At 72.3% G+C, this 56,061-nt stretch carries 50 protein-coding genes (1 of these 50 only partly in view); 27 read left to right on the forward strand and 23 right to left on the reverse strand.

All coding sequences use genetic code 11. The features are described 5' to 3' along the window. Positions 1-88 precede the first annotated feature (88 nt). The 3 genes from ACFWPS_RS00005 to ACFWPS_RS00015 form a co-directional block, all read right to left on the reverse strand. Positions 89-1,093, reverse strand: coding sequence for an ABC transporter substrate-binding protein (locus ACFWPS_RS00005; RefSeq protein ID WP_383699082.1), 1,005 nt, complete (start codon positions 1,091-1,093; stop codon positions 89-91). Positions 1,094-1,170: 77 nt separating this feature from the next. Then, the gene (locus tag ACFWPS_RS00010) at positions 1,171-2,205 is read right to left on the reverse strand and encodes an ABC transporter permease (RefSeq protein WP_383699084.1); all 1,035 of its coding nucleotides are present in this window, start codon (positions 2,203-2,205) and stop codon (positions 1,171-1,173) included. Beyond that, positions 2,202-3,011, reverse strand: coding sequence for an ATP-binding cassette domain-containing protein (locus ACFWPS_RS00015; RefSeq protein ID WP_383699086.1), 810 nt, complete (start codon positions 3,009-3,011; stop codon positions 2,202-2,204). Before ACFWPS_RS00015 ends, ACFWPS_RS00010 begins: the two co-directional genes overlap by 4 nt. Positions 3,012-3,212: 201 nt before the next feature. On the opposite strand from ACFWPS_RS00015, the gene ACFWPS_RS00020 reads away from it, so the two are divergent. After that, entirely contained in the window at positions 3,213-4,223 is a 1,011-nt protein-coding gene (locus ACFWPS_RS00020; protein ID WP_383699088.1) for a LacI family DNA-binding transcriptional regulator, read from the forward strand. A gap of 243 nt (positions 4,224-4,466) precedes the next feature. On the opposite strand, the gene ACFWPS_RS00025 is transcribed toward ACFWPS_RS00020, so the two are convergent. The 3 genes from ACFWPS_RS00025 to ACFWPS_RS00035 form a co-directional block, all read right to left on the reverse strand. Further along, complete coding sequence (locus tag ACFWPS_RS00025; RefSeq protein ID WP_383699090.1) at positions 4,467-6,221, reverse strand: DEAD/DEAH box helicase; 1,755 nt, start codon at positions 6,219-6,221, stop codon at positions 4,467-4,469. A gap of 87 nt (positions 6,222-6,308) precedes the next feature. Continuing rightward, on the reverse strand, positions 6,309-6,512 hold the full coding sequence (locus tag ACFWPS_RS00030) for a cold-shock protein (RefSeq protein ID WP_023544341.1): 204 nt from the start codon (positions 6,510-6,512) through the stop codon (positions 6,309-6,311). Between the two features lie 140 nt (positions 6,513-6,652). Beyond that, the gene (locus ACFWPS_RS00035) at positions 6,653-7,687 is read right to left on the reverse strand and encodes an acyltransferase family protein (protein ID WP_383699092.1); all 1,035 of its coding nucleotides are present in this window, start codon (positions 7,685-7,687) and stop codon (positions 6,653-6,655) included. 629 nt (positions 7,688-8,316) lie between these two features. Here ACFWPS_RS00035 and rsgA point away from each other — a divergent pair. From rsgA to ACFWPS_RS00055, 4 genes are all read left to right on the forward strand, one after another. Beyond that, entirely contained in the window at positions 8,317-9,411 is a 1,095-nt protein-coding gene (gene rsgA / locus ACFWPS_RS00040) for a ribosome small subunit-dependent GTPase A (protein ID WP_383699094.1), read from the forward strand. 166 nt (positions 9,412-9,577) lie between these two features. Next, positions 9,578-10,981: a DNA-3-methyladenine glycosylase 2 family protein gene (locus ACFWPS_RS00045; protein WP_383699768.1), complete on the forward strand. Its 1,404-nt coding sequence runs from the start codon at positions 9,578-9,580 to the stop codon at positions 10,979-10,981. After that, on the forward strand, positions 10,981-11,469 hold the full coding sequence (locus ACFWPS_RS00050) for a methylated-DNA--[protein]-cysteine S-methyltransferase (RefSeq protein WP_383699096.1): 489 nt from the start codon (positions 10,981-10,983) through the stop codon (positions 11,467-11,469). The genes ACFWPS_RS00045 and ACFWPS_RS00050 overlap by 1 nt, the downstream gene beginning before the upstream one ends. 304 nt (positions 11,470-11,773) lie before the next feature. Then, complete coding sequence (locus tag ACFWPS_RS00055; protein ID WP_383699098.1) at positions 11,774-12,955, forward strand: SGNH/GDSL hydrolase family protein; 1,182 nt, start codon at positions 11,774-11,776, stop codon at positions 12,953-12,955. Between the two features lie 4 nt (positions 12,956-12,959). Here the strand turns inward: ACFWPS_RS00055 and ACFWPS_RS00060 are convergent, their stop codons facing one another. Both ACFWPS_RS00060 and ACFWPS_RS00065 read right to left on the reverse strand, forming a co-directional pair. Then, on the reverse strand, positions 12,960-13,448 hold the full coding sequence (locus tag ACFWPS_RS00060; RefSeq protein WP_383699100.1) for a DUF456 domain-containing protein: 489 nt from the start codon (positions 13,446-13,448) through the stop codon (positions 12,960-12,962). A 36-nt stretch (positions 13,449-13,484) separates the two neighbouring features. After that, complete coding sequence (locus ACFWPS_RS00065; RefSeq protein WP_383699102.1) at positions 13,485-14,465, reverse strand: helix-turn-helix domain-containing protein; 981 nt, start codon at positions 14,463-14,465, stop codon at positions 13,485-13,487. Positions 14,466-14,970: 505 nt separating this feature from the next. Between ACFWPS_RS00065 and ACFWPS_RS00070 the strand changes: the two genes are divergently transcribed. Further along, positions 14,971-16,422 carry a protein phosphatase 2C domain-containing protein gene (locus ACFWPS_RS00070; RefSeq protein WP_383699104.1) on the forward strand — a complete coding sequence of 484 codons (1,452 nt, stop codon included), beginning with the start codon at positions 14,971-14,973 and terminating at the stop codon, positions 16,420-16,422. Between the two features lie 78 nt (positions 16,423-16,500). Next, positions 16,501-18,243 (forward strand): pyruvate dehydrogenase, encoded by a 1,743-nt coding sequence (locus ACFWPS_RS00075; protein WP_383699106.1) that lies wholly within the window; start codon positions 16,501-16,503, stop codon positions 18,241-18,243. A 25-nt stretch (positions 18,244-18,268) separates the two neighbouring features. On the opposite strand, the gene ACFWPS_RS00080 is transcribed toward ACFWPS_RS00075, so the two are convergent. Next, positions 18,269-19,618, reverse strand: a complete 1,350-nt coding sequence (locus ACFWPS_RS00080; protein WP_383699770.1) for a helix-turn-helix domain-containing protein — start codon at positions 19,616-19,618, stop codon at positions 18,269-18,271. Between the two features lie 211 nt (positions 19,619-19,829). Here ACFWPS_RS00080 and ACFWPS_RS00085 point away from each other — a divergent pair, with 211 nt between their 5' ends. The 3 genes from ACFWPS_RS00085 (at position 19,830) to ACFWPS_RS00095 (ending at position 21,782) form a co-directional block, all read left to right on the forward strand. After that, on the forward strand, positions 19,830-20,450 hold the full coding sequence (locus tag ACFWPS_RS00085; RefSeq protein ID WP_383699108.1) for a hypothetical protein: 621 nt from the start codon (positions 19,830-19,832) through the stop codon (positions 20,448-20,450). A gap of 114 nt (positions 20,451-20,564) precedes the next feature. Further along, positions 20,565-21,026 carry a hypothetical protein gene (locus ACFWPS_RS00090; protein WP_383699110.1) on the forward strand — a complete coding sequence of 154 codons (462 nt, stop codon included), beginning with the start codon at positions 20,565-20,567 and terminating at the stop codon, positions 21,024-21,026. Positions 21,027-21,332: 306 nt separating this feature from the next. Beyond that, positions 21,333-21,782, forward strand: a complete 450-nt coding sequence (locus tag ACFWPS_RS00095) for an ATP-binding protein (RefSeq protein ID WP_383699112.1) — start codon at positions 21,333-21,335, stop codon at positions 21,780-21,782. 88 nt (positions 21,783-21,870) lie between these two features. On the opposite strand, the gene ACFWPS_RS00100 is transcribed toward ACFWPS_RS00095, so the two are convergent. Further along, positions 21,871-22,905 (reverse strand): DUF2637 domain-containing protein, encoded by a 1,035-nt coding sequence (locus ACFWPS_RS00100; protein ID WP_383699114.1) that lies wholly within the window; start codon positions 22,903-22,905, stop codon positions 21,871-21,873. Positions 22,906-23,233: 328 nt separating this feature from the next. Next, positions 23,234-24,058 carry a (2Fe-2S)-binding protein gene (locus ACFWPS_RS00105; protein ID WP_383699116.1) on the reverse strand — a complete coding sequence of 275 codons (825 nt, stop codon included), beginning with the start codon at positions 24,056-24,058 and terminating at the stop codon, positions 23,234-23,236. A 163-nt stretch (positions 24,059-24,221) separates the two neighbouring features. Here ACFWPS_RS00105 and ACFWPS_RS00110 point away from each other — a divergent pair, with 163 nt between their 5' ends. Further along, a complete protein-coding gene (locus ACFWPS_RS00110; protein ID WP_383699118.1) occupies positions 24,222-24,989 on the forward strand; it encodes a GntR family transcriptional regulator in 768 nt (255 codons plus the stop codon). Positions 24,990-25,303: 314 nt separating this feature from the next. On the opposite strand, the gene ACFWPS_RS00115 is transcribed toward ACFWPS_RS00110, so the two are convergent. Both ACFWPS_RS00115 and ACFWPS_RS00120 read right to left on the reverse strand, forming a co-directional pair. After that, positions 25,304-26,071 carry a hypothetical protein gene (locus ACFWPS_RS00115; RefSeq protein WP_383699120.1) on the reverse strand — a complete coding sequence of 256 codons (768 nt, stop codon included), beginning with the start codon at positions 26,069-26,071 and terminating at the stop codon, positions 25,304-25,306. Between the two features lie 168 nt (positions 26,072-26,239). Then, positions 26,240-27,913 carry a PucR family transcriptional regulator gene (locus ACFWPS_RS00120; protein ID WP_383699122.1) on the reverse strand — a complete coding sequence of 558 codons (1,674 nt, stop codon included), beginning with the start codon at positions 27,911-27,913 and terminating at the stop codon, positions 26,240-26,242. 374 nt (positions 27,914-28,287) lie between these two features. Here ACFWPS_RS00120 and ACFWPS_RS00125 point away from each other — a divergent pair, with 374 nt between their 5' ends. From ACFWPS_RS00125 to ACFWPS_RS00145, 5 genes are all read left to right on the forward strand, one after another. Further along, complete coding sequence (locus ACFWPS_RS00125; protein ID WP_383699124.1) at positions 28,288-29,178, forward strand: FAD binding domain-containing protein; 891 nt, start codon at positions 28,288-28,290, stop codon at positions 29,176-29,178. Further along, positions 29,178-29,762, forward strand: a complete 585-nt coding sequence (locus ACFWPS_RS00130) for a (2Fe-2S)-binding protein (protein ID WP_383699126.1) — start codon at positions 29,178-29,180, stop codon at positions 29,760-29,762. Before ACFWPS_RS00125 ends, ACFWPS_RS00130 begins: the two co-directional genes overlap by 1 nt. 5 nt (positions 29,763-29,767) lie before the next feature. Further along, entirely contained in the window at positions 29,768-32,164 is a 2,397-nt protein-coding gene (locus tag ACFWPS_RS00135; RefSeq protein ID WP_383699128.1) for a xanthine dehydrogenase family protein molybdopterin-binding subunit, read from the forward strand. A 161-nt stretch (positions 32,165-32,325) separates the two neighbouring features. Further along, complete coding sequence (locus ACFWPS_RS00140; protein WP_383699130.1) at positions 32,326-33,786, forward strand: NCS2 family permease; 1,461 nt, start codon at positions 32,326-32,328, stop codon at positions 33,784-33,786. Between the two features lie 123 nt (positions 33,787-33,909). Next, entirely contained in the window at positions 33,910-35,067 is a 1,158-nt protein-coding gene (locus tag ACFWPS_RS00145; protein WP_383699132.1) for an XdhC family protein, read from the forward strand. Between the two features lie 194 nt (positions 35,068-35,261). Here ACFWPS_RS00145 and ACFWPS_RS00150 read toward each other — a convergent pair whose 3' ends face one another. Together ACFWPS_RS00150 and ACFWPS_RS00155 are read right to left on the reverse strand one after the other, a co-directional pair. After that, positions 35,262-35,936, reverse strand: a complete 675-nt coding sequence (locus ACFWPS_RS00150; protein WP_383699134.1) for a Crp/Fnr family transcriptional regulator — start codon at positions 35,934-35,936, stop codon at positions 35,262-35,264. A 91-nt stretch (positions 35,937-36,027) separates the two neighbouring features. After that, positions 36,028-36,468 carry an SRPBCC family protein gene (locus tag ACFWPS_RS00155; RefSeq protein ID WP_382733115.1) on the reverse strand — a complete coding sequence of 147 codons (441 nt, stop codon included), beginning with the start codon at positions 36,466-36,468 and terminating at the stop codon, positions 36,028-36,030. 324 nt (positions 36,469-36,792) lie between these two features. On the opposite strand from ACFWPS_RS00155, the gene ACFWPS_RS00160 reads away from it, so the two are divergent. The 3 genes from ACFWPS_RS00160 to ACFWPS_RS00170 all read left to right on the forward strand — a co-directional run bounded on the left by ACFWPS_RS00160 (position 36,793) and on the right by ACFWPS_RS00170 (position 40,520). Continuing rightward, entirely contained in the window at positions 36,793-38,013 is a 1,221-nt protein-coding gene (locus tag ACFWPS_RS00160) for an RNA-guided endonuclease InsQ/TnpB family protein (protein WP_383699137.1), read from the forward strand. Positions 38,014-38,156: 143 nt separating this feature from the next. Beyond that, positions 38,157-39,179, forward strand: coding sequence for a DUF2278 family protein (locus ACFWPS_RS00165; RefSeq protein ID WP_383699139.1), 1,023 nt, complete (start codon positions 38,157-38,159; stop codon positions 39,177-39,179). A 144-nt stretch (positions 39,180-39,323) separates the two neighbouring features. Next, entirely contained in the window at positions 39,324-40,520 is a 1,197-nt protein-coding gene (locus ACFWPS_RS00170) for a cytochrome P450 (protein ID WP_383699773.1), read from the forward strand. Positions 40,521-40,639: 119 nt separating this feature from the next. Here the strand turns inward: ACFWPS_RS00170 and ACFWPS_RS00175 are convergent, their stop codons facing one another. From ACFWPS_RS00175 to ACFWPS_RS00190, 4 genes are all read right to left on the reverse strand, one after another. Then, entirely contained in the window at positions 40,640-42,385 is a 1,746-nt protein-coding gene (locus tag ACFWPS_RS00175) for an esterase (protein ID WP_383699141.1), read from the reverse strand. A 121-nt stretch (positions 42,386-42,506) separates the two neighbouring features. Beyond that, positions 42,507-43,337 carry a polysaccharide deacetylase family protein gene (locus tag ACFWPS_RS00180; RefSeq protein WP_383699144.1) on the reverse strand — a complete coding sequence of 277 codons (831 nt, stop codon included), beginning with the start codon at positions 43,335-43,337 and terminating at the stop codon, positions 42,507-42,509. An 87-nt stretch (positions 43,338-43,424) separates the two neighbouring features. Beyond that, positions 43,425-44,339 (reverse strand): aldo/keto reductase, encoded by a 915-nt coding sequence (locus ACFWPS_RS00185; protein ID WP_383699146.1) that lies wholly within the window; start codon positions 44,337-44,339, stop codon positions 43,425-43,427. 91 nt (positions 44,340-44,430) lie between these two features. Beyond that, a complete protein-coding gene (locus tag ACFWPS_RS00190; RefSeq protein ID WP_383699148.1) occupies positions 44,431-45,081 on the reverse strand; it encodes a nuclear transport factor 2 family protein in 651 nt (216 codons plus the stop codon). Between the two features lie 182 nt (positions 45,082-45,263). Here ACFWPS_RS00190 and ACFWPS_RS00195 point away from each other — a divergent pair, with 182 nt between their 5' ends. From ACFWPS_RS00195 to ACFWPS_RS00210, 4 genes are all read left to right on the forward strand, one after another. After that, positions 45,264-45,902 carry a TetR/AcrR family transcriptional regulator gene (locus ACFWPS_RS00195; protein ID WP_383699150.1) on the forward strand — a complete coding sequence of 213 codons (639 nt, stop codon included), beginning with the start codon at positions 45,264-45,266 and terminating at the stop codon, positions 45,900-45,902. A 192-nt stretch (positions 45,903-46,094) separates the two neighbouring features. Then, positions 46,095-46,736 carry a phosphoribosyltransferase gene (locus tag ACFWPS_RS00200; protein WP_383699152.1) on the forward strand — a complete coding sequence of 214 codons (642 nt, stop codon included), beginning with the start codon at positions 46,095-46,097 and terminating at the stop codon, positions 46,734-46,736. 17 nt (positions 46,737-46,753) lie between these two features. Continuing rightward, a complete protein-coding gene (locus ACFWPS_RS00205) occupies positions 46,754-47,173 on the forward strand; it encodes a TIGR03668 family PPOX class F420-dependent oxidoreductase (RefSeq protein ID WP_383699154.1) in 420 nt (139 codons plus the stop codon). Between the two features lie 184 nt (positions 47,174-47,357). Then, the gene (locus tag ACFWPS_RS00210; protein ID WP_383699156.1) at positions 47,358-48,308 is read left to right on the forward strand and encodes a serine/threonine-protein kinase; all 951 of its coding nucleotides are present in this window, start codon (positions 47,358-47,360) and stop codon (positions 48,306-48,308) included. Positions 48,309-48,440: 132 nt separating this feature from the next. On the opposite strand, the gene ACFWPS_RS00215 is transcribed toward ACFWPS_RS00210, so the two are convergent. Then, positions 48,441-50,849, reverse strand: a complete 2,409-nt coding sequence (locus ACFWPS_RS00215) for a SpoIIE family protein phosphatase (protein WP_383699158.1) — start codon at positions 50,847-50,849, stop codon at positions 48,441-48,443. A 243-nt stretch (positions 50,850-51,092) separates the two neighbouring features. Here ACFWPS_RS00215 and ACFWPS_RS00220 point away from each other — a divergent pair, with 243 nt between their 5' ends. The 3 genes from ACFWPS_RS00220 (at position 51,093) to ACFWPS_RS00230 (ending at position 53,559) form a co-directional block, all read left to right on the forward strand. Beyond that, entirely contained in the window at positions 51,093-51,323 is a 231-nt protein-coding gene (locus ACFWPS_RS00220; protein ID WP_089104534.1) for a response regulator transcription factor, read from the forward strand. Between the two features lie 101 nt (positions 51,324-51,424). Then, entirely contained in the window at positions 51,425-52,588 is a 1,164-nt protein-coding gene (locus ACFWPS_RS00225) for an NAD(+)/NADH kinase (RefSeq protein WP_383699775.1), read from the forward strand. Continuing rightward, positions 52,585-53,559, forward strand: coding sequence for a phosphotriesterase (locus ACFWPS_RS00230; RefSeq protein ID WP_383699160.1), 975 nt, complete (start codon positions 52,585-52,587; stop codon positions 53,557-53,559). The genes ACFWPS_RS00225 and ACFWPS_RS00230 overlap by 4 nt, the downstream gene beginning before the upstream one ends. Here the strand turns inward: ACFWPS_RS00230 and ACFWPS_RS00235 are convergent. Continuing rightward, positions 53,552-54,487 carry an AraC family transcriptional regulator gene (locus tag ACFWPS_RS00235; protein ID WP_383699162.1) on the reverse strand — a complete coding sequence of 312 codons (936 nt, stop codon included), beginning with the start codon at positions 54,485-54,487 and terminating at the stop codon, positions 53,552-53,554. The two genes, ACFWPS_RS00230 and ACFWPS_RS00235, sit on opposite strands and share 8 nt — an antisense overlap. A 121-nt stretch (positions 54,488-54,608) precedes the next feature. Here ACFWPS_RS00235 and ACFWPS_RS00240 point away from each other — a divergent pair, with 121 nt between their 5' ends. After that, positions 54,609-54,857 carry a hypothetical protein gene (locus ACFWPS_RS00240; protein ID WP_383699164.1) on the forward strand — a complete coding sequence of 83 codons (249 nt, stop codon included), beginning with the start codon at positions 54,609-54,611 and terminating at the stop codon, positions 54,855-54,857. Here ACFWPS_RS00240 and ACFWPS_RS00245 read toward each other — a convergent pair. Together ACFWPS_RS00245 and ACFWPS_RS00250 are read right to left on the reverse strand one after the other, a co-directional pair. Further along, positions 54,818-55,663, reverse strand: a complete 846-nt coding sequence (locus tag ACFWPS_RS00245; protein ID WP_383699166.1) for a GNAT family N-acetyltransferase — start codon at positions 55,661-55,663, stop codon at positions 54,818-54,820. The genes ACFWPS_RS00240 and ACFWPS_RS00245 overlap by 40 nt on opposite strands. A gap of 47 nt (positions 55,664-55,710) precedes the next feature. After that, positions 55,711-56,061, reverse strand: partial view of an alpha/beta fold hydrolase gene (locus tag ACFWPS_RS00250; RefSeq protein WP_383699168.1) — the 3' portion only. Its footprint extends 543 nt past the window's final position; 351 of the gene's 894 nt are visible here — the last part of the coding sequence; its start codon lies off the right edge, out of view; its stop codon occupies positions 55,711-55,713.

Raw genomic sequence — 56,061 nt, forward strand, 5'->3', positions numbered from 1 at the left:
GACCCAGGAGGGTGGGTCCGCCCGGCCGCTGACCGCACGCCGGACCAGTCTCCGGCTGTCCGTCAGATCCGTTCTCCCGGAACTCCGTTCAGCACTGCGACTTGTAGAAGTACTTGCTGACCGACGGGTCGTTCATGTTGTCCTTGGTGATCGCCACCATGGTGGTGCCGATCGACTTGCTGACCGACTTGCCCTCGAAGGCGTTGGCCAACTGGTCCACCGCCTGCCGGCCGATCCCCGCCGGGTCCTGGGCGACCAGCACCTGCAGGGTGCCCGACTTCAGCGAGGCGATCTCGTCCGGCTCGGCGTCGAACGCCGCCACCTTCACCGCGCCCTCCTTGCCGGCCTGCTTCAGCCCGGTGGCGATGCCCTGACCGGTGTTGGTGTTGCCCGCGAACACCCCGCCGAGGTCCGGGTGGGCGGCGAGCGTCGACTGGATCTGGGAGGCCGCGGTGGCCGGCAGGTCGTTGTCGTAGAGCGTGGGCAGCACCTTGATCTTCGGGTACTTGGCCATCTCCTCGGTGAAGCCCTTGATCCGCGCGTCGGTCGTCGACACACCGGGCTTGACGCTGATGACGATGGCCGAGCCCTTCTCGTTCATCAGCTTGGCCAGCGCGTCGGCGGCGACCCGGCCGCCCTTCTCGTTGTCCGACGAGATCCGGGTGATGCCGATCGACGTGTCGGTCACCGTCGTGTCCACCAGCGCCACCTTGGTGCCGGCCGACTGGATCTGCTTGAGCGACGGCGTCAGCGCGCTGGTGTCGACCGGCGAGATCAGCAGCCCGTCGGGCCGGGACGCGGCCACCGAGTCGAGCAGCGGCCGCTGCACGGACACGTCCCACTGCGCGGAACCGTCGGCCGTGAAGTCCATCCCCTTGGCCTTGGCCTCCTCCTGCGCGGCACAGGTCATGGTGATGTAGAAGGGGTCGCTCTTCACCCCGGTGATCAGCCGGACCTTCTTGCCCTTGGCGCTGCCCGAACTCCCCGAGCCGCCACCGTCGTCCGACGAACCGCACGCCGAGGCCCCCGCGCCGAGGGCCAGAACCGTGCCCACCGCGACCAGCAACCGGCGCCTGCTGCGAATGCTCCTCATCACGGAGTCCTCCTTAGTCACGAGCGATTGAGTCATGTGCGATTCGGCCATGTGCGATTCCGTCGCGGGCGACCCGGTCATGCGCGTTCCCGGGTCTTCCTGCGCAGCTGGTCGATGTAGACGGCCACGACCAGCACCACGCCCACCGCCACGTCCTGCCAGTACTGCTGGACGCCGATCACGATCAGCCCGGTGGTCAGCACCGCCGGGATGAACACACCGATCACCGTGCCCAGCACCGAACCCCGCCCGCCGAACAGGCTGGTACCGCCGAGGACCACCGCGGTGATCACCTTGAGGTTGTCGGTGGAGTGCCCGGCGATCGACGTCGTGCCGTACGAGGCCAGCCACATCACCGCGCCGAGCCCGGCCAGCAGCCCCATCAGGCCGTAGACCTTCACCAGTTGCCGGCCCACCGGAATGCCCGCCCGCCGTACGGCAGTGGGGTTCGAACCGATCGCGAGGGTGTGCTCGCCGAACCGGGTGCCGGCCAGCACCGCGCCGAAGACCGCGGTCACCACGGCGGCCAGGACCACCATCCAGGGGATACCGAGGACCTTGCCGAAACCGAGGCTGTTCTGCAGATGCGTGGAGGCCGCCCCGGCCGGGTCCTGGCCGCCGGTGGCGAGTTCGGCGATGCCCAGCGCCGCGCCGAGCCCGCCCAGCGTCACGATCAGCGGCGGCACCTTGCCGGTCGCCACCACGGCGCCCTGCAACGCGCCCCACGCCGTACCCACCGCCAGCGCGATGACGACACAGAACGCCACCGTGCCCCAGCCCGAAGTCGCCCCGCCGTGATGGATGTTGTACTCGCCCGCCGCCACCGCGGCCAGCACCAGCACCGAGCCGATCGACAGATCGATGCCCGCCGTGATGATCACGAACGTCATACCGACGCCGAGCACCAGATAGATGGCCGCGTTCACGGCGATCTGGGTGATGTCGTACGTGGTGAAGAACTTGCCCGGTGCCGCGATGGTGAAGAACAGGACCAGCGCCACCAGGATGACGAAGGTCCACAGTTCGTTGAGGGTGGCCGCGCGGCGCACCCAGTCCGGCACCGTGGCCCGGCCGCCCACGGCGGCCGGGGCCTTCTCGCTCTGCGCCGTCATTGTGCGGCCTCCGCTTCCCCGGTCCCGTTCTCCCCGGTCCCGTTGGGCCCGTCCAGCGAGCCGGTCATCGCCCCGACCAGCTCCTCGATCGTGGTGTCGGCGGCGGTGTACGACGCGACGCGCCGGCCCAGCCGCAGCACCTCCACCCGGTCCGCGACCGACAGCACCTCGGGCATGTTGTGGCTGATCAGTACGACGCAGATGCCCCGGTCGGCGACCCTGCGGACGGTCTCCAGGACCCGGGCGCGCTGGACGACGCCCAGCGCGGCGGTCGGCTCGTCCATGAAGATGACCTTGTGGGCGAAGGCGACGGCACGGGCCACCGCGACGGACTGCCGCTGCCCGCCGGACAACGTTGTCACAGCGGCCGTCACATCCTTGAGCTCTACACCGAGTTCGGCGAAGGCCTTGACCGCCTCCAGGCGCATCGTGGGCCGGTCGAGAATGCCGAGGCGCCCGAGCAGGCCCCCGCGCACGATCTCCCGGCCGAGGTAGAGGTTGGCCGCCGCGTCGAGGTCGGGCGCGAGCGACAGGTCCTGGTACACCGTCTCCACGCCGCGCCGCTGCGCGTCCATCGGACCGGAGAACCGCACCGGCACGCCGTCCAGACGGACCTCGCCGGAGTCGGGGGCGAGCACGCCCGACAGGACGTTCACCAGAGTGGACTTGCCGGCGCCGTTGTCACCGATGAGGGCGACGACCTCGCCGGGGTATGCCGTGAAATCGGCGCCCGAGAGCGCCTGGACGTGGCCGAAACGTTTGACCACTCCATGTGCGGTGAACAATGGTTCCCTTGCAGAGGCCATGTTGTGCCTTCTGGTTGGTATCGTTAACAGCTTGGCTGATTCTTGGGGCCCCCGCGGCGGGGTGTCAAGGGTGGTGCAGCCGGTCGCCGAGGGCGCTGGTCGCGCCCTCATCTCCCGTTGTTTGCAAGGCCGTTGATATGCGTGCGAGTTGGTAACGTTAACGAGTCGACGCTCAGACGTGACGCAGCTGGAGGACGTGGCGTGGCAGCCACCCGGCCGACCATGAAGGACGTTGCCGCGGAAGCGGGCGTGAGCACGATGACGGTGTCCCGGGTCGTCAACGGCGATTCGGTCGTCGCCCCGCGGACCGCCGCTCGGGTGGAGGCCGCGGTCCGCAAACTCGGCTACCAACGCGACGACGTGGCACGGCAGTTGCGCCGTACCCATGAACTGAGCCAGATCATCGGCCTGTTGGTCGACGACGTGACCGATCCCTTCATGGCCGCGGTCGCCTCCGCCGCCGAGGACGTCGCCCGGCAGCGCGGCAGCATCATGCTCATCGGCTCCAGCCGTGCCGACCTGCGCCGCGAACGCGAGGTGATCGCCGCGTTCACCGCCCGCCGCGTCGACGGACTGATCCTCACCCCGGCCGCCGGCAGCCACCGCTTCCTGCGCCCCGCCCAGGCGCAGGGCACGAAAATCGTCTGCGTGGACCGGGCGGCCCCCGGTCTGGACGTGGACGCCGTGGTGGTCGACAACTTCGGGGCGGTGCGGGAGGCGGTGGCCCATGTGGTGGCACACGGGCACCGCAGGATCGGCTACATCGGCGACACGCCGAGGATCTGGACGTTCGGCGAACGGCGGCGGGGCTATCTGGCGGCCCTGGACGCCGCGGGCATCGCCGCCGACCCGGCGCTGGTCAGGGACGGTGTGCGCACCGGTCCTGAGGCGGCCGCGGCCGTCACCGGGATGCTGGCACTGCCCGACCCTCCGACGGCTCTCCTCGCCGGCAACGAACTGCTCGCCTTCGGCGCCCTGACCGCGGCCCCCGGCGGCCTCGCCTTCGTCGCCTTCGACGACTTCGCGCTCGCCGCCCGGCTGACGCCACCCGTCACGGTGATCGCCCAGGACCCGGTGGCCCTCGCGACCAGCGCGGCACACCTGCTGTTCGCCCGGATCCACGGGGACGTCTCACCGCCGCGCACCGTGGTCATGCCGACGCGGCTGATCCGGCGGGGGTCGGGGGAGATCCCGGGGCCCTTCGCCGCGTAGCGGCGCGTGGCGCCGGGTGGCGCCGAGTGGGGGCCGGATTCCGGGTCCGGGCCGGTGGGGGCTGGTCGCGCAGTTCCCCGCGCCCCTAAAGGGGCGCTGCAGTGAGCCAGTTTCAAGCGCCCCGCCAGGACGAGGCAGTGAGCCGGTGTGAAGCGCCCCGTCAGGGGCGCGGGGAACTGCGCGACCAGCCACGACGGCGCCGCAGTCGACAGACGGCATATCGCGGCACTTCCAGCGGAGCGCTCAGGTGGCGGTGGAGCGACGGCCGCCGCGGCGGCCGGAGCCGTGGCCGCCCGTGCCGGTGGCGCTGCCGGCGGACCCGCCGGACGGCGGCGTGCGTCGCCGGGACCCGCGGTCGTCCTTGCCGGATGCGGTGCCGGTGGTGGTACCGGCGGTGGTACCGGACGTGGTCCGGCGGCCGGAGTCACGGCCGCTCGCGCCCCCCGAGGCCCCGTCGGTTCCCTTACGGCGGGCAGAGCCGCGCCCGCCGGCTGCTGTGGACGTGCCGGCAGGCGCTGCCGTCCCGGTGGCGGTTCGGGAGGCCGAGCCCCGGCCGCCCGTCCCGGTGGCAGCACCGGCCGCCGCTCCGGAGCCGCCGCCGCTTCGGCGTCGCCGGCCGGACCGCCCGCCGCCTTCGGCGCCGGCCCTCCGGTCCGGGCGGGACGCCTTCGGTGCGGCCGGCTGGGGCTGGGCCACCTCGATGACGATGGGCTCACCGGAAGGCTCGCGGGCCCCGGTGATGGTGGCCAGCTCCACGTCGCTCGACGTGATGCGGGCCGATCGGGGGCGGATGCCCGCATCCGACATGAGCCGGGTGATGTCCCGCTTCTGGTCGGGCAGGACCAGCGTGACCACGCTGCCGGAGCCGCCGGCCCGGGCCGTGCGGCCGCCCCGGTGGAGGTAGTCCTTGTGGTCGGTGGGGGGATCGACGTTCACGACGAGGTCGAGGTCGTCGATGTGTATGCCCCGGGCCGCGACGTTCGTCGCCACGAGGGCGGTGACCTGGCCGTTCCTGAACTGTTCCAGGGTGCGGTTGCGCTGCGGCTGGGAGCGGCCGCCGTGCAGTGCCGCCGCGCGCACACCGACGGCCAGCAGCCGCTTGGCGAGCCGGTCCGCGGACCTCTTGGTGTCGAGGAAGAGGATGACCCGGCCGTCACGGGCCGCGATGCGCGTGGTGACGGCCTTCTTGTCGGTCTCGTCCTGGACGTGCAGCACGTGGTGCTCCATGGTGGTGACCGCCCCCGCGGACGGGTCCACGGAGTGCACCACGGGATCGCTCAGGAACCGCTGCACCAGGCGGTCGATGTTGCCGTCGAGGGTGGCCGAGAAGAGCAGGCGCTGTCCGTCGGGCCGTACCTGCTGGATCAGCTTGGTGATCTGCGGCAGGAAGCCCATGTCGGTCATCTGGTCGGCTTCGTCCAGCACCGTGATGCGCACGTCGCCGAGTACGCAGTCCCCGCGTTCCACCAGGTCGTTGAGTCGGCCGGGGCTCGCCACGACCACCTCGGCGCCGCGCCGGAGGGTGGCGGCCTGCTTGGTGATCGACAGCCCGCCGACCACCGTGGCCAGCCGGAGGTTCACGGCCGTCGCGTAGGGGGTCAGCGCGTCCGTCACCTGCTGGGCGAGTTCCCGGGTGGGCACCAGCACGAGAGCGAGGGGCGCCCTGGGCTCCGCGCGCAGTCCGGCCGTACGGGCCAGGAGCGCCAGCCCGAACGCGAGGGTCTTGCCGGAACCGGTGCGTCCCCGGCCCAGCAGGTCGCGGCCGGCGAGCGAGTTGGGCAGCGTGGCGGCCTGGATCGGGAACGGGGTGGTCACACCCTGCGCGGTCAGGGTCTTCAGCAGCGCTGCGGGCATGTCCAGAGCGGCGAAGTCCTCGACGGCGGGAAGTGCGGGTGTCGTGCTCTCCGGCACCCGGAACTCACGCGGTGACGACGCGGACGGCGGGGACTGCCTGGGCGGCGAGGTGCGCCGGTTGGGCTTCTGGGGCCTGCGGGACATGCGGTGCTCTGCCTTCCTGAAAACAGCACAAACCGGGGTCCGCACCATGACGGTGCGGACCCCGGTGAGTGGATACGCGTCCGGCGATCAGGCGGGGACGATGTTCTCCGCCTGCGGGCCCTTCTGGCCCTGCGTGACGTCGAAGGAGACCCGCTGGCCCTCCTGCAGCTCACGGAAGCCCTGGGTCGCGATGTTCGAGTAGTGGGCGAAGACGTCGGGGCCGCCGCCGTCCTGCTGGATGAAGCCGAAACCCTTTTCGGCGTTGAACCACTTCACGGTTCCCTGTGCCATGACCTTCTCCTTCTGTAGGCAGAGGCCCCATCCGGAGATGCCGGTAAAACAACTAATGCACCTGCAGGAGAAGCATTTCCCGTCAGGTGCACATAGGTTCATGGGTACCACAACTGCAACACGACTAGGCTAGCACAGCCTCACACGCGGTCCGCGGTCCGAGTGGTGGTCTCGGGCCGCTCGTCGAGCCGGCCTGCCGCCGTCCACCGGGGAAGCATCACCAACACCGTGCCCAGCAGCACGCCCGTCGCTGGCAGCACGGGGAGCCGGCCGCCCGGCGCGAAGCCCTGCACGGCGAGGCGGCCCAGAGCGGCGACGTTCATGGCCAGGCCGAGCCACAGCGGCCAGGCACGGCGCAGGCCGGCGTCCGGAACGGTCCGCTCGTACAGCACACCCAGCCCGCGTTCCAGCGGCCTCAGCGCGGACACGACGCAGGCCAGGACGGCACCGAGCACCAGCAGCCACGGCACCCGCAGCCCCCACCACGCCGCGGAGCCGAGTGTCGGCTCGGGCGCGAGGCCGGTCAGGTAGAACCCGGCGGCGACGGCCAGCACCGGCAGCATGTGCCACAGGTACAGCGTCATGCTGGCCGCGCCCACGGGGCGGACCATCCGCCACACCCGCTCCCGGTCCAGCAGCCTCCGCAGCCGCGGCGCGGCGAGGAGGCTCAGTCCGACCTGGGCGACCACCCACGCCAGCATCGCGGCCGACGGCGGATCGGTGTTGCTGGGGCTCTGCCCGGTCACCAGGATCAGGCTGACCGGGAACGGCCCGAGGGCCACGAGCGCGGCGAACGCCAGTCCGCCGCCCGCCGCCATCGCGAACGGCACGAGCCGGCGACCGGTCAGCAGACCGTCCCGCCAGCAGAACCCCAACTGGTAGGCGACACCCCACACGAGCACGTAGTCGAGCAGCCCCACGTAGGGAGCGTGCGCCGTCACCACGAGCGCGTCGACCGCCACGGCGACCGTCCCCATCGCCGGCGGGACGCGCGGCCCCCAGCGCCGGTGCGCCGCGTACAGCGCCGGCGTCAGGGCGCTGAGCAGCAGATACACCGGAAGGAACCAGAACTGCATCGCCATCGCCCAGCCCACCAGCGCCAGCGTGTCCGGGTCCACACCGGCCGCCGAGCAGACACCGACGGCGAGAAACACCGCACCGCTGTAGACGGCCACCGGAAGAAGCAGCCGCAGCGCCCGCCGCCCCAGCCATCCCGCAGGGGTACCCCCGGCCGCCCGGGCACGCGACCAGGAACCGCCCGCCGCATGCCCCCCCGGCCAGGAAGAACAGCGGCATGATCTGGAACGCGAGGGTCAGCCACTGGGTCCAGGGAACGGCCGCCAGCAGCTCCGGGGCGGTGATCTGTCCGCCGGGCTCCCGGACCAGGGCGGTGATCAGCCAGTGGCCGAGCACCACCAGCACGATCGCCCAGGCGCGCAGGAAGTCGACGTACCGGTCTCTGCTCATGGCCGTCATGCTCCCGCGGCCGCCGCGCCCTCGCGCCGGGAAGGCCATGCCGCAACCATTCCGTGCCCGGTACGACACCCCCCGGGCCGGGAGCGCCGGGACGCCGCCGGGGTACCCCGTAATTCGATGGCGTCGCGGCCCGGGTCCCCGCTACGGTGGGCGAAGTTGGAGCGGCTACCCGTGGGTGCCGTGGGTGACTTGGTTCGATCAGGGAGGTGTTGACCGATGGCTGCCGTTGCGATGGGCGCTGCCCGCGACCAGAAGTTCATCCATTCCACCTCCGCGGCCACCGGCTGACCTCTCCACTTCCCGGGGCCGCCCTTGTGAAGGGTCACCCTTGACTTCCAGCTCTGCTGTTTTCTCCGCGCTCGCTCCCTACGGCTGGGACGAGACCTGGGCGAAGGAATTCGCCCCCTACGACGCCGAAGGGCTGCTGGCCGGGCGTGTCGTCCGGGTCGACCGCGGGCAGTGCGACGTCGTCACCGCCGGCGGGCTGCTGCGCGCCGACACCGCGTTCGTCACCCCGCACGATCCGATGCGCGTCGTGTGCACCGGCGACTGGGTCGCCGTGGAACCCGGCGGCAACCCCCGTTACGTACGCGCGTATCTGCCGCGCCGTACCGCCTTCGTGCGCTCCACCTCCTCCAAGCGGTCCGAGGGACAGATCCTCGCCGCCAACGTCGACCACGCGATCGTCTCGGTGTCCCTCGCCGTCGAGCTCGACCTCGGCCGCATCGAGCGGTTCCTGGCGCTGGCCTGGGAGTCCGGGGCGCAGCCGGTCGTGGTCCTCACCAAGGCCGACCTGGTCCCGGACCCGGTGACCCTCGCGCACCTCGTCCAGGACGTCGAGACGACGGCCCCGGGCGTGCCCGTCCTCACGGTCAGCGCGCACGCGGGCGACGGCCTGGACACGCTGGTCGCCCTCGTCGGCTCCGGTACGTCGGTGCTGCTCGGCCAGTCCGGCGCCGGCAAGTCCACCCTCGCCAACGCGCTCCTCGGGGAGGACGTGATGGACGTCCAGGCCGCCCGGGACGTCGACGGCAAGGGCCGGCACACCACCACCACCCGCAATCTCCTCGCGCTCCCGGGCGGGGGCGTGCTGATCGACACGCCGGGACTGCGGGGGGTGGGGCTGTTCGACGCCGAGACCGGGGTCGGGCAGGTGTTCTCCGAGATCGAGGAACTGGCGGAGGAGTGCCGGTTCTCCGACTGCGGGCACGAGAGCGAGCCGGGCTGCGCGGTGCGCTCCGCGGTGGAGGCCGGGGAACTGCCCGTGCGCCGGCTGGAGAGCTACCGCAAGCTGATGCGGGAGAACCAGTGGATCATCGCGAAGACGGATGCCCGGCTCAGGTCCGAGATCAAGAAGGACTGGAAGAAGCGGGGCGCGGAGGGGAAGGCGGCGATGGAGGCGAAGAGGGGGCGGTGGGGGTAGTTGCCTGACCGCAGGCGCGCGGGGGCTGGTCGCGCACACGCGGCGGCAGCCGCACGTCGACACAGCCCCGCGCCCCTGACGGGGCGTTCCACTCTTACGGGCTTCAGCGTCACGTCCGATTCCCGCCAGCCCCGCCCTTCGTCCATCACCCACACTTGAAGGCGTGATGGACGAAGACACCAGGTACGAGGCGGTCCGCAGCCGCGATGCCCGGTTCGACGGCGCGTTCTTCTTCGCCGTCGAGACCACCGGCATCTACTGCCGCCCCAGCTGCCCCGCCGTCACCCCGAAGCGGCGCAACGTCCGCTTCTTCCCCACCGCGGCCGCCGCGCAGGGCTCCGGTTTCCGGGCCTGCCGGCGATGCCGGCCGGACGCCGTACCCGGGTCCGCCGAGTGGAACGTCCGCGCCGACGTCGTCGGCCGGGCGGTGCGGCTGATCGGTGACGGCGTCGTGGACCGGGAGGGCGTCGGCGGGCTCGCCGACCGGCTCGGCTACAGCGCACGCCAGGTGCAGCGGCAGCTCACCGCCGAGCTCGGCGCCGGTCCCGTCGCCCTCGCCCGGGCCCAGCGGGCGCACACCGCACGCACGCTGCTGCAGACCACCGAGCTGCCGATCACGGAGATCGCGTTCGCGAGCGGGTTCGCCAGTGTGCGGCAGTTCAACGACACCGTCCGCGCCGTGTACGCCACCACCCCGAGCGGGCTGCGCGAGGCCGCGCCCGGCGGCCGGGGCGCACGTCGCGGCAGTCCGGTCACCGGGATCCCGCTGCGGCTCGCCCACCGCGGCCCGTACCGGGCCGGCCCGGTCTTCGACCTGCTGGAGCGGGAATCCGTGCCCGGCGTGGAGGAGGTCATCGGCACCCCCGGCGCGCGCACCTACCGCCGCACCCTGCGACTGCCGTACGGCCACGCCGTCGTCGCCGTCCAGGAGCGGACCGGTACGACCGCCACGGGCCTCGGCGCTCATCCCGGCGGCTGGCTCGACGTCCGGCTGCGCCTCACCGACCCGCGCGACCTGACCACCGCCGTACAGCGGCTGCGCCGGCTGTTCGACCTCGACGCCGATCCGTACGCCGTCGACGAGCGGCTCGCCGACGACCCGCGGCTCGCTCCGCTGGTCGCCGCCCGGCCGGGGCTGCGGTCACCCGGTGCCGCGGACCCGGCCGAGGCCGCCGTACGGGCGCTCGTCGGCACCGAGGCCGCCGAGCGCTTGGTGCGGCGGTACGGCAAGGCGCTGGACGCGCCGTCCGGCGGTCTCACCCACCTCTTCCCCGAGCCCGCGGTGCTCGCGGGCGCGGAGCCCGACGGCAGCCTCGGCGCACTGGCCGCGGCGCTCGCCGACGGGACGGTACGGCTGGATCCGGGCGCCGACCGGGACGAGGCGGAGGCGGCGCTGCGCGCGCTGCCCGGGATGGACCCGGCGGTCCTCGCCACCATCCGCGTCCGCGCCCTCGCCGACCCCGATGTCACCCTGCCCGGGCTGCCCGGGTTTGACGTACCGGACGAGTGGCGGCCCTGGCGGTCGTACGCCGTCCGGCATCTGCTGGTCGAAGGAGAGTCGAGGAACTGATGGGTGCCACGTACTGGACGCGAATCGCTTCGCCCGTGGGGGAGTTGCTCCTCACCGCCGACGGCGAAGGGGCGCTCACCTCGCTGTCCGTGCCCGGCCAGAAGGGCGGCCGGAGCGTCGAGGCGGGATGGCTGTCCGACCCCGGTCCTTTCCGGGCCGCCGAGGATCAGCTCGGTGCCTACTTCGCCGGTGAACTCAAGGAGTTCCGGCTGGAGTTGAGCGCACACGGTACGGAGTTCCGGGAGCGGGTGTGGGGTGCGCTCGACGGTGTTCCCTACGGGGCGACGATGACGTACGGGGAGATCGCCGCGCGGATCGGGGCGTCTCGGACGGCGGTTCGGGCGGTCGGCGGGGCGATCGGGGCGAACCCGTTGCTGATCGTGCGGCCTTGTCATCGGGTGATCGGGGCGGACGGGACGATGACCGGGTATGCGGGGGGACTTGAGCGGAAGGTGCGGCTGCTGAAGTTGGAAGGTGCGGTGGGTTAGGGCTGGGGCCGAGGACGCTTACCGGCGCTTGCAGGGCGCCTCCCCCAGCCTTCGGCCGGGGGGACCCCCAGCGCCCAGATTGCCCGCAGCCATGTAGCTGACGGGACTGCAGCGCCCTGTAAGGGGCGCGGGGAACTGCGCGCTCAGCCCCCACCCACCCGCAGCCACCCCATCACCGTCACCACCCCTCCGCCGTCCCTTCCCACGCTCCGCCACCCGGGTGGTCTCCTGGTCGAGTTACCGTTCACGGCATCCCCCATATGTCACCTTCCCCTCCAGTGGGCCTACGGAAGGGCGGGTGTGGATGGGCAAGGTCGGGCGGGTGCTCGCGGCGGCGTTCTTGCTGGTGGTGGGGGCGACCGGGCGGGCCGGTGCCGATGCCGGGCACTCGCTCTGGGCGGGGAGCTGGGAGGCCGCGCCCTCCGGTACCGACCCGGCGGTACCCGGCGCCGCGTTCCGCAACGTCGTCCACCTGAGCGTCGGCGGCAGCGCGGTCCGCGTGCGGGTCAGCAACCGGCTCGGCAGCGCCCCGCTCCGGCTCGGAGCCGTCACCGTCGCCGTGCGGCAGGGCGACGGCCCGGCCGCCGTACCCGGGTCGATGCGCGCCGCCACCTTCGAGGGCGCCGGCACCGCCGTCGTACCCGTCGGGCAGGACCTGGTCAGCGACCCGGTACCGCTCGCCGTCCCGGCCGCCGCCGATCTGCTGGTCAGCGTCGAGACCCCGGGCGACTCCGGGCCCGCCACCTACCACCGGGTCGCGCTCCGGACCAGCTACCTCGCCAAGGACGGCGCCGGGCGGGCCGACGACGAGGACGGGGGCGCCTACACCGGCACCACCGGCCACTGGTACTACGTCACGGGCGTCGACGTACAGGCCGAGACCCGCGGCACCGTGGTCGCCTTCGGTGACTCCCTCACCGACGGCAACGGCACCAGCATGGACGCCGACCACCGCTGGCCCGACCGCCTCGCGGACCGCCTGCGGCCGTTCCGGATCGGCGTCCTCAACGCCGGGATCTCCGGCAACCGGCTGCTGCTCGACAGCACCGGAGGACCGGGAGCCCTGAGTCGTCTGGACGCCGACGGGCTCGACCGGGCCGGTGTCCGGACCCTGGTCCTCCTCGAAGGCATCAACGACATCAAGGGCACCCCGGAGGCCACGGACCCCGCCGACTTCGTGCGGGCCTACCGCACCATCGTGACCCGTGCCCACGAGCGGGGCATCCGGGTGGTCGGCGCGACCCTCACGCCCTACGCCGGGTACAGCGCGTACACCGATGCCCGGGAGGCGGTACGCCAGCAGGTGAACGCGCTGATCCGCACCGGGCAGATCTTCGACGCGTACGTCGACTTCGACGCCGTCGTACGGGATCCGCAGCAGCCCGGCCGCATCCGGCCCGCCTACGACCCCGGCGACCACCTGCACTTCAACGACGCCGGCGCACGCGCCCTGGCCGCCTCCGTCCCGCTCGTCGATCTGCTCTGAGCCCTCAGCCCGCGGTCCAGATCACCGCCGTCAGCCAGCCGGCGGTGACCAGCAGGCACGCGAGCAGCTCGGCCAGCACGCTGGAGCCGCCCGCGTTCATCGTGGTGCGCAGGGCGGCCCGTGCCTCGGCGTGCCGGCCGAGCCGGAGGCGTTCGTGCAGGTAGATCCCGGCCATGAAACCGGGGATCGCGCCGACGACGGGGAGCAGGACGAAGCCGAGGACGGCGCCGGTGCCGGCGTACACGCCCATGCGAGGGGTGGCGCCGCTGGCCCGGAGCCGGCGCGGGGGCAGAACCCAGCGGACCACCAGCGCCGACAGCAGCACCACGGTCGCCCCGACCAGGACCGTCCACGCCACCGGGCGCGGGTCGTACAGCGCCCACCACAGCACCGCGGCCCACACCAGCCCCGTACCCGGCACCCCGGGCACCAGTACCCCGCACAGGCCGAGCACCAGCACCAGGCCGACCAGCAGGAGTTCCCCTGCTCCCATCTGCCCAGAGTGCCGGACGACCGCCGGACGCGCAGGTCAGTTCCGGGTCACCCAGCCCCGTTCGTACGCGTGCCAGCCCAGCTGCAGCCGGGTCGCCACCCCGGCCAGCTCCATCAGCCGCTTCACCCGGCGCTGCACGGTCCGCAGGCCCAGATCGAGCTGCTTGGCCACGCTCGCGTCGGTCAGGCCGGCCAGCAGCAGCGAGAGCACCTCCAGGTCGGTGGCGTCGGGGCCGTCCGGCTGTTCCTCCCGTACCCCGCTCGCGCCGAGGCGCAGCGGCAGCGCCTCCCGCCACACCGACTCGAACAGGCCGCAGAGGAGTTCCAGCAGGCCGCTGGCGTGCACCACGAGGGCGGCGGGTTCCGAGGTGCGGGAGGTGAGGGGGACCAGCGCCAGCGCGCGGTCGGCGACGACCAGTTTCGTCGGCACCCGCTCCGCCACCCGCACCTGCTCGTCCCGGCCCAGCGCCGCCGTCAGCTCCGAGATCGCGTCCGGGAGGTCGAGCGCCGGCCGCTCCACCACCACCCGGTAGCGCACGCCCCGGTGCGCGGCCTGTTCCTCCGCGTCGTTCTCCGTCCCGGTGACGGCCACCGGCTTGTCCGTGACCAGCGCGCACACCTCGTCCAGGGCACCCAGCTGGAGCTGGCGGAACCGCCGGGCGACGGCCGGGGCACCGGTCACCACCTCCACCAGGTCCCGCACCGCGGGCTCGGCGGCCGCCGCCCGGTACTCCTCCGCGAGCAGCGCCGCCGCCAGCTCCGCCTTCTCCAGCTCGTGCCGCTGCTGGGTGAGCAGCGCGCCCAGCGCGACCCCGGGCGGCGCCGCCACCCAGCGGCCCGGCCGCTCCGAGGACTGGGCGGCCAGCCCGTGCCGCTCCAGCCGGCGCAGCGCGCGCTCGGTGTCCGGCTCCGCCAGCGTCAGACGCCGTGCCAGGCCGGACACGTCGGCGGCGCCCGCGGACACCAGCGCCCGGTACGCCGACTCGTCCCGTTCGTCCAGCCCCAGCGCTGCCAGCATCGACCCGCGTTCCTCCCTCGATCCCCGGTGGCCTGGCGGGAACCGGCCACGGCGCAAACCCGCCGTGGCACATCATCGCCGTACCGCGCGCCACTCTGCCAAGATCACGTCACCGCAGCACCTTCGCACGGGAATCCGATCCGTCATTCACAGCTGGCCGCCAGGAAGACCCGTCACAATCTGGCCTTCCGGCCGGCGCCGTGGCGTTCGGCCGTGCGAACGGTGGCCGGCCCCATGACGCGCGTACGCGTAGGGGATCTGGGGCCGGTCACTCCGGTGTCGCCGGGTGGTTCTCCCGTGGGGGGTGGGACCACCCGGCGACTCACACGTGTCAGCTCCGGCACTTCCGTCACCACCGCCAGCCGCGCACCGCGCGTGTCGTCGAGTCCCTTTCCTCGTACGGGTGTTCAAGATGTCCCTCGACGCGCCGTTCGAGACGGGGTCGGGTGCGGGATTTTCCGGATGCCCCGTTTTCATCCGGCCCGTGCGGTGGACAATTAGGGGCATGAGCCAGCCAGGGGGTAGGCCCACCCGTCATGAGGACGACTGGTGGGGGCAGTTGTACGACGACTCCACCGAGGACACCGGACCCACGGCCGCACCCGATTCCCTGGACGACCGCTTCGCCTCGGCGAAGAAGACGGTGGGGGGACGGCGGGGCGTCACCGCGGAACCGGGCGACGAGCAGGCACCGCCGACCGTGCCGGCACAGCGGGCGGCCGCCGCCCCCGCCGAGGACACCAGGGCCGCTCCGAAGACCTGGCCGTGGGACGTGGAGGACCAGGAGCTGCTGGAGGCGGACGACGACGCCCTGGCCGATGCCCACCCCGCGACCCGCCTCGACCTGACCGCACCGCCACCGCCTGCCGTTCCGGAAGCCCCGGAGGTCCCGGAAACCCCGGAAACCCCGGAATTCCCGGAAGTCCCGGAAAGCTGGGACGTCGCGGCCGTCGCGGACGCCGTGGCCGTCCCGGCCGCCGCCTCGGCCTCCTCCGTGGACTACGTCGGCTCCGGACCGCCCACCTACGACGCCGAGCCCACCGCCCTGCCCGCCGCCGACCCCGACGAACTCGACGACCTGGTCGCCGACACCGTCCTGGACGGCGCCCGGTACGGCGCCTGCACCCTGCGGGCCGTCTCCCAGCGCGGCGACTCCGCCCGGTACCGGGGCGAGCCGCGCCGCGACGCCCTGCTCACCGCCCGGTTCGGGTCCGGCGACCAGGCCCTGGTCCTCGTCGCCATGGCCACCGGCGCCCGGGCCACCCCCGGCGCGCACCGGGCCGCCGCCGAGGTGTGCGAGTGGATCGCCCGGGCCGTGGGCCGCAGCCACCAGCGGCTCACCGAGGACATCCAGGCCGCCCGGCGCGGCGACCTCAAGTCCGGGCTGCACCGGCTCACCGACCGCAGCCTCGGCAAGCTCCGCGCCAGCGCCGCCGAACAGGGCATCGCCCCCGACGAGTACGCGGCCAGCCTGCGCTGCCTCCTCATCCCCGCCCACCCGCAGTGCCGTACCCGCGTCTTCTTCGGCGTCGGCGAGGGCGGGCTGTTCCGGCTCCGCGGCGGCGAGTGGCAGGACATCGAGCCGCGCGTCGACGCCGACACCCCCGGCGAACCCGTGCTCGGCTTCGGCTCGCTGCCCTCCGAGACCCCGGAGGGCGACCGGCTCACCATGGACCTCGGCATCCCGACCCCGCCGAGCCCCTACGAACCGGCCCCCGAGCCGACCCGCGACCCGTTCCTGTTCCGCGCCTCGGTAGCCCGCCCGGGTGACGCCCTCGTGATGTGCACGGGCGGCCTCGCCGACCCGCTGCGCGGCGAGCCCGCACTCTGCGCCTACCTGGCCCGGCGCTGGTCCGGCCGCACCCCGCCGGGCCTCGCCGCGTTCCTCGCGGACGCCCAGGTTCGGGTCAAGGGGTACGCCGACGACCGTACGGCGGCGGCCGTCTGGGAGGCGTGAGCGCGGCCTCTGTGGATACATGGAAGGGCATCGCGCAGGGAGCCGGAGATCCGCGGAGCCGAAGGGTGCCCGACCGCCATGGCCAAGCAGAACATCGCCGAGCAGTTCGTCGACATCCTCGTCCGCGCAGGCGTGCGCCGCCTCTACGGCGTCGTCGGCGACAGCCTCAACCCGGTCGTGGACGCCGTCCGCCGCAACTCCGCCATCGACTGGATCCACGTCCGCCACGAGGAGACCGCCGCCTTCGCGGCCGGCGCCGAGGCCCAGATCACCGGCACACTGGCGGCCTGCGCCGGCTCCTGCGGCCCGGGCAACCTGCACCTGATCAACGGCCTGTACGACGCCCACCGCTCGATGGCCCCGGTGCTCGCCCTCGCCTCCCACATCCCCGCCGGCGAGATCGGCCTCGGCTACTTCCAGGAGACCCACCCGGACCGGCTCTTCCAGGAATGCAGCCACTACAGCGAGCTGATCTCCAGCCCGAAGCAGATGCCCCGGCTGCTGCAGACCGCCATCCAGCACGCGGTCGGCCGCAGCGGCGTGAGCGTCGTCTCGCTGCCGGGCGACATCGCCGACGAGCCCGCGCCCGAGCAGTCCGCCTCGGCCGCCATCGTCACCTCCCGGCCGACCGTCCGCCCCGGAGACGAGGAACTCGACCGGCTCGTCGCGATGATCGACGCGGCGGACAAGGTGACCCTGTTCTGCGGCAGCGGCACGGCGGGCGCCCACGCGGAGGTCATGGAACTCGCGGAGAAGATCAAGTCCCCGGTCGGCCACGCCCTGCGCGGCAAGGAGTGGATCCAGTACGACAACCCGTACGACGTCGGCATGAGCGGGCTGCTCGGCTACGGCGCCGCCTACGAGGCCACCCACGAGTGCGACCTGCTGATCATGCTCGGCACCGACTTCCCGTACAACGCCTTCCTCCCCGACGACGTGCAGATCGTGCAGGTCGACGTCCGCCCCGAGGTCCTTGGCCGCCGCTCCCGCCTCGACCTGGCGGTGTGGGGGGACGTGCGCGAGACGCTGCGCTGTCTGGTGCCGCGGGTACGGGCCAAGGAGAACCGGCGGTTCCTCGACCGGATGCTCAAGAAGCACGCGGACGCGCTGGAGGGGGTGGTGAAGGCGTACACGCGGAAGGTCGAGAAGCACGTCCCGATCCATCCGGAGTACGTGGCCTCGGTCCTCGACGAACTCGCCGACGACGACGCGGTGTTCACGGTCGACACCGGCATGTGCAACGTGTGGGCGGCCCGCTACATCTCGCCCAACGGCCGCCGCCGGGTCATCGGTTCCTTCTCGCACGGCTCGATGGCCAACGCGCTGCCGATGGCGATCGGCGCCCAGTTCACCGACCGGCGGCGGCAGGTCGTGTCGATGTCGGGGGACGGCGGATTCGCCATGCTGATGGGCGACTTCCTCACCCTCGTCCAGTACGACCTGCCGGTGAAGGTGGTGCTGTTCAACAACTCCGCGCTGAGTATGGTCGAGTTGGAGATGCTGGTCGCGGGGCTGCCCGCGTACGGCACCGCCAACACCAATCCCAACTTCGCCGCCGTGGCTCTGGCCTGCGGAGCCTACGGGGTGAGGGTCGAGAAGCCCAAGCAGCTCGCGAGCGCGCTGAAAGACGCCTTCGACCACAAGGGACCGGCCCTGGTCGACGTGGTCACCGACCCCAACGCACTGTCCATCCCGCCGAAGATCAAGGCCGAGATGGTCACCGGCTTCGCGCTCTCCGCGTCCAAGATGGTCCTCGACGGCGGCGTGGGCCGGATGGTCCAGATGGCCCGCTCCAACCTGCGCAACGTGCCGCGGCCGTGACGCAGCCGGTGGCTCGGACCGGTTCTCAGTCCGTGGGCACCCACTGGCGGGCGCCGTCCACGAAGCCGTACCAGTATTGCGGCAGGCCCTTGACGGAGCTGGTGCGGAACGGCTGCCCGTGGTCGTCGATGCGGACCGTGCCGGAGCGGCCCTGTGACGACCAGTCGAGTTCTAGGTACCAGCGGCAGTCGCAGCCGACGGTGCCCGCCTTGACGCGCAGCACCTCGGGGTCGGTGGCGGAGACCCGGTAGGGCAGGTGCATGGTCGAGACGGTCTTCCCGTCGGGACCCTCACCGGCCACCGGGCGGGCGATGGGGCGGTCCTTGTCCAGGTTCACGTCGAAGTAGCGCGGGGTGAGTCCGCCGCCGCAGCCGTCGGCCATGGAGTAGGCGATGCCGGGCGCGGGATCCGTACGGCCGACGACGCGCACCCGCAGGTCCTCCAGGACGACGGCGGTGGACGAACGGCCCTGCACCGAGATCTCCACGATCGAGTTACCGCCGTCTATCGCGTTCTGCGTGGCCGCCCAGGTGCCGGCGTCCTGCGGGACGGGCGGGGGCGGTACCTGCGCCGGCTGTTTGTTGACGAGGTAGACCTTGCCGCAGCCCCCTTCCCAGATCTGGGAGTCGGTGGTCCAGGTGAGGGGGACGGCGGTCGGGGCCGGGGTGCCGGGCGTGCTCCGGCCGGCGGGGGAGGAGATCTTGGCGCCGTCCGACGAGGCCGAGGGGGACGGGGTGGCCGAGACGGGGTCCGCTGCCGGGCCGGTGGCGCCGGTGCCGTGCCGCTCGGCGTCGCCGGTGGTGGCGGTGGTGGCGGAGGAGTCGGTGCCCCGGGCCGCGGTGCCGCCGGCCGGCCGGTCGTCCGGGAGGGCGGCCAGGGTGCCCAGCGTCGCCAGCAGGACTGTGGCCACCGCCGACGCGACCAGCGTGCGACGCCGCCGGTACCAGGGGCCGGCGACGGGGGCCGTTCCTGTCAGGGGTTCCGTGCCGGCGGCCTGCGGGGTCTGCGGTTCCACCGCTGCGGGGCCCGGCTCTGCCACGGGTCCGGAGGCCTGCACGGGTCCGGAGTCCTCCGCGAACCCGGCGGCCCCTACCGGGCCCGTGCCCTCCGTGGCGCGCGGTCGCTGGCGTGCTGCCACCGCTCGCAGCCAGCGCTCGTGGAGATCGAGCCGTTCCTGCGGTGTCGCCCCGCAGAACGCGGCCAGGCGTTCCACCGGAGCGAAGTCCAGCGGCACCGCCTCGCCCGCGCAGTAGCGATGCAGGGTGGAGGTGTTCATGTTCAGGCGGCGGGCCAGGGAGCCGTAGCTCCGGTCCGTACGGTCCTTCAACTGCCGCAGCAGCGCCGCGAACTCCTCGACATCGTCGCGCACGGGCACCTTCCCCCGCTCGTCCGTATCCCAGGCACTCATATACCTGCACGTCAGCAGGGCTGGGATGGTTCCAGGCCGGCGAAACGGCCGGTGGCCGTTGCCGTCCGGCGAGGTGACGGCCGATGCTTCTGGTGTCGCACCGACCAGGGCCGGACCGACCATCCGGCGCCGTCGGCGGCATCCCGCACCCATGCACCGAACCCACGGGGGATCAGCCATGCCCAAGCGCACCCGAGCAGGCGCGCTCACCGCACTCGCCGGCGCCGCACTGGCCGTCGGCACCGCGCTCGCCGCCCCGGCGGCGGCCGTCCCGAAGCCGCCCGGCTTCCTCGCGGCGGCCGACCTGCCGCCGCAGCCGGGCACGTCCTGGACGGCCGGCAAGGTCACCGCCGGCATACCGGAGGAGGACAGACAGGACATCTGCGTGGGCGTCGCGCTCGGCACCGGCCAGGACACCTGGTACCGGGAGTTCCGGACCGACCTCGACACGAGTGCCCGTCAGATCAGTGCCGAGCTGCCCAGCGTCAGGGTGGCGAAGGGCCGGTTCGCGAAGCTCGACGAGGACATCGTGTCCTGCGCGGACCGGATCGAGATGGACGATCCGACGACGCAGGCCGCGTACCAGGACTACGGCACCCTGCCGGTGGGGGACGGCGCCCACGTCTACGCCCTGCACACCGAGACCTCCTGGGGCGCCAGTGACGTCCGGCTGCTCTCGATCGGCCGGGAGGGGCGCACCGTCACCGTCGTGGACTGGGGGCGGCTGGGCGGCTTCGCGGACGCGCCGGTGAAGGCCTTCAAGAGGACCACCACCACGGCCGTGAACAAGCTCCACTGACCCACGCGAGACCGGGGCCGCCCTCTCCCTCGGGGGAGGGGAGGGCGGCCCCTGACACAGGACAGCAAGACACAGGACAGCAAGACACAAGACTCGGAAAACGGGGAATCAGACATGAGCAGCAAGACCCGCGCCGTCCTCACCGCCGGCGTCCTCGCCGTGGCCCTCGGGCTCGGCGTCACCGCCCAGGCCTCGGCCGGCGCTCCGCGCAGCGTCGCCGGCGCCCCGGCCGACAACATCACCCGCATCGCCGACTTCTACGGCGCCTACATCGACGCGGAGAGCGACCCGGACGGCAGCGGTGACCTGCCCACCGCGCTGCGCGCCTACTACATCGACCCGACCTACCTGAAGAAGCTCTCGGCCTGGGAGGACCGGGAGCACGCGGACGGGGTGCTGCGGGCCCAGAACACCCCGCTCAAGTGGAAGGTCACGGACAGCGGCACGGCGAAGTACACGGAGGCCGTCGTCACCCTCACCTGGAGCCGCAACACCACCACGAAGCTGGTCGTCGACATGACCCGCTCCACCCACAAGATCATTCACATCGGCACCAGGGGCCTCGGGGGCAAGTAGCCGGAAGGTCGGCTTTCGGCCAGGTTCGCCGGTGCCGCGGACCGCGTGAAACAGCTCGGGGGGTTGCGTGCGGGGCTGAATCACGCCGGGTCCGCGGCACCCTTGGCGCGTACGGGACGGTCCGGGCGGTGACGTACGGGCCGGAGCGGACCCGGGACTTGGCCGAACACCCGGTCGTCATCGACGTGACATGACTGGCCCGTGCCCGAGCGGGCATGGATCCCGTGAACATGTTCGATCAGGAGGGGATCCGGCAACAGCGTGCGGGCGGGGGTCATGAACAGTCAGGCACGAGGGGGCGGTCCCGTGGCCATCGGGGCCTCCTCGGCGCAGACGGCGGGGGAAGAGACCGACACGACGGAACGGGGGCACCCGTCGCAGCTCAGGCGCCGACTGGGGCGGTCGGACCTGCGGGCGGTGCCCGAGGCACGCAGGGAACTGCGGGAACTGCTGCGGCACTGGGGGCGTCCCGGCCGCTCCGAGATAGCGGAACTGCTCGCCAGTGAACTCGTCACCAACGCGCTCGTCCACACCGACCGCGAGGCGGTGCTGACGGCGGTCGTGGAACCGAGCCAACTGCGCGTGGAGGTGCGGGACTTCGTGGCCCGCAGGCCGCGGGTGTGCACACCGGGCGCCGGCGACGGCACACACGGCCGGGGCCTGGTACTGGTCGACTCCCTCGCGGACGCGTGGGGCGTGCAGGCGCACGAGGTCGGGAAGTCGGTGTGGTTCGAACTGGACGCGGAGGCCGCCTAGCGGGGGCCGGGGCCGTATACACAACGGGACGGGGGCGTGACCTTCAAGGTCACGCCCCCGTCCCGAGGTGTCGTGCGGCAGCAGGTGATCAGCCGAACTGCTGCTCAAGGTCCTTGAGCTTGCGCTCCAGGGAGTCGAGGCGCGGAAGCGCCATTGTGTCGTCCTCCGCGGTCAGGTCCACGGTGATCGGGTCAGACCCTTTGCGGACGGGCTGAAGGGAGGGCCGCTGGCGTACGGGCAGCTGCTCCGGCGCCGATATGGCAGGCTCCGCAGTGGGCTGGGAGGCACGCTCCACCTGGTGCTGCACCTCGTCCTGCCGGCCGCGTCCGACGAAGCCGCGGTGGCCCCGGCTTATGGCCTTGAGCTGGGCCCGCTCCAGACGGTCCTGCTCGCGGCGGCGCAGCCGGTTCGTCTCCTTCTGCCGCTTGTCCTCGCGCACCTCGTCGACCGCCTCGTCCAGGCTGCGCACGCCCTCCAGGAGCATCAGCGACCAGGCCCTGTAGGTCTCGCGGGGGGCACGCAGCCAGCGGACGATACGGATCTGCGGCAGCGGACGCGGCACCAGGCCCTGCTCACGCAGGGCGGCCTTGCGGGTCTGCTTCAGCGCGCGGTCGAAGAGGACGGCCGCGGACAGCGACATGCCGGCGAAGAACTGGGGAGCGCCCGCGTGGTCGACGCCCCTGGGCGCGTGCACCCAGTTGAACCAGGCCGCGGCGCCCGCGAACGTCCACACGAGTATCCGGGAGCCGAGGGCCGCGTCACCGTGGCTCGCCTCGCGCACCGCGAGGACGGAGGAGAACATCGCCGCGCCGTCCAGACCGAACGGCACGAGGTACTCCCAGCCGTCGGAGAGGCCGAGGTTCTGCTGGCCGAAGCCGACCAGCCCGCGGAACGAGAGGGCCGCCGCGACCGACGCGGAGGCGAACAGGAGCGCGTAGGAGACGGTGCCGTACACGGCTTCCTTGCGCCGGCGGCGCTCCTCGCTGCGCTCCCACGAGTCGTCCTTCGCGTGCTCCCCGCCGGACCGCTTGGAGCGCGCAAGCACCGCCACCGCGACCAGCATGCCCAGGAGCAGTACGGCGCCGGGAAGCAGCCAGTTCAGCGATATGTCGGTCAGTCTCATCTAGGGGTCCCTTGCATTGGGATAGGGCGTATCGCCCGCCATAGTGGCCCAACCCCACTGGCCCTCAGGGGGTTTCGGGGCAAGAGGCCGCCAAGGAAGTGCAAGGGGATGCCCCAGGGCGGCATTCTGCTCGAACTGCCGCGTGAGGGGCGGGAGCTGAGTTCGAGTAAGACTACCCATACGGGTGGTTCCTCGGAAAGTTCCTGCGGCAAGTGAGGAAGTTGTGAATTCCCTGTCCCCGCAGGAGCGCCCTTGCCGATGGCGATCTTAGTGGATGCCGTGCGGTGCTGTGTCCCGGGGGTGGGGCTGCGGCCGGCCTGAGGATGCCTCAGGCCGCGGCGGCCGCCGTGAGTTTGGCGATCCGGTCGTCGTCGCAGGTGCGCGGGCAGGTGGCGCAGGTGTCCTCGGGGCGCAGTGTGTAGTACATGCAGCAGCTCGCCCGGTCCCGGGTGGGCAGCGCCTCCCCGGCCGGACCGGACAGCACCCGGAAGGCGGCCGAGCCCGCGTACGGCTTGGTCGCGCCCGGGAGCAGCTGTTCGAGTTCACGTACGGCCCGCGCCTCGTCCCCCAGCAGTCCGGCGATGTACCAGAGCCCCTCGACGACCTCGTCGGTCGCCATGCCCCACAGGGCGCGCCCGCGTCGCCGCATCCGCGGCCCGAAGCCGCCGAGGACCGGTTCCAGGTGCTCGGCGACGGCCGCCCGCACCTCGGCCCGCAGCGCCTCCTCGCCGGCCACGACGACCGCGCCGGGCAGCGCCGCCGCCGGGTCGCCCGGGAGGCAGGCGAAGGAGGTGACGCGCACGGCCATCCGGCCCGCCGTCCGGTCGTACGACACCTCGGTCGCGGGGAGGCGGGGGACCCGGCGGTCCAGGAACCAGGGGAGGGTGATCAGGAGGCAGGCGGCCCAGCCGTAGCGGTGCAGGCCGAAGGTCGCGACCACGTCGGGGCGGGCCGGCCTGCCCTCGTCGCGCAGGATCTGGTCCTCGTCCCAGGCCAGGAAGGCGTCCAGGCCGGGACCGCCCGCCGCCAGCTCGGCGGCGCCGACCCAGTCGCCGCCCCGCGGTGCCGCGTCGCCCGGCCCCAGCTCCGTGACCGCCAGGTCCGGGCAGACCTCGGTGAGGCGGGCGTAGGAGGCGGAGACGGGGGAGATCATGGACTACCGCCGATCGGGTGAGGGCCGACTGTCAGATAAGTAAGCCTTACCTTACCCATCCGTTCGGAAATTTGAACCAGCGCCTTGTGCGCCTAAGGTGCTTGACGGACAAGTAACAACCCGCCGTTAATGACCCAAGTGCCGACGAGCCGGAGGAGGACCCGTGAACCAGCGCGCGCACGCGGCTCCCGCCGAGACGGCCAGGGTGCCGGCGCAGTCGCGGTCCGAGGAGTCGGCGCGGGAAGCGCCCGGTTTCCCCGCCGGCCCGCCGGCCGCGCGGGGCGAGCACACGCACAGCGAGCGGCCGATCCCGCAGCCGAGGCCCGCCGTGCAGCGGGCGTCCGTGCGCGGGCAGATCCTCGACGCGTTGCGTACGGCCCTGGTCGGCGGGGAGCTGGCGCCCGGCGAGGTGTACTCGGCGCCCGCGCTGGGGGAGCGGTTCGGGGTCTCCGCGACGCCGGTGCGCGAGGCGATGCAGCAGCTGGCGCTGGAGGGCGCGGTCGAGGTCGTGCCCAACCGCGGGTTCCGGGTCGTGGAGCGGGGCGCTCGCGAGCTCGCGGAACTGGCCGAGGTCCGGGCGCTGATCGAGACGCCGGTGATGCTGAGGCTGGCACGCAGCGTGCCGGCCGAACGGTGGGCCGCGTTGCGGCCGCTCGCCGAGGAGTCGGTGCGGGCGGCGGCGACGGGGTGCCGGGTGACGTACGCCGAGGCCGACCGGGCGTTCCACCGGGCGGTGCTGGCCCTCGCGGGCAACGAGCAGCTGGTACAGATCGCCGAGGACCTGCACCGCCGTGCGGTTCCGCTGCGCGGGGGCCGCGCCGACCTGATGTCGGACGCGGCCGAGCATGCGGCGCTGCTGGAGGCGTTGATCTCGGGGGAGCTGGATTCCGTGCGGCGGCTGGTGGCCGGGCATTTCGCCGCCGCGGGCTGAGGGGCGAGGGCGTTTGCGGCGGCGGCTCGCCGTCGGGGTGCGGACCGTACGCCGGGTGCGGGTGCGTCGTGGCTGATCGCGCAGTTCCCCGCGCCCCTTACGGGGCGCTTCCCCCCGGCGTTTCAGGTGCGGGTGCGTCGTGGCTGATCGCGCCCGCGCGGCGGAGCCGCACATCAAAAACAGCCCCGCGCCCCTTACGGGGCGCTGCCCGACCGTGGCTCACATAGCTGCGGGCAGGCGTGCCGCAGGGCGGCACGGGTGGGCGCAGCGGCACCCTGCCAACGCCGGTAAGTGACACCCCCCGCCCCCAGCCGTCACGCCGTTGCCGTGCCCGGGGACGGTGGGGTGAGCTGCCTGGCCAGCCAGGTCGGGACGCCGCCCAGGAGGCGGAACAGGCGGCCTGCCTCCTCGCGCAGGCGGGACGCCTCCGGCTCGGACTCCGTGTCGGCCAGGGAGGCGAGCGCCGGGGCCGTGCCGACCAGGTAGCCCAGTTCCTCCCGGATCCGCAGCGACTCCGCGAAACCGTGCCGCGCCTCCGCCAACTCCCCCTCCCGCAACGCCAGTCCGGCCAGGTGGCGCCAGGTGAAGGAGAGAAGGAGGGGGTCGGCGTGGGCGGTGGCCGCGGCGTGGGCGCGGCGGTACGCGGCACGGGCCGCCTGCGGGGAGCGGGTGAGGTTCTCCGCCAGCAGACCCCGCCGGAAGTCGAGCAGCGCCCGCCCCGACGCCCCCGGAGGGATCAGCGCCGCCGCCCTCCCGAGCGCGGCCCGCGCCTCGTCCGCGCGGTCGCGGACGCCGTGCAGCGTGGCCGCATAGGCGAGTTGGCCGCGCTCACAGGCGGCAGCCCCCCGCTCCTCGTCGGTCCGGGCCACCGCCTCCGCCGTCCGCAGCGCGTCCTCCGCCTCTTCCCAGCCCCGCTCGGTGTACAGGCACCGCTCGACCATCAGCCCCGCCCGCTGCAGGGAGTACGCCGGGGTGTCCGACGGCAGCAGGGCCGCCGCGTCGGCCCAGCAGGCCCGCGAGCGCAGCCGCCATACCGCGGTCTGGAGCGGATCGTCACCAGCGGTCGTTCCGTTCCCAGACATGGCGGAGTACGCCACGTTGCCCTCCCCTAGCGCGCCGTCGAGCAGTGAAGTGGTGGCCGCATTCCAGCACCGATCGCCACGCGGGGCCAAGAGGGTGGGTGAATAATTTCACAAAGTCGTGGGACGGCGGCGGCACTTGGCGCGAGCCGGTCGCACGCCCGCGTGACCTCAGCTCATCCGCAATGCCAAGAAGAAATCGAGCTTGTCCTCCAGCCGGGACAGGTCCCGGCCCGTCAACTGCTCGATTCTCCCCACGCGGTAGCGCAGCGTGTTGACGTGCAGGTGGAGACGGGTGGCACAGCGGGTCCAGGAGCCGTCGCAGTCGAGGAACGCCTCAAGGGTGGGGATCAGTTCGGCACGGTGGCGGCGGTCGTAGTCCCGCAGCGGGTCCAGCAGCCGGGCGGTGAAGGCGCGGCGGACGTCGTCGGGGACGAAGGGGAGGAGCAGGACGTGCGAGGCGAGTTCCTGGTGGCCGGCCGCGCAGACCCGGCCCGGGCGGGCGGCGGCCACCCGGCGGGCGTGCCGGGCCTCCTCCAGGGCGCCGCGCAGCCCCTCCGCGGAGTGCACGGCCGCGCTGACACCGAGGGTGACCCGGCCGTCGTCGTCGAGGCCCGCCGCCAGCGGGTCCCGTACGGCCGCCAGAAGGGCGTCGGCGTGGATGCCGGACTCGGAGCCGTCGTGCTCGGCGACGACGGCGGGCAGCGGGACCAGGGCGATCGCCTCGTCGCCGGTGTGGGCCACCGCTATCCGGTCGGAGGGCTCCGGGCCGGTCGCCAGCGGATCGACCAGGATCTCCTCCAGCAGGGCCTGGGCCACCGGGCCGCCCTCCACCTCCCCGCCGTCCCACTCGACGCGGGCGACGACCACCTGCCAGTGCGGGGCCGCGCCCAGGCCCGGCAGCAGGACGGGGGCGGCCACCCGCAGACGGGCCGCGATCTCGGCCGGGGCCGCGCCCGTCTGGACCAGCTCGAGGACCTCCTGCGCCAGCCTGCGCCGCACCGTACGGGCCGCGTCCCGGCGGTCGCGTTCGACGGCGATCAGCTGGGTGACGCCCTGGAGCAGGTCGAGCCGCTCCTCCGGCCAGTCGCCGGCGTCCGCCTCGACGGCCAGCAGCCAGTCCGACAGCACGGTCTCGCGTACGTCCCGGGCGCCCTGCGGGGAGCGGCCGCCGGACCGGATCGGGAACAGGGAGTACGTGGTGCCGTCGAGCAGGACCCGGTGCGGGCCGCGGCGGCCGGTGCGGGTGGCGGCCAGGTGCTCGGCGGCCAGCCCGGCGCAGACGTCGGCGGGCAGCGCGGGCCCCGACACCTTGGAGCCCGCGATCAGGCGGCCGGCCGGGGACAGCACCCAGGCGCGCAGGTCGAGGTCGGAGCCGAGCAGGTCCAGGACCACGTCCGGGCCGCCGCCCGCCGGACCCGAGGTCATCATCCGCCGGTGCCGGTCCACGACCGCCGCCAGGTCCCCGGCACGCTCGCCGCTGACCTGCCGTACGACATGCTCGGTGACCGTCGCGAAGGCCACCGACTCATGGACCGCGAAGAGCGGGAGACGGTGGCGCGCACAGGCCACGACCAGATCCTCCGGGACGTTTCCCAGCTCCGCCTCACCGGCCGCCAGCGCGACCACCCCGGCCTGCACCAGGAGTCGTACGAACGGCTCGGAGTCCGCCGCGTCCCGGCGCCAGGCCAGGCCCGTCAGCACCAGCTCACCGCCGGAGAGGTAGCGGCTCGGGTCGCGCAGGTCGGTGGTCATGACCCCGCGCACGGTACGGTCCAGCTCGTCCTCGCCGCCGAGCAGCCGCAGGCCCAGCGCATCGGTGTCCAGCAGTGCGCGCAGCCGCATCTCGTCGCCGCCGTTCTGTGTCTCGAAATCTACGATGAATCATGAAGGGTCACGGGTGAGGCGCCCGGACGGGCGGGTCCACGGGCCGTCACCAAGGGTCGCCGGGCCGCAACCGATGGCTGCCAGGGCGTTTCCTGCGTTTCCACAGGAAGACCAGGAGGTAACTGATGACCCCCGTTCATACGAATCTACAAGATGCCCGTGCTGGCCAGCCAACTCCTTCATGGTTTCAGTGACTGACCCCGCTGGAGCAAGGGGCGGTGTACTGGCCTCATTCCGCGTCAACAGGACATGAACGAGCCGGGCCCGCCGCACACGGATTGGCTCAATCCACACGACTCACGAGACTCACGAGACGGAGAAGAGAGCCGGTCATGGACTTCCTTCGCCCCGCCAGCTGGGAGGAGGCGCTCGCCGCGAAGGCCGAGCACCCCACCGCAGTGCCGATCGCGGGTGGCACCGATGTGATGGTCGAGATCAACTTCGACCACCGCCGGCCCGAGTACCTCCTCGACCTCAACCGCATCGGTGATCTCTACGAATGGGAGACCGGCGAGGAGAGCGTACGGCTCGGCGCCTCCGTCCCGTACACCCGGATCATGGAGAACCTGCGCGCCGAACTGCCCGGCCTCGCCCTCGCCTCGCACACCGTCGCCTCCCCGCAGATCCGCAACCGCGGCGGCGTCGGCGGCAACCTCGGCACCGCCTCCCCGGCCGGCGACGCCCATCCCGCGCTGCTCGCGGCGGGCGCCGAGGTCGAGGCCGAGTCGGTGCGCGGCACCCGGCTCATCCCCATCGACGACTTCTACACCGGCGTCAAGCGCAACGCCCTCGCGCCCGACGAGCTGATCCGCGCGGTGCACGTGAAGAAGGCCGACGGCCCGCAGCAGTACTCGAAGGTCGGCACGCGTAATGCCATGGTGATCGCCGTGTGCGCCTTCGGGCTCGCCCTGCACCCCGAGACGCGGACGGTACGGACCGGGATCGGCTCCGCCGCCCCGACGCCGGTGCGCGCCAAGGTCGCGGAGGACTTCCTGAACGCGGCGCTCGACGAGGGCGGCTTCTGGGACAACGGAAAGGTCATCACCCCGTCGGTCGCCAAGCAGTTCGCGGACCTGTGCGCCGCCGCCTGCAACCCCATCGACGACGTCCGGGGCACCGCGAGCTACCGCCGCCACGCGGTCGGAGTGATGGCCCGCCGGACGCTCACCTGGACCTGGGAGTCGTACCGCGGCACTACTGAGCAGAAGGGGAGTGTCGCCTGATGCGCGTCAACTTCAGCGTCAACGGACGTCCGCAGGAAGCCGACGACGTGTGGGAGGGCGAGTCCCTGCTGTACGTGCTGAGGGAGCGCCTGGGCCTGCCCGGCTCCAAGAACGCCTGCGAGCAGGGGGAGTGCGGGTCCTGCACCGTCCGGCTGGACGGCGTGCCCGTGTGTTCGTGCCTGGTCGCGGCTGGACAGGTGGAGGGGCGGGAGGTCGTCACGGTCGAGGGGCTGGCGGAGTTTGCGGAGCGGCGGGCCTGCGGGACGGGCGCCAGTGGTATGTCACATGTCACGCGTGACACTTCAAAGAGCTGGCAGCCCAAGCCCCCCTCCGACTCCCAGACCGGCGAACGCACCCGACTCTCCCCCATCCAACAAGCCTTCATCGACGCCGGCGCCGTCCAGTGCGGCTTCTGCACCCCGGGGCTGCTGGTCGCCGCCGACGAGATGCTGGAGCGCAACCCCAACCCGACCGACGCGGACATCCGCGAGGCGCTCTCGGGCAACCTGTGCCGCTGCACCGGCTACGAGACGATCATGGACGCGGTCCGCCTCGCGGCCGCCCGGCAGGGAGAGGCGGTCTGAACCGGATGCCCACCAACAGCGCTCCCCTCGGCACTCCCACCAAGGTCACCCAGGGCTCCCGGACCAGGGGCGGCATCGGCGAGTCCACGCTCCGTCCGGACGGCACCCTCAAGGTCACCGGCGAGTTCGCGTACTCGTCCGACATGTGGCACGAGGACATGCTCTGGGGCCAGATCCTCCGCTCGACCGTCGCGCACGCCGAGATCGTGTCGATCGACACCGGCGAGGCCCTCGCCCAGCCCGGCGTCTACGCCGTCATGACGTACGACGACCTGCCCACCGACGTGAAGAACTACGGCCTGGAGATCCAGGACACCCCGGTCCTCGCGCACGGCAAGGTACGCCACCACGGCGAACCGGTCGCGATCGTCGCCGCCGACCACCCGGAGACCGCCCGCCGTGCGGCCGCCAAGATCAAGGTCGAGTACCGCGAACTGCCCGTCATCACCGACGAGGCCTCGGCGACCGCCCCGGACGCGATCCACGTCCACGAGAACCGCGACGACCACCACGTCGGCCACGTCCCGCACCCCAACATCGTGCACCGTCAGCCGATCATCCGCGGCAACGCCGACGAGGCCGCCGAGAAGGCCGACGTCATCGTCAAGGGCGAGTACTGCTTCGGCATGCAGGACCAGGCCTTCCTCGGCCCCGAGTCCGGCCTCGCGGTGCCCGAGGAGGACGGCGGCGTCCACCTCTACATCGCCACCCAGTGGCTCCACTCCGACCTGCGTCAGATCGCCCCGGTGCTCGGCCTGCCCGAGGACAAGGTGCGGATGACGCTGTCCGGCGTCGGCGGCGCGTTCGGCGGCCGCGAGGACCTGTCGATGCAGATCCACGCCTGCCTGCTGGCCCTGCGCACCGGCAAGCCGGTGAAGATCGTCTACAACCGCTTCGAGTCCTTCTTCGGCCACGTCCACCGCCACCCGGCCCGGCTCTACTACGAGCACGGGGCAACGCGCGAAGGCAAGTTGACGCACGTCAAGTGCCGGATCGTGCTCGACGGCGGTGCCTACGCCTCCGCCTCCCCGGCCGTCGTCGGCAACGCCGCCTCGCTCGGCATCGGCCCGTACGTCGTCGACGACGTCGAGATCGAGGCCATCGCCCTCTACACCAACAACCCGCCCTGTGGCGCGATGCGCGGCTTCGGCGCGGTCCAGGCGTGCTTCGCCTACGAGGCCCAGATGGACAAGGTCGCCAAGCAACTGGGCATGGACCCGGTGGAGTTCAGGAAGCTGAACGCCATGGAGCAGGGCACCGTCATGCCGACCGGCCAGCCGGTCGACTCCCCCGCCCCCGTCGCCGAACTCCTGCGCCGCGTCAGCGCGATGCCACTGCCCCCCGAGCGCCAGTGGGAGAGCAGCGAGGGCGCGGACGTACGGCAGCTGCCCGGCGGTCTGTCCAACACCACGCACGGCGAAGGCGTCGTACGCGGCATCGGCTACGCGGTCGGCATCAAGAACGTCGGCTTCTCCGAGGGCTTCGACGACTACTCGACCGCGCGGGTGCGGATGGAGGTCGTCGGCGGCGAGCCCGTCGCCGTCGTGCACACCGCGATGGCGGAGGTCGGGCAGGGCGGTGTGACCGTCCACGCGCAGATCGCGCGCACCGAGCTAGGCGTGGCGCAGGTGACCATCCACCCGGCCAACACCCAGGTGGGCTCGGCGGGTTCGACCTCGGCCTCCCGGCAGACGTACGTCACCGGCGGCGCCGTGAAGAACTCCTGCGAGCTGGTCCGCGAGAAGGTCCTGGAGCTGGGCCGGCGCAGGTTCGGCACGTATCACCCCGCTTGGGCGACCGCCGAACTGCTGCTGGAGGGCGGCAAGGTCGTCACCGACGGCGGCGAGGTGCTCGCCGACCTGGTGGACGTCCTCGGCGACGAGGCCGTGGAGATCGAGGCGGAGTGGCGGCACCGCGCGACCGTGCCGTTCGACCTGCACACCGGGCAGGGCAACGGCCACGTCCAGTACAGCTTCGCCGCCCACCGCGCGGTCGTCGAGGTGGACACCGAACTGGGCCTGGTCAAGGTGATCGAGCTGGCCTGCGCCCAGGACGTCGGCAAGGCGCTCAACCCGCTCTCCGTCGTCGGCCAGATCCAGGGCGGTACGACCCAGGGCCTGGGCATCGCGGTGATGGAGGAGATCATCGTCGACCCGAAGACCGCGAAGGTCAGGAACCCGTCCTTCACGGACTACCTGATCCCGACCATCCTCGACACGCCGACCATCCCGGTCGACGTCCTCGAACTCGCCGACGACCACGCCCCGTACGGGCTCCGCGGCATCGGCGAGGCCCCGACCCTGTCCTCGACCCCGGCCGTCCTCGCGGCGATCCGGAACGCGACCGGGCTGGAGCTCAACCGCACGCCGGTACGCCCGGAGCACCTGACGGGTACCGCGTAACACCACCTCGGCGCCGGGCAACTGCTCAACTTCCCGGCGCCGACCCCCAGAAGCGTGCACCACCGGGCCGTCCCCCGGGTCATGCACTTCCCAAATCCCGCGCATCGCCGGAGGCAACCGGCATGCGTCGGGGGCCCCTGTGAACCTTGGGAGTCGGCATCATGACCCAGCAGTCACTCGAACCCAGGGCGACGGCCGAAGACGCGGGAGAAGGCACCCGTGTCCCGGCCGGACGGTCCTGGCTCGACCGGTACTTCCACATTTCCCAGCGAGGATCGAGCGTCGCGCGTGAAGTGCGCGGCGGCGTCACCACCTTCATGGCGATGGCGTACATCCTCCTGCTCAACCCCCTGATCCTGTCCGGCAAGGACGCGGCCGGGGACACCCTCGGACAGCAGGCGCTGATCACCGCGACGGCGTTCGCGGCGGCCTTCACCACGCTGCTGATGGGCTTCGCCGGCAAGGTGCCCCTCGCGCTCGCCGCCGGCCTCTCCGTCTCCGGTGTGCTGTCCTCGCAGGTCGCCCCGCAGATGACCTGGCCGCAGGCGATGGGCATGTGCGTGATGTACGGCGTCGTCATCATGCTCCTGGTCGTCACCGGCCTGCGCGAGATGATCATGAACGCCATCCCGCTCGCACTCAAGCACGGCATCACCATGGGCATCGGCCTGTTCATCGCCCTCATCGGCTTCTACAAGTCCGGCTTCGTGCACCAGGGCAAGGCCACCCCGGTCACCCTCGGTCCCGCGGGCGAACTCGCCGGCTGGCCGGTGCTGCTCTTCGCCGGCACCCTGCTGCTGATCTTCATGCTGCAGGCCCGGAACGTCCCCGGCGCGATCCTGATCGGCATCATCAGCGGCACGGTCGTGGCGGCCGTACTGAACGGCCTCGGAGTCATCGACCCGAAACAGTGGGCCAGCGGCGCCGCACCCGAACTGCACGGCTCCGCCGTCTCCATGCCGGACTTCTCGCTCTTCGGGCACGTCGAGTTCGGCGGCTGGGGCAAGGTCGGCGCGATGACGGTGGCGATGATCGTCTTCACCCTCGTGCTCGCCGGGTTCTTCGACGCGATGGCCACCATCATCGGCGTCGGCACCGAGGCGAAGCTGGCCGACGACCAGGGCCGGATGCCGGGCCTGTCCAAGGCGCTGTTCATCGACGGCGCGGGCGGCGCGATCGGGGGAGTGGCCGGCGGCTCCGGCCAGACGGTCTTCATCGAGTCGGCGACGGGCGTCGGCGAGGGCGCCCGCACCGGTCTCGCCTCGGTCGTGACCGGACTCTTCTTCGCGGCCTGCCTGTTCTTGACCCCGCTCACCGCGATCGTGCCGCAGGAGGTCGCCTCGGCCGCCCTGGTGGTCATCGGCGCGATGATGCTGATGAACGCCCGGCACGTGGACTGGGCCGACCGGGCCACCGCCATCCCGGTGTTCCTGACGGTCGTCCTGATGCCCTTCACCTACACCATCACCACCGGCGTGGCCGCCGGCGTCATCTCCTACACCGCCATCAAGGCAGCTCAGGGCAGGGCACGGGAAGTCGGGGTATTCATGTGGGGCCTGACAGGGATCTTCCTGGTCTATTTCGCCCTCAATCCCATTGAGAGCTGGCTGGGCGTCCACTAGGCGCTCCGCTGGTTCAGCCGAGATGGACCGGTTGTTGTCTGCGGGTTCGTTGTGGCTGGTCGCGCAGTTCCCCGCGCCCCTTCGGGGGCGCCTGTACCTGACCCCGTTTAAGGAGAGCGAGAGATGCTCGACATCGCCGAGGAGCTGAACCGGTGGGTTGCGGAGGGGCGGGACTTCGCCGTGGCCACGGTGGTGGCCGTCGGTGGCAGTGCGCCCCGGCAGCCCGGCGCCGCCCTCGCGGTGGACGCCGAGGGCACCGCCGTGGGCTCGGTCTCCGGCGGTTGTGTGGAGGGTGCCGTGTACGAGCTGTGCCGGCAGGCGCTGGAGGACGGGGAGACCGTCCTGGAGCGCTTCGGGTACAGCGACGACGACGCCTTCGCCGTCGGTCTGACCTGCGGCGGCGTCATCGACATCCTCGTCACACCGGTGCGGGCGGACGACCCCGTCCGGCCGGTGGTCGCGGCCGCGCTGGCCGCCGCCGTGCGCGGGGACGCGGCGGCGGTCGCGCGGATCGTCAGCGGGCCGCCGGAACTCCTGGGCCGAGCCCTGCTGGTGGACGCCGACGGCTCCCACGAGGGCGGCTTCGGCGCCCATCCGGAGCTGGACCGCACGGTCGCCGCCGAGGCGGCCGCCTTCCTGGACGCGGGCCGCACCGGCACCCTGGAGATCGGAGAGCAGGGCTCTCGGTGCGGAGCACCGCTCATGGTGCTGGTCGAGTCGTCCGTCCCGCCGCCCCGGATGATCGTCTTCGGCGCGATCGACTTCGCGTCCGCGCTGGTGCGGGTCGGCAAGTTCCTCGGCTACCACGTGACGGTGTGCGACGCCCGCCCCGTCTTCGCGACCAGGACCCGCTTCCCGGAGGCCGACGAGATCGTCGTCGAGTGGCCCCACAGATACCTGGAGCGCACGCAGGCGGACGCTCGTACCGTCCTGTGCGTCCTCACCCACGACGCCAAGTTCGACGTCCCGCTGCTCCGCCTGGCCCTCCGCCTCCCGGTGGCGTACGTCGGCGCGATGGGCTCCCGCCGCACCCACCTGGACCGCAACGAACGCCTGCGCGAGGTCGGCGTCACCGAGTTGGAGCTGGCCCGCCTCCGGTCGCCCATCGGCCTCGACCTCGGCGCCCGTACGCCCGAGGAGACTGCGCTGTCGATCGCGGCCGAGATCGTCGCGAACCGCAGAGGCGGCAGCGGGGTCTCCCTGACCGGGGCGCACACCCCGATCCACCACGACGTGACGTCTTCGCAGGCCACGGCGCGGCGGATCGGGTCGGTGGCCTAGCTCCCCCTGTGGCGGCCGTCCCGGCGTGCTCCCCCGGAGCGCCCGGCCCGTTCCCCCGATCGCCGTACCGGTCCGGGCGCCAGGGGACGATGGAAGCGCCTTCACAGCCGCCGTACAGCGTCAAATGACGCATTCGGCGCCGGGAGTTCCGTTCTCATGCACGCGGGTTGCACGAGGGCCGCAAGCGCGTCGGGTCATTCCTCGGCCCAGCGCCGTAGCCCCGCCAGGTCGAGTACGACGGTCCGCCCCCGCCGGGTGGCCACCAGGCCCTCCTGCTGCATGGCCCGCAGGCAGCGCACCACCGACTCCCTGGACGCCCCGGTGGCGGCGGCCAGTTCACGCTGGTTGACCTGCACGGCGACGGCACCCGGCAGGGTTTCGGGGGCGGCCGCGCCGTACTGCACGGCGAGCTTCACCAGCAGCCCGGCGACCCGGGCGCGGGTGGTGCGGGCGCCCTGTTCGGCGCGCAGCCCGTCGGAGTCCCGTAATCGGCCCACGACGCTGCGCAGCACCGACAGGCACAGGCCCGGGTCGCGCTCCAGGAGCCGTAGGAAGGCCTCCGCGGCGAGCACCGCGCCCTCGCTGCGGCGCATCGCGGTGACCGTGGCGCCCCGGGGCCGGCCGTCTATGCAGGAGAACTCGCCGAGGAGTTCACCGGGGCCGCGCAGCGCGAGCAGGCTGGTGTAGCCGTTGGCCGAGTCGACCGTCACCTTGACCAGGCCGTCGGTGAGCAGGACGACGGAGTGCGCCTCCTCGCCCTCCCGCATCAGCACCTCGCCGCGGGCCCACCCGCGCGGATGCCCGGCCTCCCGTAACAGCTTCGCTTCCCCGGGCGAGAAGAACGCCACCTTCGAGCCTCCCGGCCGCATCGACGCACGGTGACCGTTCGGCACCGGACGGCCACTGTCCATCCTGCGGCCGGGGTCTGCCAAGGGGCCGGCGGCCCGTACGGCACCGCGGTCAGGGCCGCCGGAGCAGTGAGTTGACCGCCCGTCCGAACACCGCCCGGGACGCCCGGCGCACCAGCGGGTCGAAGAGCGACGGCAGCCCCCGGATCCGCAGCTCCTCGTGCCACACCACCCGGGTACGGCCGCCGGGGCCTGGGTGCACCTCCAGTTCGGCCCAGCCGAGCACCACCCGGCCGTGCTTGACCAGGCGGCACCGGCCGGAGCCGCCGTCCCGTGGCGGCTCCCAGACGGTCACCTCCATGGGATCGTCGAACGACAGCGGCCCGAACCCGGAACGGGCCACGAACACGGTGCCCTCGTGGGTCGGGGGATCGGTGAGCACGGTGACCCGGGTCAGCGGGACCACGTCGGCGTGCCGGGACCACTCCGTGAGCCGGCGCCACGCCTCGTCGATCGGCAGCGGAGCCGTCCGCTGAAGGAGGAAATTGACCACGGCACGATCGTAGGGAACCGGTCGCTGGACGTGGGACACGCTTTACCGTTCACCTGTTTCCCGCCTGGTTCCGCCGGCGCTCGCGTCGGGAAGGACCACATCCGGACGGTGCGATGCGGAGCGTCACCGACCGGCTCGCGGCGCGGAGCGTCCCTATCGGAGCCCGGTGCTTTCAAGGGGGATGCGAACACGTGTGCCTGTGATCGCTGGCTGAGGTGATGGCTGCGGAATCGGGGGCGTGTGTGCGGCGGTCGCACATATGGTCCTTGCGGGAGTTCGGGACCGCAGGTTGTCCGTCCCGGCGGTGGATCGTGAGGGGGCGGAATGGCGCAGGTGGGCGCGGCTGCGGAGGCCGGTCATGCCCGGTACACCTACCGGCTGCGCGTGTCGTCAACCGCCCGCGTCTCTTTGGCGGCGGAGTGGGACCGGTGCCGGTGGGTCTGGAACGAATGCGTCGCCAGGTCCAAGGCCACCTACCTGAACAACCAGGCGACGGGAGAGGAACGGACGTGCGGGCCGGCGCAGCTCGACAGGATGCTGACCGAAGCGCGCAGGACGACGCCGTGGCTGAGTGCCGGCTCGTCAGTTCCCCAGCAGCAGGTCATTCGCGACTTCGGCCGCTCTCGCGCCAAGGCGCACAAGGACATCCGCGACCGCCTGCCGGTACGGCAGCGTGCGGGGATGCCGAAGTGGAAGACCAAGCGCGAGGCGCCGGCAACCCTCAACTACACGCGGCGTGGGTTCCGGCTGAGGGACGGCCGTCTGTGTCTGGCCGGGGGCATCGTGGTGATGGTGGTGTGGTCCCGGGAGCTGCCGGTCGAGCCGTCCTCGGTGCGTGTGTATCAGGACAGTCTCGGGCACTGGTACTGCTCCTTCGTCGTCCCGGCTCACATCCAGCCTCTGCCGCAGACCGGCCGCGTACTCGGTATCGACTGGGGTGTGAAGGAGACCGCAACCACCACATCCGACGCGCACGACCTGCCGCACGCCGGGCATGGCAGCAAGGCGAAGGAGAAGCTGGCCCGCTACGACCGGATGATGGCTCGCCGCAGACCGAAGAAGGGCCAGCCCGCCTCGAAGGGGTACCGCGAGGCGAAGAAGCTACGGGCGAAGACATGCAAGAAGGTCGCCCGGCAGCGTGAGGACACCGGCCGCAAGTGGGCCAAGAAGCTCGTGACCGACCACGACGCCATTGCCGTCGAAGACTTCAGGCCGAAGTTCCTGGCCAGGACGACCATGGCCCGCAAGGCCGCTGACGCCGCCATCGGCGCCACGAAGGCCGCTCTGATCGAGATGGGCCGCAAGCACGAGCGGGACATCCGCCTCGTACACCCGGCGTTCACCACGATGGACTGCGCGCACTGCGGAGCGAGAGCCAAGCACGCACTGCCGCTGGGTGAGCGCACTTACTCCTGCGTCGTGTGCATGACCGTCTCCTCACGGGACAAGAACTCCGCACACGTGATGCTCGTCCGGGCTGGTCTCAACCCGGCTGGTGCTGATGGCGGAAGACCTCCCGGAGCGCTACTCCAGAAGGCGGCCTGAGCCAGGAATCCCCTCCCCCGTACCGGGAGGGGAGGTTTCAAAGGACCGACAGATTCGTCCAACCAGGGCCGCCGCCGGTCCGGGCCCCGTACGATTCCTGCCATGGCGGGCAAACCGCCTGCCCGCACGGGGAGTTGGTCATCATGCCGTTGAAGACCTATGGCGTACTGATCACGAGGGCGGTCGACACCCGGCGCGAGGGCGCCGCCGACAGCCCGCATTACCAGATCCACCTCACGGACGACGCCGGTGTGCACTACCGGGCCGCGGTCAACGTCCTCTCGCAGGAGAAGCCCGCCGAACTGCTCTACCTCGTCGACGACGACTTCAAGCACCCGCTCACCGCCCGTCTGGGGGGCCTGGCGAGCGGCTGGAACACGCTGCCGCCCGGGCCCGGCGGCCCCAACCTCGACTTCGTCCGCGGCAACCTCTTCGACCCGGCGAAGATGCGGGTCCTGCCCGCGGACCGCTCCGGACCCGACAACGACCTGGCCGACCTGCTCGACCACTACGTCCGGCGGGCCGTCGACGACCCCGGCGCCCGCCTGTACCTCTTCGGCGAGCGCTGGGGGCCCGAGACCGGCGTCAAGGACAAGGTGTTCGGCTTCCTGCCCGGCAACGGCGTCCACGACATCCACATGAACCAGGGCAACGACGGCCGCTTCACCGGCGACGACGGGGTCTGGCAGGACGGCGGACTGCTGCTCCGCTTCCCGGGCGACGGCCAGGCCGCGGAGCGCTGGGTAGGGATCTTCCTCGCCTTCCAGAGCCAGGCCTGGCACACCGACGACGTCACCGGCCACACCCTCCCGGACGTCGACACCTCCCGCCCCGCGCCCGGCGACCGGCCGGTCCGGATCGTCGCCGCGCTGGTCAACCCGGTCGGCCCCGCCCCCGAGGCGGAGACCGTCACTCTCCTCAACGCCTCGTCCGCCCCGGTCGACCTCACCGGCTGGCGCCTCCTCGACCGCATCGGCCAGGCCTCCCCGGTCCCGGCCGGCCCCCTCGCCGCCGGTGCCGCCCTCGCCGTGCCGCTCTCCGGCGGCGCCCAACTCGGCAACCACGGCGGTGAGATCACCCTCCTCGACGCCGCCGGACTCAAGGCCGACGGGGTGTCGTACACGGCCGAACAAGCGGCCCGCGAAGGGTGGTGGGTCGTCTTCTGACCGGGCCGCGCACGGCCCTGTCGCGGCGGCCCGGCGGTACGGCACCATGAGCGCGGTCCGTACCGCCGTCGTCGTCCCGGGGAGCGTCTCGTGGAACACGAACTGCACGACAGGCACGACGCACACGACAGGCTCGACGACCTGATGCGCGATCCCTACCCGCTCTACGCGCGGGCACGGGCCGCCGAGGGGCTGGTGCGGGTGGCCGAACTGGACGCCTGGCTGGTGGCCCGGGACGCCGACGTCCGCGAAGTGCTGCGCCGCACGGAGGAGTTCTCGTCGGCGAACGCGTTACGGCCGGACGTCATGCCCTCGGCCGCCGCGCTCGCCGTGCTCGGCGGTGGCTTCGGCGGTCGGCCGGTCGTGGTCACCTCGGACGGCGAACGGCACCAGCGGCTGCGCGCGCCGCTGGTGCGGGCGCTGTCACCGGCCCGGGTCGCGGCGGCCGTGCCGTACGCCCGTGAGCGCGCCGCCGCCCTCGTCGACGGGTTCGTGACGGACGGCCGGGTGGAGCTGATGTCGGCCTACGCCATGCGGCTGCCCGGCGAGGTCATCGGACGGATCGTCGGTCTCGACCCCGCCGACGTGCCGCTCGTCGTGCACGGCGGGCGCCGCGCCGAGGAGTTGCTGTTCCGGCCGCTGCCGGAGGCCGAGCAGATCGCCGCCGCCGAGGACGTCGTCGCCATGCAGCACGTCCTCGACCGCTGCGCCCGCGACCGCTACACGCACCCCCGCGAGGACCTGGCCACGGAGATCGTCGCCTCCGTGACCGAGCCCGGCCACACCGAACTGCCCCTGGAGCAGCGCCACGAGGCCGTCGCCCACCTGCAGAACCTGCTGATCGCCGGGCACCTGACCACGACCGCGCTGATCGGCACCACCGTCCTGCACCTGCTCGGCCACCGGCGCCAGTGGGAACTGCTCGGCGAGCGGCCCGACCTGATCCCGGCGGCCGTGGAGGAGGCGGCGCGTTACGACGGGGCGCTCCAGGGCTTCCGGCGGGTGACCACCCGCCCGGTCACCCTCGCCGGCACCGAACTCCCGGCCGGGGCGGAGCTGTTCGTCGCCTTCGGTGCGGCCAACCGGGATGCCGCGCGGCACCCCGGCCCCGACACGTTCGACATCACCCGGGCCGCCCCGGCCCGCCATCTCGCCTTCGGTTTCGGCGCCCACGCCTGCGTCGGCGCCCAGCTGGCCCGCGAGCAACTCCGGGCCACGGTCGAGGAGCTGACCCGCCGGCTCCCGGACCTGCGGCTCGCGGAGGGCCGTCCGGTGACCATGCGGCCGACGATGATCCACCGCTCACCGGAGGAGTTGCACCTCACCTGGGCGGTGTCCTAGGAGCTGTTCGGGGTGCGCGGCCAGGCGGCGTCGAGCGAGGTGCCGGGAGCGCCTCCGCTCCGGTGCCGGGCGCCGACCGGGGTTCGTCGGTCGGGCGCCCGGGCTGCCGGGACCGGTGGTCACTTCCTGACGACGGACTCCACCCAGCTGATGAAGTTCGTCGTGGAGTTGCCGGTGCGTTCGGCCTGGGTGTGTCCCTGGGCCCACACGGTGGCGAAGTCGACGTCGCGGATGCCGTAGTTCCGTAGGGCCAACTGGATATTGATCTCGGTCGTGTTGGCGGTGTCGCCCTGCATGATGCCGGTGCGGATGCGCCAGTGGCGCGCGACCTGCGACCGGCGGTAGCCGGCGAAGGCGGGCGAGAGGAAGTACAGCGGGTTGTAGGCGTCGGCCCGCCAGGCCATGTCCTTGCCGACGCTGTCCTTCAGTGCGAAGTCGCTGTCGTACGCCGCGGAGCCGTAGTCGGAGCTCCAGTCGGAGTACGTGGCGTACGTCGACTCGTTGGCCGCGACGACGTCACGGGTGAGCGGCGCGAAGTGCGCCGAGGCGTTGAGTCCCATGGCGAAGACGCCGTTCTCGGTCTGCGCGCGGGAGTAGCCGTCGAACGCGCCGACCGGCTTGTTCGCGGTCTTCTGGCTGGTGACGAAGCCCTGGAGGCCGGACACTGTGGCGGTGTTGGTCGTGGCGTCGTAGGTGACCCAGGTGCTGTTCGTGTTGAGGTAGGCGATGTAGTCGTCGACCGTCTCGTACGTGGTGGAGGAGCCCGTCTGGCCCGATCCGGGCGGGCCGCCCATCGTCGTGATGGTGTACGGGAATGTGTTGTCCGCCAGGAAGTTGTTCAGCGAGGTGGTGATCACCTCGATCAGGTGGTCGTAGTAGCTGCCGGCCAGGTAGGTGCCGCTGCCGGACTCGGTCAGCTGCAGGCGCCTGCCCTGCTCGTCGCGCAGACCCAGGCGGTTGACGTACTTGGGCCAGGCCCTCGCGAGGTCCGCCGAGTAGGCGCTGGTCCAGGTGCCGGACGCGCGCGTGCCCGTCGAGGCGAACTGGCCCATGTTCCACTCGTAGGACAGGTTGGCCTCGTGCAGGCTGGTGATCGGGCACCAGGCCATGACGCCGGCGACCGCGTCGCTGAGGGGGCGGCCCTCGGCGTCCTCCATCGCCGCGCCGATCGTGCGCAGGTAGGGGTGGTACAGGGGGCTGTCGCCGGACGCGCCCGCCACGGTGTCCTGGGCGCCGCCGCCGCTCATGCCGAACAGGACGATGTCGTCCGTGCTGCCGGGCAGGACGCTCCGGTTGTAGCGCAGGAAGCGGACCGCGGCCTTGAGGTCGGTCACGCCCCAGGGGGCCGCGTCGGAGCGGGTGCTGGTCGAGCTGTCCCGGCCGCGCAGGCCCGGCCATACGTAGATGTGCCCGGCCGCGAGGTACGGCGACACGCTGTTGTAGCTGTAGGACGTGGCCGGCTTCTGGGCGGCGTAGCCGGGGGTGTTGACCGGGATCACGATCGGCGCCGTGCGTCCCGAGTACGCGCCGACGGTGCCCTTCGGGTTGGCCGTCGCGGTGTACGTGGTCCCGTCGCTGTTGGCGGTGGCCGTCAGATAGGCGCCCGGCACGTAGATCGACAGGTTCTCGATGTCCGTCGCGGCCGGGTCGGTGACGTACACCTTTCCCAGCTGGTAGTACACGTCGTTGGCCGAGTCGTACGACCAGGCGGTGGAGTCGAGCTCCAGCGAGTACGCCGAGGACGTGGTCGTCGAACTGCTCGACGACGAGGTGCCGGCGAAAGCAGTGCCTGCCGCGCCCTCGGCGACTCCGAACGCGGCCATGGCTGCGGCGCCCCGGATAACGGTTCTGCGGTTGATCTCCACCCGTAGACCTCCTTGTGCAGCGGGTTGCTGTGCGGCTCTTTCGAGTCCCCGACTGTAGGCAAGGAGGCCCAGGATTGTTGACAATTTCGATGATTATTTTGTTAGAAGCTTGCCCGCGGGGCTAGGGCCGGTACACCTTCCCCGGTTCGGCCTTGGCGGGGGCGAGCAGCTGGGGGACCGTCACGAACACGTACCCGCGCGCCTTGAGGGCGTCGATGATGCCGGGTACGGCGGGCACAGTGCCCTTGTAGAGGTCGTGCAGCAGGATGATCCCGTCCCGGGAGGCCTGGTCCAGGACCCGCTTCTCGATCAGTGCCGAGTCGGTCGTCTTGTAGTCCTTTGCGGTCACGCTCCACAGCACCTCGGAGAGGCCCAGCTCCCGGCAGATGCGGTGCACGTCCGCGTCGGTACGGCCCTGCGGCGGGCGCATCAGCGTGGGCTTCCGCCCGGTGAGGTGCTCGATGGCGTCGTCGGTGCGGGTGAGCTCCTCGCGTATCTGGCGGTCCGGTATCCGCGTGAGGATCTTGTGGTCCCAGGTGTGGCTGGCGACCTCGTGCCCCTCCGCCGCCATCCGCTTCACCAGCTCCGGGTACTTCTCGATGTGCCGCTTGCCCAGCAGGAAGAAGGTCGCCGGGACGTGCTTCTCCTTGAGGATGTCGAGCAGCCGTGCCGAGTTCTCGCTGGGCCCCGCGTCGAAGGTGAGCGCGATGCACTTCGCCTCGCGGCAGTCGACGGTCCCGAACCGGGCCTGGGTCGTCGTGCCGGCGTGGTCGCGGGCGTCGGCGGGCGAGGTCGTGTCGACCTGTGCGCAGCCCGCCAGGGCGAGGGTCAGCGACACGGCCGCGGCGGTGAGCGCCGGGAGACGGAAACGGCCCGACCGGGTTCCGGTGGACCGGAACCCGGAGGGCCTTCTTTCCCTCTTCTTGCTCGGAAGCTTGCTCCAAAGTGGCATGCCGGGACTATACACACAGTGTATAGAACGTGTGCGCGAATTTTCTGGTGGCCGGTTCCGGGCGGCGGCGGGAGGCTCCGGGGCTGGTCAGCCGTGCGTGGTGGGGTCCACTTCGCCCCAGGCGATCCCCGCTCCGCGGTCCAGGTCGCGTATGCGCTCCATGTCCGCGTCGTCGATGCGGAACGAGAAGACGTCCAGGTTCTCCCGCATGCGGACCGGGTCGGTGCTCTTGGGAAGCACCGGATAGCCGTTCTGTACGCACCAGCCCAGAAGGAACTGCGCCTCGGTCACGCCGTACTTCTCCGCCATCCTCTTGAAGGGGGAGTCGGGGCGCTCGCCCTCGGCGCGCATCTCCTGCGTCTTTCCGCTCGGGTGGCCGGGCGCCGTGCGCCAGGTCGACAGCGGGACCAGGCTGCTGTAGGCGATGGGCGTGATGCCCTTCCGGCGCAGGTGGGCGACGAGCCGGGGCTTCTGCGACCAGGGGTGCAGTTCGATCTGGTCGGCGTGCGGAACGGGAAGTCCCGCCTCGATCAGCTCGTCGATGTGGACGGCATTGAAGTTCGAAACGCCGATCGCACGCGCCTTGCCGCTCTTGTGGGCCTGGACCAGCGCCTGCCACTGTTCCAGGCGCTGCTCGCGTCCGAACGTGGCGTGGACGAGATACAGGTCGACCTGCTCCAGGCCGAGCCGGTCAAGACTCTCGTCGAGGGACCGCAGGGTCTCCTCGCCCGTCTTGCTGCGTTCCTCCGTCAGCGGCCACAGCTTGGTCGTCACGAACACGTCGTCGCGTTCGAGTCCTTCCTGCCGCATGCCGCGCCGCAGTCCTTCGCCGACACCGCGCTCGTTCCCGTACACCTCGGCCGTGTCGATGTGCCGGTACCCGGCGGCCAGGGCGTTCCCGACGGCGGACGCGGCTTCCTCGTCCGGGATGAGGTAAGTCCCCAAACCGACCAGGGGGACCTTCACCCCGGCGGTCAACTCGTGATCTGGTGCGATGGTCATCGAAATCTCCTTGCCGGACGGCTTCCTCCTCCGCAGGGGCCGGCGGGTGATGTGCGGTCGGTGGCGCCGCGCATCACCCGCCGGAAGCGGCTCAGTGGTTCTTGACGGCCGAGGCCCAGTCGAAGTCGATGCCCATCTGCTTGTACATGGTCGAGTAGCCGACGAAGCAGTTGAACTGCTCGACCTTGCCGTCCTTCAGGTACCAGAAGTCAGCGGTCGGTACGTCGACCTTCGCGCCGTTCGGCTTGACGGTGCCCGCCGGTGACTGCAGCGGACCCTCGAACGTGCCCTGGATCGACAGCTCGATGCTGATCACGTCGCCGTTCACGGTGATGCGCTTGAGCTCGCGGTGGACGTCGGGGAAGAGGCCGGCCATGTAGGGCAGCACGTTGCCGAGGGCCTCGCCCCGGTAGGCCACGCCCGGGACCATGTCGTTGAACACGCCGTCCTCGGCGAAGCTGTCGACGAACGTCTTGACGTCGATGTGCTTGCCCTCCGCCACGTAGTAGTCGCGCAGCACGATCGCGAGGTTGTGCCTCTCGTGCCTGGTCAGGTGGCGGTCCGTGAGCGGCAGTTCCGCCAGCTGGCGAGGGGTCAGGTCCGGGACCGCCGTGCTGCTGTGGGCCGCCGCGCCGGTGTGGGCGGGGCTCGCGGCCTGCGACGGCACGGCGGCTATGGACAGACCGCCCAGGACCGCCACTGCGGTCGCGGCGGTGATCGACTTCCGGCTGAGCAGCTTCATGTCGTTCTCCTCCAGGTTCGTACGCGGGATCCGGGATCCCGTGCATCGGTGTCTCTCGCGTCTTGGTTAATCAAGCGCTCGATTGACTTTATGGACGGGCCGCGCAAGCTGTCAAGCGACTGTTTGAATTGTGTGTCGTGCGCGGATTGACAGTGAAGTCAAGCGGCTGCTTGACTTCCGTCGTGGCAGCGGCGAAGAAGATGGATCTGCGCCGGGAGGCCGGTCAGCGCACCCGGGACGGCCTGCAGACGGCCGCCCTGGAGTTGCTCGCGCAGCGAGGCCAGGAGGGTGTGACGCTCCGCGAGATCACGGATCGTGCCGGAGCCAACGTCGCCGCGGTGAGCTATCACTTCGGGTCGTTGAAGGCGCTGTGCGACTCGGCGATCGAGCTTGCGCTGGAGCGGTATCTGGACGCGCAGCTCCTGGCGCTCGACTCGCTCGGTCCCACCGCGACGCTCCAGGACCTGGCGGAGGCGTTCGCCCGGCCGATGATGCGCGCGCTGGCGGCCGGTGGGCAGGATCTGGCCATGATGCGGACCGTGGCACGCGTCAGCATCGACCCACCCGAGGGCTGGGACCGGCTCGCCGACAAGTTCGAACGGAGTCGCCAGGAGGCCCTCCGGGTGCTGACCGCGAACCTTCCCGGAGTCGGCGAGGAGGAGCTGATCTTCCGTACGCGGTGCGCGGCCGGCCTGCTGAACTGGCTCGCGCTGGCACCCATCGGCACCGAGCTGGCCGCCCTGTCCGCCGAGCAGATCGAGCGGCAACTGGTCCCCATGGTGGCGGGGGCGTTCCGCGGGGACGCCCCCGCTGACCGCTGACCGCTGACCGCTGACCGCTGACCGCTGACCGCTGACCGCTGACCGCTGACCGCTGACCGCTGACCGCACCGCATCCGGCGATCGGCGCTCGGCGCTCGGCGGACCGTACCGCCGCACCTTCGATGTCACCCGCCGCCACACGTGGTGTGACCATGGAGGAGGGGGACCGACCCCGGCCGGAGAGGACGCCCCATGCGCTACCGGGACCGCGCGCACGCCGGCCGCGAACTCGCCGCCGCGCTGGGCAGGTTGCGCGACGAGGGCGCCCTGCCCGACCCGATCGTGCTGGCGCTGCCCCGGGGCGGGGTGGCCGTGGCCGCGGAGGTGGCGCGGGAGCTTCCGGCCCCGCTCGACGTGCTCGTCGTACGCAAGATCGGCGCCCCGCACCACGAGGAGTTCGGCGTCGGCGCGATCGCCGGGGACGACCCTCCGCTCCTCGACCCGGCGACCCTGGCCCACCTGGGCCTGAGCGAGGACGACCTCGCCCCCGTGGTCGAGCGGGAGCGGCAGGAACTGCGCCGCCGCGAGCGCCGCTACCGGGAGAGCCGCCCGCCGCCCGAACTGCGCGGCCGCACCGTGCTCGTCGTCGACGACGGCCTCGCCACCGGCTCCACCGCCCGCGCCGCGCTGCACCACATCCGGGGCCGGGGCCCCGCGCGGACCGTGCTGGCCGTCCCGGTCGGCGCGCCCGACTCCCTGGACGCGCTCGCCGCCGAGGCCGACCTCGTCGTCTGCCCCTGCCGGCCGGCCGTCTTCAGCTCGGTCGGGCAGTGGTACGACGACTTCGGGCAACTGACGGACGCCGACGTGCTCGACGCGCTGGGCCGGGTCTGACAGGGGCGGGGTGCGCGGTGCCGGAACTGGCCGAGGGCGAGGCGCGACGCCGGTTCGCCGCGGCCCGGGTGGCACGGCTCGCGACCGCGGACGAGGCCGGCCGCCCCCATCTGGTGCCGGTCGTCTTCGCACGCTACGGCGCCGACGGGATCGTCACGGCCGTGGACCACAAGCCCAAGACCACACCCCGCCTCAAGCGGCTGCGCAACATCGCCGCGCGGCCGGCCGTGAGCCTGCTCGTGGACGCGTACGACGAGAACTGGGACCGGCTGTGGTGGGTCCGGGCGGACGGCGACGCGAGGGTGGTTCCCGCCGACGCGGCCGTCGTCGAGCCGCTGTGCGAGAAATACCCGCAGTACCGGGAACTCCCTCCCGGCGGCCCGGTCGTTCTCGTGACCGTGTCGCGCTGGACCGGCTGGCAGGCGGCACCCTCCTGATCGCCGGACGTCCCCGTGTCAAGTCCCGAGCTCTCGGAACGTGACCCCCTCGCGGGCCGCGGGCCCTACTGGAAGCACGAGGTCGACCACCTCGGGACCGTGGACCGGCCAGACGGCCTCGCGCGTGCAACGCACCCCTGGATACGATTTGGGCAGGTTTCTGGCGCTACGGGGTGGACGGGTGATGGCGACGCGCATCGCGGGCTACGAGGTCCAGGGCGAGATCGGACGCGGCGGCATGGCCGTCGTCTACCGCGCCACGGACCTGCGCCTGGACCGGACCGTCGCCCTGAAGCTGCTGGCCCCCGAGATGGCCCGCAACGACACCTTCCGCCGCCGTTTCACCCACGAGTCACGGGTCGCCGCCGCCATCGACCACCCCCACATCGTGCCGATCTTCGAGGCCGGCGAGACGGACGGCGTGCTGTACATCGCGATGCGTTACGTGTCGGGCCCTGACCTGCGCGCGCTGCTGGACAAGGAAGGCGTGCTGCCGGTGGACGCGGCGCTGCGGATCGCCGGCCAGGTCGCCTCCGCGCTGGACGCGGCGCACGAGCACGATCTGGTGCACCGGGACGTGAAGCCGGGCAACGTGCTGGTGGCGCAGGGCACCGACAGCGAGCACCCGGAGCACGTCTATCTCACGGACTTCGGCCTCACCAAGAAGTCGCTGTCGCTGACGGGGTTCACGACGGTCGGCGAGTTCGTCGGCACGCTGGACTACGTGGCGCCGGAGCAGATCTCGGGGCGCCCGGTGGACGGCCGCTGCGATCTCTACAGCCTCGCCTGCGTGGTCTTCGAGATGCTCGCCGGCGGCCCGCCGTTCGTCCGGGACGAGGACATCGCGCTGCTGTGGGCGCACCAGTACGACGCCCCGCCCGCGCTGAGCGAGGTGCGGGCGGGGCTGCCACCGGCGTTCGACGACGTGTTCGCGAGGGCGCTGGCCAAGGTCCCCGAGGACCGGTACGGCTCCTGTCTGGAGTTCGTGGGCGAGCTGCGGCTGGCCGCTTACGGCGCCGGTCCGGCGGGGGAGCCGGCCGAGCGGCCGTCCGCCGGCGGCCCCCCGACCGTCGGCCGGGACGCCGCCCGCATCCCGCGCCCGCCCGGCTGGGCCCGCCCGGTGTTCCGCCGCTGAGCTCGGCAGCGCCCCGAAGGGGCGCGGGGAACTGCGCGACCAGCCACGACGGCGCCGCAGACGAACGACGGCGCATCGCGGCAATTCCAGCGGAGCGCTCAGCAGCCCACGGGGCCCCCGCCCTCAACGCTCTCAGCCCTCTGCAAGGTACTGCTCGGCCCAGACGGTCTTGCCGGTGCCGGCGTGCCGGGTGCCCCAGCGCTGGGTCAGCTGGCCGACCAGGAGGAGCCCACGGCCCCCTTCGTCGTAGGTGTGGGCCCGGCGCATGTGCGGGGCGGTGTTGCTGGAGTCGAAGACCTCGCAGGTGAGGGTGTGGTCGTCGTGGATCAGGCGGAGCCGGACGGGCGGGCGGCCGTACCGGAACGCGTTGGTGACCATCTCGCTGACGATGAGCTCGGTGATGAACGCGGCCTCCTCCAGCTGCCACGCGGCCAGCTGCCCGGTGGCCAGCTTGCGGGCCTCGGCGACGGCGGCGAGGTCGAAGGGCAGCTCCCAGGTGGCGACCCGGTCGGCGTGCAGGGCCCGGGTGCGGGCGACGAGCAGGGCGATGTCGTCGTCGGGGCGGTGGGTGAGCATGGACGTCAGGACCCGGTCGCAGACGGAGTCCAGGCTCCGGGCGGGGCGGGCGAGCGCGGCGAACATCGTGTCGAGGGCGTCGTCGATGTCGTGCTCGCGGGGTTCGAGCAGACCGTTGGTGTAGAGGGCGATCAGGCTGCCCTCGGGGAGTTCCGTCTCGTACGACTCGAAGGGCAGCCCGCCGAGGCCGAGCGGGGGCCCGGCCGGGACGTCGAGGAAGCGGACGGTGCCCGCGGTGACCACGGCGGGCGGCGGGTGGCCGGCCCGGGCGGCGCAGAGCCGCCGGGTGACGGGGTCGTACACGCCGTACAGGCAGGTCGTGCCCACACCGCCGGCGGTGTCGGCGGCGTTGTCGGCACCGGCCTCCTCGGCGGAGAGATGGACGACCAGGTCGTCGAGGTGGCTGAGGAGTTCGTCGGGCGGCAGGTCCACGTCGGCCAGGGTGCGGACGGCGGTGCGGACCCGGCCCATGGTGGCGGCGGCCCGCATGCCGTGGCCGACGACGTCGCCCACCACGAGCGCGACCCGGGTCCCGGACAGCGGGATGACGTCGAACCAGTCGCCGCCCACCCCGGCCTGGCTGACCGAGGGCAGATAGCGGGTGGCGACGTCCAGGGCGGCCTGCTCGGGCAGGGTCTGGGGGAGCAGGCTGCGCTGCAGCGTCATCGTGGTGGTGTGCTGCCGCTGGGCGCGCGCGGCGCCCTGCATGCCGGCGGCCGTGCGGGCCGCGAGCTGTTCGGCCAGCCACAGGTCGTCCGCGTCGAACGGCTCGGTGCGCCGGTTCCGTCCGAACAGGGCCACGCCGAAGGTGATGTCGCCCGTCCTGAGCGGCACCGCCAGCAGCGAGTGCGCCCCGCTCTCCCGGACCCAGGAGGCGGCCTGCGGATCCTCCCGCGCCCAGCGGCCCACGACCTCGTCGCCGCCCGGGTACACCCTGCCCCGCCCCTCGGTCAGGCACCGGCCCGGCGGCGACCACGGCGGGCAGCGCAGCACTTCGCCGGAGGGCCGGGGGAGCGGCGGCACGTCGGGTGCCGAGCGCACGGCGGCCCGGCGCAGGGCGACGCCGCCGGGCGGCGGTGCGCCGTGCCGGGGAGCGTCCAGCAGGTCCACGGCGCAGACGTCGGCGAAGGCGGGGACGGCGACCTCGGCCAGTTCCTGCGCGGTGCGCTGCACGTCGGAGCCGGTGCCGATGCGCACCCCGGCCTCGCTGAGCAGCAGCATCCGGCGCCGCACCAGCTGCTGGGACGCGTCGGCGTGGGCCGTCAGGGCCACCGCCCGCACCCGGCCGTCCGCGTCCGTCAGCGGCATGAGCCACGCGTGCCAGGTGCGCTCCGGGTCGGCCGGGTCCAGATGGAGCCGGATCTCCTGCGGCCCGGCACCGTCCAGGACCCGTCGCATGCGCGACTCGGCCTCGGCACTGCCCTCGTACGGCACGACGTCCGTCAGCCGCAGCCCCCGCATCGTCCCCTCCGCCAGCGACAGCGTGCGCTGCGTCGCGACGCTCGCCCGGGCCAGCCGCAGCCCCTCGTCGAAGACGGCCGAGACGCACGGTGACTGCTGGAAGGCCCACTCGCCGAGCGCCTGGCCGGCGGCGGCCGCGGCCGGGGCGGCCACGGCGGACACCACCAGCCACTCCGAGCCGCCGGGCCGTTCGCCGGAGGGCCTGCGGTGGACCAGGACGTCCAGGTCCAGCCGGTGACCGTCCCGGTGGCGCAGCGCCGCGGTCCCGCTCCAGCGCGGTCCGGCGGCCGCCTCCCGCCACGAGTCCCGGCCGGGGTCGGCGAGCAGCCGGGCGGCCCGCTGCCCCAGGATCTCGGCGGGCCGGTACCCCAGCAGCAGCCGGGCCCCGTCGCTCCAGCCGGACACGACGCCGCGCTCGTCGACCGTGACCGTGGCGGTACGGGCGCCCTGGGGCACGGCGTGCGTCTGCGCCGGTTGGCTGGGAGGGGTGGGACGTCGTTCCATCGCCGCTCATCCTTCGCGGAACCTGCACGGCCGGCTCTCTCCCCAGGATGATCCCGGCCGCCATTGAGCACCAATCCGCCGCCGCTGCCACCCCGGCCCACGCGTCACACCCGTCGGAGGTTCCTGTGACGCGCCTGTGACAGTCGGCGGACAGTGCCATGACCTCGCGTTGTCAGGGTTTTGTAAACGGATAAATCGCCCCTATCGGTCAATCTCGACCGATCGTCTGCGAAGGACCCGCTCATGAGCTTCACCGCAGTCACCCAGCACACCGAGACCGCCGCCGTCGCGCTGGCCCCGCGTGAGCGCGAGACGCTGAAGCACATCGCCGCGGGCTGCACCTACCTCCAGGCGGCCCGGCTGATGGGGCTCTCCCGGCACACGGTCGACGCCTACCTGCGCCGGATCCGCGCCAAGCTCGACATCAACACCACCGCCGAGCTCACCCGGCTGGCCATCTCCCTCGGACTGTGACCGGACTGCGATCCGGACTGTGATCCCGCTCCGCCCGACAGATCCGCCCCGCCCGTGACAGCGTGGGAGCAGCAGCCGGCCACGGTGTCCTGGAGGCGGAGATGACGGTGAACGGGCTCGGACTTGTGGTGCACGGCGGGCGCGCGGAGGCGGTGGACGCGGCCCGTGCGGTACGGGCGTGGGCCGCGGAGCACGACGTGCGGTGCACCGACATCGACGTGTGGCACGACGGCGGACGGCACCACTCCGGGGAGGAGGTCGCGGCCGCGGGCGACCCGGACCTGATCGTCACCCTCGGCGGGGACGGCACCTTCCTGCGCGGCGCGCGGCTCGCCGCCCGCAACGACGCGCTGGTCCTCGGCGTCGACCTGGGCCGGGTCGGCTTCCTGACCGAGGTGCCGGTCTGCTCGGTGCGGGAGGCGCTGGACGCGATCCGCGAGGACCGGTACACCGTCGACAGCAGGCTGCTGCTCACCATGCGTGCCTCCCGGCGCCTGGAGGTGCCGGCCGACATGGAGCGGCTGATGCAGTACGGCCGCGGGCCGCTGCTGCCGCCGCCCCAGGTGCGCACGGACTGCGAGGAGGACACCGACTGGGGCATCCCCCTGCACGTCACCGCGGTCAACGACGTGGTCCTTGAGAAGCTGTCCCGGGACCGCCAGGTCTCCGTCGGCGTCTACGTCTCCGGCCGGCTGCTGGCCTCCTACTCCGCCGACGCGCTGCTGGTGGCGACGCCGACCGGCTCGACCGCCTACAGCTTCGCCGCCGGCGGTCCCGTCGTCTCGCCCTGCGCGGAGGGCCTCGTCTTCACCCCGGTCGCCCCGCACATGGCGTTCAACCGCTCGGTCGTCACGGCCCCGAACGAAGCGGTCGGGCTGCGCGTCCTGGAACGCTCCGGGCAGGCCGCGGTCAGCGTCGACGGCCAGGTGCGGGGCGTACTGGAGCCGGGGGACTGGATCGGCGTGTACGCCGCCCCGACCCGGCTGCGGGTGGTCCGGCTCGCGCCGATGGACTTCTACGGCCGCCTGCGCGAGCGCATGAACCTGACCGACGCCCCGGCCGCGGTCGCCGACGGCACCCCCGCCCCCCTGTGGTCGCTGCGCACGCCCCCGCCCGGTGACCTGGCCCATCTCTCCCTGCCGCTCATGTCCGCGGAGTACGCCGAGGCGAAAGAACCGTGCGCCGACGGGAAAGACGGTGTCGCCCCCGCGCTGGAAAGGTCGGTCTTCCCACGTCATGTGCAGGAAGGCGACAACAACCCATGACCACCGACTCCCCGGACCGGACGGTCCACACGGTCCGCGGCCCGGTACCCGCCGACGACCTCGGCACCGTACTGATGCACGAGCACGTCTTCGTGCTCAGCGAGGAGTTCCGCCAGAGCCTCCCGGAGACCTGGGACGAGCAGGAGCGCATCGACGACGCGGTGACCCGGCTCAAGGCGCTGGCCGCGACCGGCGTCACCACCATCGTCGACCCCACCTGCATCGGCCTCGGCCGCGACGTCACGCGCGTGGCCCGGGTCAACGAGCAGGTCGACCTCAACATCGTCGCGGCCACCGGCATCTACACCCTGGCCGACGTCCCCGACTACTTCCGCTATCACGGCCCGGGCACCCTGCTCGGCGGCGCCGAGGGCATGACCGACCTGTTCGTCCGCGAACTCACCGTAGGCATCGCGGGCACCGGGATCCGGGCCGCCTTCCTGAAGTGCGCGATCGAGGACCGGCTCACCCCGGGCGTGGAGCGGGTGCTGCGCGCGGTGGCCCAGGCCCACCTGCGGACCGGCGCCCCGATCACCGTGCACACCAACGCCACCGCACGGACCGGCCTGGTCGCCCAGGAGATCCTGCGCAGCGAGGGCGCGGACCTCGGAAAGGTGGTCGTCGGGCACAGCGGTGACACCGCCGACCTGGACTACCTGCACGAACTCATCGACAACGGCTCGTACGTCGGCATGGACCGCTTCGGCCTCGACATCCTGCTCCCGGGCGACCAGCGGGTGGCGACCGTCGCAGCCCTCGCGGCCGAAGGGCTCGCCGGGCGGATGGTGCTGTCCCACGACGCGTCCTGCCACATCGACTGGTTCCCGCCCGGCGTGAAGGAGCAGATCGCACCGAACTGGCACTACACCCACCTGCACGACCAGGTCGTCCCGGCGCTGCTGCAGGCCGGCGTCACGGAGGCCCAGTTGACCACCATGCTGGTCGACAACCCGCGCCGCTACTTCAGCTAGCGCGCCGCCGCCGGGCCTCGCTCGGGGTCGTCCCGAACTCCGCCCGGAACGCGGTCGCGAACGACGCGTGACTGCCGAAGCCGCAGGAGTGCGCGATCTGCGCGATCGAGTACGACGCCCAGCCCGGCCCTGCCAGCCGTTCGCGGGCCGCGGTCAGCCGTTCGCGGCGGATCAGGTCGCGGGCCGTGGTGCCTGCCTCCTGGAGCACCTGCTGGACATAGCGCACGGACCAGCCGAGCGCCCGCGCGACGGCGACGACGTCCAGGTCCCGTTCACAGGCGTGCTGCCGGACGTAGCGGCGGACCGCGGCCTCGACCGTCGCCCGCTGCCCGGCGGGCGCCGTGTCGGTGCCGCCCTCCGCGGCCAGGCAGACCAGGTCGAGCAGCCGGTCGCACGCGAGGTCGAAGGTGCTCTCCGACAGTTCCTCGCGCTCCTCGTGGAGCGTGGTGGTCAACTGCCGGACGATCCGGCCCAGTCCGCGCTCGGCGCCGAGCAACTGCGGCTCGCCGGCCGCGATCCGGCTGCGCGTGGAGACGTCCTCGCCGGACATGATGAAGGCGATCGACAGGAAGTCCGCGTCATGCGCGAACTTCATCGGACGGTCGATGTCGCAGAGCACCATGCTGCCGGCCCGGACCTCCGCGGCCGACGGCCCCTGCTCCACCCAGGCGGTACCGGCGAGCGGGACGAGGAGTTCGTAGGTGCCCCGCGGATCGGACCGGATGTGCCGGGTCTCCCGCTGCACCACCTCCCGCCCGCCGGCGCACAGGGCGACGCCGTACGCCGTCGACTGCTGCCACTCCAGGCGGGCGCGCCAGGGAGCCTCGCGGTCGGGCACGCTGATCCGGCTGGCGCCGTGCAGGCCGGTGAAGAGCTCGTCCCAGGCGCTCGCCGAGGTCAGGGTGAGGGCTTCGCTCCAGGAGTACACGCCTCATCGTAAGCCGCCGGGAACGAGCACGGCCCGGGCGGCAATCGGCTCCGCCGCCACGACCGGATCTCCCGCAGGCGCGGGCGAACTCGCGGACGGGGGCCCGCGTCCGGTCCGCGCGGTGCCCGTCGGGGACGCGCGGCTGCCCGCCGGCCTCATGCGGGCGGCCGGCGCCCGCGCGGTCCAGGACGTCGGGGTCGCGGGTGGGCCGCTGGTCGCCTTCGGCGGGACGGGCCGCGCCGGGCGCACGGCCGCACGGCGCACGGCCGCACGGCGTGCCGCCGCCGAAGCGGCGGCGGCACGCATCGTCCGGGCGTCGGGTCCGCCGGATCAGGTGGTCGGCTTCCAGAGCCAGTTGCGGCGCTCGTAGGCCACTTCGAAGCCCAGCCGGAGCATGTTGTGCAGGGAGGGGTTGTGGGTCCCGGGGGTCTCGGCGCCGGTCTCGGCGACGAGCGTCCGGCACCCCAGCTGCTGCGCCCTGCGGGCCCGGGCGGCCAGCAGCGCGGTCTGGCCGCCGCGGTTGCGGGCGTGCGCCGCGACGGAGCCGGCGAAGAACTGGGCCGTCTCGCCGCGGACGTACATCGTGCCCGTGCCGACCAACTCCCCGTCCAGCCAGGCCGCGTGGGGATGCCAGCCGGGCTGCCCCACGCTGCCGGCGGCCATTTGTGCGTAGGGCTCGACCGGCATGCCGAACGCCGTCATCATCACCTCGCCCCATACGGCGGCCTGTTCGGCCTCCACCGGGGCGACCTGGATCCCGTCGGGGGACCGGCCGGGCGCGTCGGCGCGGGCGACGGCCTCGTCGACCGGGCAGACGAGCTTCGCCCAGGCCGAGTCCGACGCGGTGATGCCCTCCCGCTCGCAGATGTCCGCCCAGTCCTCGGGAAGGAAGGCCGGGGCGATCTGGAGGACGGCCTGCGGGGTGCCCGCCGCGCGGTAGAAGTCGCAGACCTCTCGGACGAGGTCCGCGGTGACGGGGGTGCCGACGCCGAAGCCGAGGGCCTTGCTCCAGAAGTGGGTGACGTCGTCGGTCATCGACAGCACCACTCCGCCGCCGATGCGTGCGGCGCTCATGCCGAGCGCGGTGCGGACGGACTCGGGGGCCCGGGTCTCGAACTGGAAGAGCGCCTCGGCCTCGGACTGTTCGGCGACGGACGGCTGAACGACTGTGGTCATGACTCTGATTCTCTTTCGGAACGTTCCCTCTCGGGAAGCCGGATCGCCTAGCGGGTGGCCGTCACGAACCGCGTGACCGCCGCCGTGAAGGCTTCCGGCTCCTCGATGTGGCCGAAGTGCCCGCTGTTCTCCAGGACCACCAGCTCCGAGCCGGGGACCAGGGTGTGCAGTTCCTCGGCCCACCGCACTCCGCAGACGACGTCGTGGCGGCCGGCCAGCACGAGGGTGGGCACGGTGACCTTACCGAGGGAGGCGCGGTCGTCGAAGACGATCGGGGACAGGTCCTCGTCCAGACCGGAGACGTACGTGGCCCGCACGGCCGCCCGGATGGGCGCGAACTCCTGCTCCCGGCCCCAGTAGTCGGCGAAGTAGGCGGGGAACAGCCCCCGGGCGACGGC

The sequence above is a fragment of the Streptomyces sp. NPDC058457 genome (assembly GCF_042720695.1).
Taxonomy (GTDB): Bacteria; Actinomycetota; Actinomycetes; order Streptomycetales; family Streptomycetaceae; genus Streptomyces.

What these genes read in the sequence shown, in the direction of transcription:
- ACFWPS_RS00005 (WP_383699082.1), bottom strand. Translation starts at nt 1,093, where the DNA reads ATGAGGAGCATTCGCAGCAGGCGCCGGTTGCTGGTCGCGGTGGGCACG.
- ACFWPS_RS00010 (WP_383699084.1), bottom strand. Translation starts at nt 2,205, where the DNA reads ATGACGGCGCAGAGCGAGAAGGCCCCGGCCGCCGTGGGCGGCCGGGCC.
- ACFWPS_RS00015 (WP_383699086.1), bottom strand. Translation starts at nt 3,011, where the DNA reads ATGGCCTCTGCAAGGGAACCATTGTTCACCGCACATGGAGTGGTCAAA.
- ACFWPS_RS00025 (WP_383699090.1), bottom strand. Translation starts at nt 6,221, where the DNA reads ATGTCCCGCAGGCCCCAGAAGCCCAACCGGCGCACCTCGCCGCCCAGG.
- ACFWPS_RS00030 (WP_023544341.1), bottom strand. Translation starts at nt 6,512, where the DNA reads ATGGCACAGGGAACCGTGAAGTGGTTCAACGCCGAAAAGGGTTTCGGC.
- ACFWPS_RS00045 (WP_383699768.1), top strand. Translation starts at nt 9,578, where the DNA reads ATGGACGAAGACACCAGGTACGAGGCGGTCCGCAGCCGCGATGCCCGG.
- ACFWPS_RS00050 (WP_383699096.1), top strand. Translation starts at nt 10,981, where the DNA reads ATGGGTGCCACGTACTGGACGCGAATCGCTTCGCCCGTGGGGGAGTTG.
- ACFWPS_RS00055 (WP_383699098.1), top strand. Translation starts at nt 11,774, where the DNA reads ATGGGCAAGGTCGGGCGGGTGCTCGCGGCGGCGTTCTTGCTGGTGGTG.
- ACFWPS_RS00060 (WP_383699100.1), bottom strand. Translation starts at nt 13,448, where the DNA reads ATGGGAGCAGGGGAACTCCTGCTGGTCGGCCTGGTGCTGGTGCTCGGC.
- ACFWPS_RS00065 (WP_383699102.1), bottom strand. Translation starts at nt 14,465, where the DNA reads ATGCTGGCAGCGCTGGGGCTGGACGAACGGGACGAGTCGGCGTACCGG.
- ACFWPS_RS00070 (WP_383699104.1), top strand. Translation starts at nt 14,971, where the DNA reads ATGAGCCAGCCAGGGGGTAGGCCCACCCGTCATGAGGACGACTGGTGG.
- ACFWPS_RS00075 (WP_383699106.1), top strand. Translation starts at nt 16,501, where the DNA reads ATGGCCAAGCAGAACATCGCCGAGCAGTTCGTCGACATCCTCGTCCGC.
- ACFWPS_RS00085 (WP_383699108.1), top strand. Translation starts at nt 19,830, where the DNA reads ATGCCCAAGCGCACCCGAGCAGGCGCGCTCACCGCACTCGCCGGCGCC.
- ACFWPS_RS00090 (WP_383699110.1), top strand. Translation starts at nt 20,565, where the DNA reads ATGAGCAGCAAGACCCGCGCCGTCCTCACCGCCGGCGTCCTCGCCGTG.
- ACFWPS_RS00100 (WP_383699114.1), bottom strand. Translation starts at nt 22,905, where the DNA reads ATGAGACTGACCGACATATCGCTGAACTGGCTGCTTCCCGGCGCCGTA.
- ACFWPS_RS00105 (WP_383699116.1), bottom strand. Translation starts at nt 24,058, where the DNA reads ATGATCTCCCCCGTCTCCGCCTCCTACGCCCGCCTCACCGAGGTCTGC.
- ACFWPS_RS00115 (WP_383699120.1), bottom strand. Translation starts at nt 26,071, where the DNA reads ATGTCTGGGAACGGAACGACCGCTGGTGACGATCCGCTCCAGACCGCG.
- ACFWPS_RS00120 (WP_383699122.1), bottom strand. Translation starts at nt 27,913, where the DNA reads ATGCGGCTGCGCGCACTGCTGGACACCGATGCGCTGGGCCTGCGGCTG.
- ACFWPS_RS00125 (WP_383699124.1), top strand. Translation starts at nt 28,288, where the DNA reads ATGGACTTCCTTCGCCCCGCCAGCTGGGAGGAGGCGCTCGCCGCGAAG.
- ACFWPS_RS00130 (WP_383699126.1), top strand. Translation starts at nt 29,178, where the DNA reads ATGCGCGTCAACTTCAGCGTCAACGGACGTCCGCAGGAAGCCGACGAC.
- ACFWPS_RS00135 (WP_383699128.1), top strand. Translation starts at nt 29,768, where the DNA reads ATGCCCACCAACAGCGCTCCCCTCGGCACTCCCACCAAGGTCACCCAG.
- ACFWPS_RS00140 (WP_383699130.1), top strand. Translation starts at nt 32,326, where the DNA reads ATGACCCAGCAGTCACTCGAACCCAGGGCGACGGCCGAAGACGCGGGA.
- ACFWPS_RS00145 (WP_383699132.1), top strand. Translation starts at nt 33,910, where the DNA reads ATGCTCGACATCGCCGAGGAGCTGAACCGGTGGGTTGCGGAGGGGCGG.
- ACFWPS_RS00150 (WP_383699134.1), bottom strand. Translation starts at nt 35,936, where the DNA reads ATGCGGCCGGGAGGCTCGAAGGTGGCGTTCTTCTCGCCCGGGGAAGCG.
- ACFWPS_RS00160 (WP_383699137.1), top strand. Translation starts at nt 36,793, where the DNA reads ATGGCGCAGGTGGGCGCGGCTGCGGAGGCCGGTCATGCCCGGTACACC.
- ACFWPS_RS00165 (WP_383699139.1), top strand. Translation starts at nt 38,157, where the DNA reads ATGCCGTTGAAGACCTATGGCGTACTGATCACGAGGGCGGTCGACACC.
- ACFWPS_RS00170 (WP_383699773.1), top strand. Translation starts at nt 39,324, where the DNA reads ATGCGCGATCCCTACCCGCTCTACGCGCGGGCACGGGCCGCCGAGGGG.
- ACFWPS_RS00180 (WP_383699144.1), bottom strand. Translation starts at nt 43,337, where the DNA reads ATGCCACTTTGGAGCAAGCTTCCGAGCAAGAAGAGGGAAAGAAGGCCC.
- ACFWPS_RS00185 (WP_383699146.1), bottom strand. Translation starts at nt 44,339, where the DNA reads ATGACCATCGCACCAGATCACGAGTTGACCGCCGGGGTGAAGGTCCCC.
- ACFWPS_RS00190 (WP_383699148.1), bottom strand. Translation starts at nt 45,081, where the DNA reads ATGAAGCTGCTCAGCCGGAAGTCGATCACCGCCGCGACCGCAGTGGCG.
- ACFWPS_RS00200 (WP_383699152.1), top strand. Translation starts at nt 46,095, where the DNA reads ATGCGCTACCGGGACCGCGCGCACGCCGGCCGCGAACTCGCCGCCGCG.
- ACFWPS_RS00210 (WP_383699156.1), top strand. Translation starts at nt 47,358, where the DNA reads ATGGCGACGCGCATCGCGGGCTACGAGGTCCAGGGCGAGATCGGACGC.
- ACFWPS_RS00215 (WP_383699158.1), bottom strand. Translation starts at nt 50,849, where the DNA reads ATGGAACGACGTCCCACCCCTCCCAGCCAACCGGCGCAGACGCACGCC.
- ACFWPS_RS00220 (WP_089104534.1), top strand. Translation starts at nt 51,093, where the DNA reads ATGAGCTTCACCGCAGTCACCCAGCACACCGAGACCGCCGCCGTCGCG.
- ACFWPS_RS00225 (WP_383699775.1), top strand. Translation starts at nt 51,425, where the DNA reads ATGACGGTGAACGGGCTCGGACTTGTGGTGCACGGCGGGCGCGCGGAG.
- ACFWPS_RS00230 (WP_383699160.1), top strand. Translation starts at nt 52,585, where the DNA reads ATGACCACCGACTCCCCGGACCGGACGGTCCACACGGTCCGCGGCCCG.
- ACFWPS_RS00245 (WP_383699166.1), bottom strand. Translation starts at nt 55,663, where the DNA reads ATGACCACAGTCGTTCAGCCGTCCGTCGCCGAACAGTCCGAGGCCGAG.